The 54,472-nt window shown below is 58.4% G+C and carries 58 protein-coding genes and 1 pseudogene (2 of these 59 running past the window's edge); 38 read left to right on the top strand and 21 right to left on the bottom strand.

What is annotated here, in order from left to right; translation table 11 throughout:
- Positions 1-947 carry the 3' portion of an S-(hydroxymethyl)glutathione dehydrogenase/class III alcohol dehydrogenase gene (locus BVL55_RS12255; protein ID WP_075997137.1) on the top strand. Its footprint begins 166 nt before the window's first position, so 947 of the gene's 1,113 nt are visible here — the last part of the coding sequence; its start codon lies off the left edge, out of view; the stop codon is at positions 945-947.
- 106 nt (positions 948-1,053) lie between these two features.
- Here the strand turns inward: BVL55_RS12255 and BVL55_RS12250 are convergent, their stop codons facing one another.
- Complete coding sequence (locus tag BVL55_RS12250; RefSeq protein WP_075997136.1) at positions 1,054-1,239, bottom strand: hypothetical protein; 186 nt, start codon at positions 1,237-1,239, stop codon at positions 1,054-1,056.
- Positions 1,240-1,528: 289 nt separating this feature from the next.
- Between BVL55_RS12250 and BVL55_RS12245 the strand changes: the two genes are divergently transcribed.
- From BVL55_RS12245 to BVL55_RS12225, 5 genes are all read left to right on the top strand, one after another.
- Positions 1,529-2,056: a hypothetical protein gene (locus BVL55_RS12245; protein ID WP_075997135.1), complete on the top strand. Its 528-nt coding sequence runs from the start codon at positions 1,529-1,531 to the stop codon at positions 2,054-2,056.
- A gap of 180 nt (positions 2,057-2,236) precedes the next feature.
- On the top strand, positions 2,237-2,632 hold the full coding sequence (locus tag BVL55_RS12240; protein ID WP_075997134.1) for a helix-turn-helix domain-containing protein: 396 nt from the start codon (positions 2,237-2,239) through the stop codon (positions 2,630-2,632).
- Positions 2,616-3,095, top strand: a complete 480-nt coding sequence (locus tag BVL55_RS12235) for a YaiI/YqxD family protein (RefSeq protein WP_075997133.1) — start codon at positions 2,616-2,618, stop codon at positions 3,093-3,095. Before BVL55_RS12240 ends, BVL55_RS12235 begins: the two co-directional genes overlap by 17 nt.
- A gap of 250 nt (positions 3,096-3,345) precedes the next feature.
- Positions 3,346-5,130: a long-chain-fatty-acid--CoA ligase gene (locus tag BVL55_RS12230; protein WP_083649517.1), complete on the top strand. Its 1,785-nt coding sequence runs from the start codon at positions 3,346-3,348 to the stop codon at positions 5,128-5,130.
- An 11-nt stretch (positions 5,131-5,141) separates the two neighbouring features.
- Positions 5,142-5,426, top strand: coding sequence for a DUF4031 domain-containing protein (locus BVL55_RS12225; RefSeq protein WP_075997132.1), 285 nt, complete (start codon positions 5,142-5,144; stop codon positions 5,424-5,426).
- A 361-nt stretch (positions 5,427-5,787) separates the two neighbouring features.
- Here the strand turns inward: BVL55_RS12225 and BVL55_RS12220 are convergent, their stop codons facing one another.
- The 5 genes from BVL55_RS12220 to BVL55_RS12200 form a co-directional block, all read right to left on the bottom strand.
- On the bottom strand, positions 5,788-5,997 hold the full coding sequence (locus BVL55_RS12220; protein ID WP_075997131.1) for a hypothetical protein: 210 nt from the start codon (positions 5,995-5,997) through the stop codon (positions 5,788-5,790).
- Positions 5,998-6,320: 323 nt separating this feature from the next.
- Positions 6,321-9,824, bottom strand: a complete 3,504-nt coding sequence (locus tag BVL55_RS12215; RefSeq protein WP_244530504.1) for an indolepyruvate ferredoxin oxidoreductase family protein — start codon at positions 9,822-9,824, stop codon at positions 6,321-6,323.
- A gap of 342 nt (positions 9,825-10,166) precedes the next feature.
- Positions 10,167-10,634, bottom strand: a complete 468-nt coding sequence (locus BVL55_RS12210) for an Lrp/AsnC family transcriptional regulator (protein ID WP_075998129.1) — start codon at positions 10,632-10,634, stop codon at positions 10,167-10,169.
- A gap of 74 nt (positions 10,635-10,708) precedes the next feature.
- Entirely contained in the window at positions 10,709-11,452 is a 744-nt protein-coding gene (locus BVL55_RS12205) for an SDR family oxidoreductase (RefSeq protein ID WP_244530503.1), read from the bottom strand.
- 99 nt (positions 11,453-11,551) lie between these two features.
- The gene (locus BVL55_RS12200) at positions 11,552-11,743 is read right to left on the bottom strand and encodes a DUF3008 family protein (RefSeq protein ID WP_075997130.1); all 192 of its coding nucleotides are present in this window, start codon (positions 11,741-11,743) and stop codon (positions 11,552-11,554) included.
- Between the two features lie 97 nt (positions 11,744-11,840).
- Here BVL55_RS12200 and trhO point away from each other — a divergent pair, with 97 nt between their 5' ends.
- The 4 genes from trhO (at position 11,841) to BVL55_RS12180 (ending at position 15,464) form a co-directional block, all read left to right on the top strand.
- Positions 11,841-12,866, top strand: a complete 1,026-nt coding sequence (gene trhO, locus BVL55_RS12195; RefSeq protein ID WP_487391206.1) for an oxygen-dependent tRNA uridine(34) hydroxylase TrhO — start codon at positions 11,841-11,843, stop codon at positions 12,864-12,866.
- A 15-nt stretch (positions 12,867-12,881) separates the two neighbouring features.
- A complete protein-coding gene (locus BVL55_RS12190) occupies positions 12,882-13,925 on the top strand; it encodes a trans-3-hydroxy-L-proline dehydratase (protein WP_075997128.1) in 1,044 nt (347 codons plus the stop codon).
- Entirely contained in the window at positions 13,922-14,587 is a 666-nt protein-coding gene (locus BVL55_RS12185) for a glutathione S-transferase (RefSeq protein ID WP_075997127.1), read from the top strand. Before BVL55_RS12190 ends, BVL55_RS12185 begins: the two co-directional genes overlap by 4 nt.
- Positions 14,588-14,744: 157 nt before the next feature.
- The gene (locus BVL55_RS12180) at positions 14,745-15,464 is read left to right on the top strand and encodes a glycoside hydrolase family 25 protein (protein WP_156892624.1); all 720 of its coding nucleotides are present in this window, start codon (positions 14,745-14,747) and stop codon (positions 15,462-15,464) included.
- A gap of 86 nt (positions 15,465-15,550) precedes the next feature.
- On the opposite strand, the gene BVL55_RS12175 is transcribed toward BVL55_RS12180, so the two are convergent.
- Positions 15,551-15,835, bottom strand: coding sequence for an SCP2 sterol-binding domain-containing protein (locus BVL55_RS12175; RefSeq protein WP_075997126.1), 285 nt, complete (start codon positions 15,833-15,835; stop codon positions 15,551-15,553).
- Positions 15,836-15,991: 156 nt separating this feature from the next.
- Complete coding sequence (locus tag BVL55_RS12170) at positions 15,992-17,617, bottom strand: long-chain-fatty-acid--CoA ligase (protein WP_075997125.1); 1,626 nt, start codon at positions 17,615-17,617, stop codon at positions 15,992-15,994.
- A 133-nt stretch (positions 17,618-17,750) separates the two neighbouring features.
- Here BVL55_RS12170 and ilvA point away from each other — a divergent pair, with 133 nt between their 5' ends.
- The 5 genes from ilvA to BVL55_RS16610 all read left to right on the top strand — a co-directional run bounded on the left by ilvA (position 17,751) and on the right by BVL55_RS16610 (position 21,280).
- Positions 17,751-19,022, top strand: coding sequence for a threonine ammonia-lyase IlvA (ilvA, locus tag BVL55_RS12165; RefSeq protein WP_075997124.1), 1,272 nt, complete (start codon positions 17,751-17,753; stop codon positions 19,020-19,022).
- 221 nt (positions 19,023-19,243) lie between these two features.
- A complete protein-coding gene (locus tag BVL55_RS12160) occupies positions 19,244-19,453 on the top strand; it encodes a cold-shock protein (RefSeq protein WP_075997123.1) in 210 nt (69 codons plus the stop codon).
- 263 nt (positions 19,454-19,716) lie between these two features.
- On the top strand, positions 19,717-20,247 hold the full coding sequence (locus BVL55_RS12155) for a HugZ family pyridoxamine 5'-phosphate oxidase (RefSeq protein WP_075997122.1): 531 nt from the start codon (positions 19,717-19,719) through the stop codon (positions 20,245-20,247).
- Positions 20,244-20,990, top strand: coding sequence for an SIR2 family NAD-dependent protein deacylase (locus tag BVL55_RS12150; RefSeq protein ID WP_075997121.1), 747 nt, complete (start codon positions 20,244-20,246; stop codon positions 20,988-20,990). The genes BVL55_RS12155 and BVL55_RS12150 overlap by 4 nt, the downstream gene beginning before the upstream one ends.
- 128 nt (positions 20,991-21,118) lie before the next feature.
- Complete coding sequence (locus BVL55_RS16610) at positions 21,119-21,280, top strand: hypothetical protein (RefSeq protein WP_156892535.1); 162 nt, start codon at positions 21,119-21,121, stop codon at positions 21,278-21,280.
- Positions 21,281-21,292: 12 nt separating this feature from the next.
- Here the strand turns inward: BVL55_RS16610 and BVL55_RS12145 are convergent, their stop codons facing one another.
- Positions 21,293-22,186 (bottom strand): MBL fold metallo-hydrolase, encoded by an 894-nt coding sequence (locus BVL55_RS12145; protein ID WP_244530502.1) that lies wholly within the window; start codon positions 22,184-22,186, stop codon positions 21,293-21,295.
- A 145-nt stretch (positions 22,187-22,331) separates the two neighbouring features.
- Here BVL55_RS12145 and BVL55_RS16605 point away from each other — a divergent pair, with 145 nt between their 5' ends.
- Together BVL55_RS16605 and BVL55_RS12140 are read left to right on the top strand one after the other, a co-directional pair.
- Complete coding sequence (locus tag BVL55_RS16605; RefSeq protein WP_156892534.1) at positions 22,332-22,700, top strand: hypothetical protein; 369 nt, start codon at positions 22,332-22,334, stop codon at positions 22,698-22,700.
- A 318-nt stretch (positions 22,701-23,018) separates the two neighbouring features.
- Positions 23,019-24,218 (top strand): CaiB/BaiF CoA transferase family protein, encoded by a 1,200-nt coding sequence (locus tag BVL55_RS12140; RefSeq protein WP_075997119.1) that lies wholly within the window; start codon positions 23,019-23,021, stop codon positions 24,216-24,218.
- Between the two features lie 229 nt (positions 24,219-24,447).
- Here BVL55_RS12140 and BVL55_RS12135 read toward each other — a convergent pair whose 3' ends face one another.
- The 6 genes from BVL55_RS12135 to BVL55_RS12110 all read right to left on the bottom strand — a co-directional run bounded on the left by BVL55_RS12135 (position 24,448) and on the right by BVL55_RS12110 (position 30,029).
- Complete coding sequence (locus BVL55_RS12135; protein WP_075997118.1) at positions 24,448-25,632, bottom strand: MalY/PatB family protein; 1,185 nt, start codon at positions 25,630-25,632, stop codon at positions 24,448-24,450.
- Between the two features lie 84 nt (positions 25,633-25,716).
- Positions 25,717-26,319 carry a phospholipid N-methyltransferase PmtA gene (pmtA, locus tag BVL55_RS12130; RefSeq protein WP_075997117.1) on the bottom strand — a complete coding sequence of 201 codons (603 nt, stop codon included), beginning with the start codon at positions 26,317-26,319 and terminating at the stop codon, positions 25,717-25,719.
- A gap of 153 nt (positions 26,320-26,472) precedes the next feature.
- Positions 26,473-27,303 carry a metal ABC transporter permease gene (locus BVL55_RS12125; protein WP_075997116.1) on the bottom strand — a complete coding sequence of 277 codons (831 nt, stop codon included), beginning with the start codon at positions 27,301-27,303 and terminating at the stop codon, positions 26,473-26,475.
- Positions 27,303-28,178: a metal ABC transporter permease gene (locus BVL55_RS12120; protein ID WP_075997115.1), complete on the bottom strand. Its 876-nt coding sequence runs from the start codon at positions 28,176-28,178 to the stop codon at positions 27,303-27,305. The genes BVL55_RS12125 and BVL55_RS12120 overlap by 1 nt, the downstream gene beginning before the upstream one ends.
- Entirely contained in the window at positions 28,171-29,082 is a 912-nt protein-coding gene (locus BVL55_RS12115; protein WP_075997114.1) for a manganese/iron ABC transporter ATP-binding protein, read from the bottom strand. The genes BVL55_RS12120 and BVL55_RS12115 overlap by 8 nt, the downstream gene beginning before the upstream one ends.
- Before the next feature lie 8 nt (positions 29,083-29,090).
- Positions 29,091-30,029, bottom strand: coding sequence for a metal ABC transporter substrate-binding protein (locus BVL55_RS12110; RefSeq protein ID WP_083649671.1), 939 nt, complete (start codon positions 30,027-30,029; stop codon positions 29,091-29,093).
- Positions 30,030-30,279: 250 nt separating this feature from the next.
- On the opposite strand from BVL55_RS12110, the gene BVL55_RS12105 reads away from it, so the two are divergent.
- From BVL55_RS12105 to BVL55_RS12095, 4 genes are all read left to right on the top strand, one after another.
- Positions 30,280-30,693, top strand: coding sequence for a Fur family transcriptional regulator (locus tag BVL55_RS12105; protein WP_075997113.1), 414 nt, complete (start codon positions 30,280-30,282; stop codon positions 30,691-30,693).
- Between the two features lie 389 nt (positions 30,694-31,082).
- On the top strand, positions 31,083-31,235 hold the full coding sequence (locus BVL55_RS16600; RefSeq protein ID WP_156892533.1) for a hypothetical protein: 153 nt from the start codon (positions 31,083-31,085) through the stop codon (positions 31,233-31,235).
- Between the two features lie 628 nt (positions 31,236-31,863).
- Positions 31,864-33,042: an aromatic ring-hydroxylating oxygenase subunit alpha gene (locus tag BVL55_RS12100; RefSeq protein WP_075997112.1), complete on the top strand. Its 1,179-nt coding sequence runs from the start codon at positions 31,864-31,866 to the stop codon at positions 33,040-33,042.
- A gap of 41 nt (positions 33,043-33,083) precedes the next feature.
- On the top strand, positions 33,084-33,320 hold the full coding sequence (locus tag BVL55_RS12095) for a hypothetical protein (protein ID WP_075997111.1): 237 nt from the start codon (positions 33,084-33,086) through the stop codon (positions 33,318-33,320).
- A 25-nt stretch (positions 33,321-33,345) separates the two neighbouring features.
- Here the strand turns inward: BVL55_RS12095 and paaK are convergent, their stop codons facing one another.
- Genes paaK through paaG form a run of 3 tightly spaced genes read right to left on the bottom strand, consistent with a single transcriptional unit; the run spans position 33,346 to position 35,883 of the window.
- Positions 33,346-34,656: a phenylacetate--CoA ligase PaaK gene (paaK, locus tag BVL55_RS12090; RefSeq protein WP_075997110.1), complete on the bottom strand. Its 1,311-nt coding sequence runs from the start codon at positions 34,654-34,656 to the stop codon at positions 33,346-33,348.
- Positions 34,656-35,096 (bottom strand): hydroxyphenylacetyl-CoA thioesterase PaaI, encoded by a 441-nt coding sequence (gene paaI, locus BVL55_RS12085; RefSeq protein ID WP_075997109.1) that lies wholly within the window; start codon positions 35,094-35,096, stop codon positions 34,656-34,658. Before paaI ends, paaK begins: the two co-directional genes overlap by 1 nt.
- 1 nt (position 35,097) lies before the next feature.
- Entirely contained in the window at positions 35,098-35,883 is a 786-nt protein-coding gene (gene paaG, locus BVL55_RS12080; protein WP_075997108.1) for a 2-(1,2-epoxy-1,2-dihydrophenyl)acetyl-CoA isomerase PaaG, read from the bottom strand.
- 91 nt (positions 35,884-35,974) lie between these two features.
- Between paaG and paaZ the strand changes: the two genes are divergently transcribed.
- Together paaZ and BVL55_RS12070 are read left to right on the top strand one after the other, a co-directional pair.
- Complete coding sequence (gene paaZ / locus BVL55_RS12075) at positions 35,975-38,005, top strand: phenylacetic acid degradation bifunctional protein PaaZ (RefSeq protein WP_075998126.1); 2,031 nt, start codon at positions 35,975-35,977, stop codon at positions 38,003-38,005.
- A gap of 9 nt (positions 38,006-38,014) precedes the next feature.
- Entirely contained in the window at positions 38,015-38,902 is an 888-nt protein-coding gene (locus tag BVL55_RS12070; protein ID WP_075997107.1) for a PaaX family transcriptional regulator C-terminal domain-containing protein, read from the top strand.
- 6 nt (positions 38,903-38,908) lie between these two features.
- Here the strand turns inward: BVL55_RS12070 and BVL55_RS12065 are convergent, their stop codons facing one another.
- Positions 38,909-39,352: a PaaI family thioesterase gene (locus BVL55_RS12065; RefSeq protein ID WP_075997106.1), complete on the bottom strand. Its 444-nt coding sequence runs from the start codon at positions 39,350-39,352 to the stop codon at positions 38,909-38,911.
- Between the two features lie 136 nt (positions 39,353-39,488).
- Between BVL55_RS12065 and paaA the strand changes: the two genes are divergently transcribed.
- The 8 genes and pseudogenes from paaA (at position 39,489) to BVL55_RS12025 (ending at position 46,310) form a co-directional block, all read left to right on the top strand.
- Positions 39,489-40,484 carry a 1,2-phenylacetyl-CoA epoxidase subunit PaaA gene (gene paaA, locus BVL55_RS12060; RefSeq protein ID WP_075997105.1) on the top strand — a complete coding sequence of 332 codons (996 nt, stop codon included), beginning with the start codon at positions 39,489-39,491 and terminating at the stop codon, positions 40,482-40,484.
- A 4-nt stretch (positions 40,485-40,488) separates the two neighbouring features.
- Positions 40,489-40,791, top strand: a complete 303-nt coding sequence (paaB, locus tag BVL55_RS12055) for a 1,2-phenylacetyl-CoA epoxidase subunit PaaB (RefSeq protein WP_075997104.1) — start codon at positions 40,489-40,491, stop codon at positions 40,789-40,791.
- Positions 40,792-40,803: 12 nt separating this feature from the next.
- Entirely contained in the window at positions 40,804-41,565 is a 762-nt protein-coding gene (gene paaC, locus BVL55_RS12050) for a 1,2-phenylacetyl-CoA epoxidase subunit PaaC (RefSeq protein ID WP_244530501.1), read from the top strand.
- Between the two features lie 5 nt (positions 41,566-41,570).
- Entirely contained in the window at positions 41,571-42,095 is a 525-nt protein-coding gene (paaD, locus tag BVL55_RS12045) for a 1,2-phenylacetyl-CoA epoxidase subunit PaaD (RefSeq protein ID WP_075998125.1), read from the top strand.
- Positions 42,096-42,102: 7 nt separating this feature from the next.
- Entirely contained in the window at positions 42,103-43,179 is a 1,077-nt protein-coding gene (locus BVL55_RS12040; RefSeq protein WP_075997102.1) for a 2Fe-2S iron-sulfur cluster-binding protein, read from the top strand.
- Between the two features lie 199 nt (positions 43,180-43,378).
- Positions 43,379-44,254, top strand: a complete 876-nt coding sequence (locus tag BVL55_RS12035; protein ID WP_075997101.1) for a TauD/TfdA dioxygenase family protein — start codon at positions 43,379-43,381, stop codon at positions 44,252-44,254.
- Between the two features lie 36 nt (positions 44,255-44,290).
- A complete protein-coding gene (locus BVL55_RS12030) occupies positions 44,291-45,394 on the top strand; it encodes a glycine cleavage T C-terminal barrel domain-containing protein (protein WP_075997100.1) in 1,104 nt (367 codons plus the stop codon).
- 167 nt (positions 45,395-45,561) lie between these two features.
- Positions 45,562-46,310 (top strand): annotated as a pseudogene (locus tag BVL55_RS12025) (Crp/Fnr family transcriptional regulator).
- A gap of 23 nt (positions 46,311-46,333) precedes the next feature.
- Here BVL55_RS12025 and hemN read toward each other — a convergent pair.
- Positions 46,334-47,689 carry an oxygen-independent coproporphyrinogen III oxidase gene (hemN, locus tag BVL55_RS12020; RefSeq protein WP_075997099.1) on the bottom strand — a complete coding sequence of 452 codons (1,356 nt, stop codon included), beginning with the start codon at positions 47,687-47,689 and terminating at the stop codon, positions 46,334-46,336.
- A complete protein-coding gene (locus BVL55_RS12015) occupies positions 47,682-48,254 on the bottom strand; it encodes a hemerythrin domain-containing protein (protein WP_156892532.1) in 573 nt (190 codons plus the stop codon). Before BVL55_RS12015 ends, hemN begins: the two co-directional genes overlap by 8 nt.
- Positions 48,255-48,535: 281 nt before the next feature.
- Here BVL55_RS12015 and ccoN point away from each other — a divergent pair, with 281 nt between their 5' ends.
- From ccoN to BVL55_RS11980, 7 genes are all read left to right on the top strand, one after another.
- Positions 48,536-50,155 carry a cytochrome-c oxidase, cbb3-type subunit I gene (ccoN, locus tag BVL55_RS12010; RefSeq protein ID WP_075997097.1) on the top strand — a complete coding sequence of 540 codons (1,620 nt, stop codon included), beginning with the start codon at positions 48,536-48,538 and terminating at the stop codon, positions 50,153-50,155.
- An 11-nt stretch (positions 50,156-50,166) separates the two neighbouring features.
- Positions 50,167-50,898 (top strand): cytochrome-c oxidase, cbb3-type subunit II, encoded by a 732-nt coding sequence (ccoO, locus tag BVL55_RS12005; RefSeq protein ID WP_075998124.1) that lies wholly within the window; start codon positions 50,167-50,169, stop codon positions 50,896-50,898.
- Positions 50,899-50,908: 10 nt separating this feature from the next.
- Entirely contained in the window at positions 50,909-51,067 is a 159-nt protein-coding gene (locus BVL55_RS12000) for a cbb3-type cytochrome c oxidase subunit 3 (RefSeq protein ID WP_075997096.1), read from the top strand.
- Positions 51,067-51,951: a cytochrome-c oxidase, cbb3-type subunit III gene (gene ccoP / locus BVL55_RS11995; RefSeq protein ID WP_075998123.1), complete on the top strand. Its 885-nt coding sequence runs from the start codon at positions 51,067-51,069 to the stop codon at positions 51,949-51,951. Before BVL55_RS12000 ends, ccoP begins: the two co-directional genes overlap by 1 nt.
- A 145-nt stretch (positions 51,952-52,096) precedes the next feature.
- Complete coding sequence (ccoG, locus tag BVL55_RS11990) at positions 52,097-53,662, top strand: cytochrome c oxidase accessory protein CcoG (RefSeq protein WP_075997095.1); 1,566 nt, start codon at positions 52,097-52,099, stop codon at positions 53,660-53,662.
- Between the two features lie 21 nt (positions 53,663-53,683).
- Entirely contained in the window at positions 53,684-54,172 is a 489-nt protein-coding gene (locus BVL55_RS11985) for a FixH family protein (RefSeq protein WP_075997094.1), read from the top strand.
- Positions 54,169-54,472, top strand: the beginning of a protein-coding gene (locus tag BVL55_RS11980; protein ID WP_083649514.1) for a heavy metal translocating P-type ATPase. 2,000 nt of this gene lie beyond the right edge of the window; 304 of the gene's 2,304 nt are visible here — the first part of the coding sequence; it begins with the start codon at positions 54,169-54,171; the stop codon falls past the right edge of the window. Before BVL55_RS11985 ends, BVL55_RS11980 begins: the two co-directional genes overlap by 4 nt.

Raw genomic sequence — 54,472 nt, 5'->3', positions numbered from 1 at the left:
TCCCGGCGATTTTGGGTCATGAGGGTGCCGGTGTCGTGGTCGATGTGGGTCCCGGTGTGAAGTCACTGAAAAAGGGGGACCATGTTATTCCGCTTTACACGCCGGAATGCCGTGAGTGCGAATACTGCCTCAATCCGAAGACTAATCTGTGCCAGGCGATCCGCTCGACCCAGGGACAGGGCTTGATGCCGGACGGCACGTCGCGCTTTTCCTATAAAGGCGAGAAGATTTTCCACTATATGGGCTGTTCGACCTTCGCCAATCATACCGTTTTGCCGGAAATCGCGCTGGCGAAGGTCAACGAGAAGGCACCGTTCGACAAGATCTGTTACATCGGCTGCGGCGTGACCACCGGTATTGGTGCGGTTATCAACACGGCGAAGGTGGAGCCCGGCTCGAACGTCGTCGTGTTCGGCCTTGGCGGCATCGGGCTTAATGTCATTCAGGGGGCTGCCCTGGTGGGCGCCAACATGGTCGTCGGTGTTGACATGAACCCGTCCAAGGAGGAATGGGGCCGCAAGTTCGGCTTGACCCATTTCGTCAATCCCAGGGATGTTGGCGAGGACAAGCTGGTCGAGCACCTTGTGGAACTCACCGGTGGCGGGGCCGACTATTCCTTCGAATGCATCGGCAATGTGAAGGTAATGCGGGCCGCGCTCGAATGTGCCCACAAGGGCTGGGGCGAATCGATCATTATCGGCGTGGCCGGTGCTGGCCAGGAGATTTCAACGCGGCCGTTCCAGTTGGTCACCGGGCGTTCATGGCGGGGTACGGCATTTGGCGGGGCGAGGGGCCGCACCGACGTGCCGAAGATCGTCGACTGGTATATGGACGGGAAAATCCAGATCGATCCCATGATCACCCACACCCTGCCGCTGGAAGACATCAACAAGGGGTTCGATTTGATGCATGAAGGCAAGTCGATCCGGTCGGTCGTTGTATTCTGAAGCAGCTCTTCTTGACGTTCAGCTTGTGCCAGCAGACCCGCATTCCGGACGGAATGCGGGTCCTTGAATTCTCAAGCGATGCCGGTTGGCTGTCAGTCTCAAGCGGTTAACCGGAGTTTCCGCTCGGGTCCGGCACCTTCAACTCGATGTTCACCGATTTCTGGCCGGTGAAGCCGTTGTTGGCGACGTAATATACACCGGCAGCGATCAGCAGCAGCAAAAGCACTGCCACGAACCAGCCCGCGCCACCTGCGTGGGAGGTATGGACGATGGTTTTTTCATTCTCGGGCATGTTCTGATCCTTTCAAACAACGCAGCTACAAGGTCGAAAAGCTGCAGGCCGGGAAAGACGCCGTCACTAGCGTTCCGGTGGCTCTCCAAACCAGCCTGTTTCCCGTTCAAGACGGGATACTGCCATCCAATGCCGGCAGCCTGCAGCTTTCCTGGTGACGTAACGCGTCAGCGCGCCATTGGTTCCCTATGGGAACCAGGTGCAGATCCATGGTGCGCCGATTTGTTTGCCGAACGGCCCCCGCTGTGGTTCACTGTTCCGGGAAATTGAGGGACTGGGAGGAAAAAACATGAACATCAACAGGCGTGGCCTTCCGGCTGCGGTCACGGTAATTGCATTGTCCGGGCTTGTTTTGCCAGCTTGCACCGAGACAACGACGGATCCGTTGCAGTCGGCAGCCGGCGGTTCAACACGGGTGACGGCAGAAAACCCCGACGCGGTGCTGCAGCCTGCGGCGAAACTGGCAAAGGATACGCAGGAAGCCGCCACCCATGACCGGCGCCAGAGCAAACTGCCCTATATAGGTGCGTGGGCTGCTTCGGCGCAGGGTTGTGCCCAGATCGACCAGTCTGTCTATGATTCCTTTGCGGTGATCACCCCGACTTCGATTCGCCAGTTCGAGGAATTCTGCACCTATTCGCCTCCACCCACCACGTCGAACGTGCACCGGCTCAATGTGACCTGTACTGCGGAAGGCGAAACCTCCAAACGGGTGATCACCATCGAGATGGTGAACGGACAAACGATGCGGTTCCAGAACTCCACACCGGACGGCAGAACCTGGGAAATGTACCGGTGTCACCTGCCTTACAGCTGATTTGTGCCGATTATTGGCGTTAGCGCCAACTGCGCCGGCTTCCAAACCAAATCGTATGGAACGCCCATGAGGCGGCGAATGGCTACAATTCGTCGCGAATTCGCCGGGTGCGGTTCAAGTCGTTGCGCCAAGCTGTTAGGCAATGTGGGAAATGTCCGGATAATGACGAGGACTTGAAACATGCCCGACAAGAACACCATCTTCGATCAGCCGGTGGATTCCGATACGCTCGGCAGCCGAATATCCCGCGCCCGCGATGCCGCCGGCATGGAGCGTGCAACGGTTGCCCAGAATCTCGGCATCAAGCCATCGACCCTTGATAGCTGGGAAAAAGACCGCTCGGAGCCCAAGGCACATCACCTTGTGCGTCTTTCCGGCATGCTTGGCGTCTCGCCGAGCTGGATGCTTGGAGGCATCGGCAAGGCGCCCCTTTCCGATACGCTGACTGACGAGGTGCGGATGATCCGCCGCCAGCTGGAAGAGATCAAGGCGTTTCGCGACCAGACCTCGGCGGCGATCGAAAACATCGAGAGAACGCTCGACCGGATTCTGGCCATCGATGGCGAACAACAGTGAAAATGGTGATGCCCATTCGCCGACGGTTTTCGTGGATGGGGATGCATGTCCGGTCAAACCGGAAATTCTGAAAGTTGCGGGGCGGCACTGCCTGCCGGTTGTTATCGTCTCCAACACGGGCATGCGGCCTTCGCGCGACCCGCTGGTGCGTCATGTGGTGGTTTCGGCGTCTTTTGACGCTGCCGACGACTGGATCGCAGAGAACGCGGCTTGCGGGGATGTTGCCGTGACCGCAGATGTGCCGCTTGCCAAGCGGCTGGTCGAAAAAGGCGTCCACGTTACAAGCCATTCCGGCCGGCTGTTCACCCCTGAAACGATCGGGATGCAATCTGCCATGCGGAACCTGGGTCAGGAACTGCGGGAAGCCGGCACGGTTTCAACCTTTCACGCGCCGTTCAGCCAGAAGGACCGGTCAGCGTTTTTGCAGGCTTTGGAACAACTGATCCGCCGGGCCAAGTCATGAACTCATGAACAGAAGCCGCAAGGTGTCGCTGCCAACGCCGCCCGCGCCCGTTACATTGACGTAAAGGGAAGTTCTTGATAGGCGGAATGAGGACCGGAGGACATGTCTTTCAGGCACACGGTCACCGGTGCGCATGCTGCAGGCTTCGGGAGGGGCATTGAATTGGCGAATGGCTCTTTTATGCGCCGTTATCCATGATACATTCGATAATGGTGCCGGATAGAGGGTTCGTCCGGCAGGGAGGAAAACCATGGCAAAATCCACGACCGCAGGAAAAACCGCAAAAAAGACGACGGCACGCAAGACGGCTTCCAGGAAGCCGGCGGCCAGCAAGCGAAAACCGGCTGCATCAACAAAATCACCCTATGCGGCGAAACCCTGGCTGAAGTCCTACCCGCCGGACGTTCCAAGCGAGATCGGACCGCTGCCCCATAACTCGGTTGCCGAGCTGCTGGAGGATTCCTGCCGCAAGTTTTCAAGCCGGCCGGTCTTTTCCTGCATGGGCAAGACCATCACCTATAGCGAACTTTTGGAGCAGTCATCGGTGGTCGGTGCATGGCTTCAGGCCCACGGCCTGAAAAAGGGCGACCGGGTCGCCATCATGATGCCCAATATTCTGCAATACCCGGCGGTGATGATGGGCATTCTGCGTGCCGGTTGCACGGTTGTGAACGTCAATCCGCTCTATACCCCGCGGGAACTTGAGCACCAGCTCAATGACAGTGGCGCCAAGGCCATCTTCATTCTGGAAAATTTTGCCAACACACTGCAACAGGTGATGGGCAAGACGCCGGTCGAGCACGTGGTGGTAACTGCCATGGGTGATCAGATGGGTGGGCTGAAGGGCACGATCGTCAATTTTGTCGTGCGCAAGGTCAAGAAGATGGTTCCTGCATGGGATCTGCCCGGCCACACTGCCTATGGCAGCGTGATGGCGGGCAATGGGGCCGGCTTTGCGACGGTTCCCACCAGCCATGACGATGTTGCCTTCCTGCAATATACCGGCGGGACGACGGGCGTTTCCAAGGGTGCGGCGCTGTCCAACTCGAACGTCTTGTCGAACGCAGCCCAGAACGCGCTTTGGGTCGAGGTGGCCTATCGCAAGGGAGGGCGCCCGGCCAGCCTGACCTATGTTTGTGCCCTGCCGCTCTATCACATCTTCGCACTGACGGTGAATGCCATCATGGGCATGGAGCAGGGTGCGCACAACGTGCTGATCCCCAATCCGCGCGACATACCCGCCTTCATCAAGGAGCTGGGCAAATGGGATTTCAATGTATTGCCGGGCCTCAACACGCTGTTTAATGCCATGATGAACAATGAGGACTTTGCCAAGCTCGACTTCAGCGGCCTGCGGTTGACGCTTGGCGGCGGCATGGCGGTGCAGCGGCCGGTTGCCGAACGCTGGCAGCAGATGACCGGTTGCACGATTTCGGAAGGCTACGGCCTGTCGGAGACCTCGCCGGTTGCCACGGCAAACCGGTTCGATGCGGAAGAGTTTTCCGGCACGATCGGCCTGCCGCTTCCCAGCACGGACATTGCCATTCGCGACGAGAAAGGCAAGGATCTGCCGCTCGGCGAGGTGGGTGAAATCTGCATTCGCGGGCCGCAGGTGATGAAGGGATACTGGAATCGCTCCGACGAAACCGCCAAGGTGATGACCAAGGACGGCTTCTTCCGCTCCGGCGACATGGGGTTCATGGACAAGGAGGGGTACACCAAGATCGTCGACCGCAAGAAGGACATGATCCTTGTGTCGGGCTTCAATGTTTATCCCAATGAGGTCGAGGAAGTGGCTGCCTCCCATGAAGGGATTGTCGAGGCAGCGGCGATCGGCGTACCGGATGAGCGTTCCGGTGAAGTGGTGAAATTGTTCGTGGTGCGCAAGGATGCCGGTGTTTCCGAGGATGATGTGAAAGCCTGGTGCGCCAAGAACCTGACAAACTACAAGCGGCCAAAATATATCGAGTTCCGGGAGGAACTGCCCAAGACCAATGTCGGGAAAATCCTGCGCCGCAAATTGCGGGACGAATAGGCGGCGGCGCATTGGCCGTCTATGTGGATGATGCGATCTGGCGGTGGAAGGGCAGAAAGTGGTGCCACCTGATGGCCGACGGCGAGGCGGAACTGCACCGTTTTGCCCACCGGTTGGGAATTCACCGCCTGTCATATCAGGGGCCGCCGAAGACGGCTGCGCCACACTATGACATTACCGGCCTGGAGCGGGACCGTGCACTTCGGATGGGAGCGCTCTCCATCAGCCGGCGCGAGGTTGTAGCCCTTTACCGGAAGGTTCGGGTGCGCAAGGGCGCCCTACAGGCAGCTGAATAAAAAAGGGCCCGGAGATTTCCGGACCCTTTTTTGGTCTGTGTGTCTGATTTCCTTAGAGCGTGTCTTGGTTAGATGGAATCGTTTGAACGCCGGGAGTTTGGTCTTCGGCAAGGAGGAAAATGCGGCGCAGTGCAGGCACTGTCAGTATTTTCCGGCGCTGCCCGAAGGGCAAGGAACCAGGTTCAAACGATTGCAGAAAACCCGATACATTCATGATGTTAAGTGCCCGGCTGTGGTGTCTTTTGCGTTCTGGCTTCGTCGAAATCCTCGCGAGGTGGCAAGGCACCGCGCTGCGGTGTTCTGCTTGCCGGAAACGAAAAATCCATCCATGCAAACTGCTTCCATTTAAACCGGACACGCTCTAGCGCAGGGAAGCGGGGATACCACCCTGATTGGTGTCGGCACGGTAATCGTTGCCGCCGGAAACACCGGTGAAGCCGGAAACCATGGCGCTGGAGTGGGCTGCCTTGTTCATCAGGCTGGCGGGTACGCCCTGCTGATTGGCATCGGTGGCGAAAGCTGCGCCCGCGGTTGCTACGGTCAGGGCAAATGCTGCGATCAGGGTTTTCATGATTTGGTTCCTTTCGGTTAACGGTTGATTTGGTTCTGCCGAAAGGAAGCAGAGACAGGGTCCGTTTTGGTTTCGGCAGCACCTGTTGCTACCTCTCTTCGACACGACGAAAGTTAGGGAGTTCGCCTTTCAACTGGAAATGAAAGAAACAGGAATTTTTCCCATACGCTGCTCGCAAAAACGGGAGCAGCCTTCACATCCCCGTCAGCTGGATGTGGGGCCTTATGCGGAAGTTTATCCGCCGGCCATCACTACGAAGCAGGCCGGGCAAGTCACCTGCCACGCTGGCGCGAACCTGTTGCGCCCTTTGACTTGTGCAGTTCCTACTCTGCTGCTTCCAGCCGGGTTTTGCTCTTCTCGGCGGGCGGGTTGGCAAACTGCGCAAGAAGGGTTGCCGTGTTCTTTTCCGCCTTTACTACCGATTTTTCCTTGACCGGGCCGTAACCGCGAATTTCGTCGGGTATGCGGGCAAGTGCGACGGCGAAGCGATGATTGCGCTTTGTCAGTTTCGGCAGAAGGTCCCCGATCATGGCTTCATAGTCGTCGATGAGGCGGCGCTCGGTGCGGCGTTCTTGCGACCGGCCGAATGGATCGAACGCAGTACCGCGCAGGCGCTTCATTTTCGCCAGCCATTTCATGGCGGCAAACATCCAGGGGCCAAACTCGCGTTTTGCGGGGCGGCCGTTCGGCAGGGTTTTGCCCTTGAAGATCGGCGGAGCGAGATGGAAGGTGAGCTTCAGGTCACCGTCGAAGGTTTCGCCAAGTTGCTTCTTGAAATTGCCATCGGTGAAGAGGCGGGCGACCTCGTATTCGTCCTTGTAGGCCATCAGCTTGAAGAAATAGCGCGCGACAGCGTTGGTCAGGTCGCGTTTTGAGCCCAGTTTTGCCTCGGCGGTTTCCACGCGGGCGACCAGATCGCGATAGCGCTGTGCATAAGCGGTGTTCTGGTAGCCGGTGAGGAACTGTGCACGGCGGTCGATGATCTGTTCCAGGGTTTCCGGCTCTTGCGGTCCGCCATGTGCCTGGGCAAGAATTTTCAGCGCCTCGTCCGGTTTTTCGGCGATGCGGCGGCCCCAGTTGAAGGCAAGCTTGTTCGCCTTGACAGCGACGCCGTTGAGCTCAATCGCCTTTTCCAGCGCTTCAATGCCAATCGGCAGCGTGCCTTTCTGGCAGGCATAGCCGAGCATCATGACATTGGTGGCGATCGAATCGCCGCAGACCAGTTCGGCAAGCCGGGTAAAATCCACCTTGTCGGCATTGTCCTTGATGCCCTTGGAGATGGCATCGATGACAGCGGTTTCTCGGAAGTCGAAATCCCGGTCGAAGACGAAAGAGGAAACGGGCGTCAGGTGGGTGTTGAGGATGCCGCGGGTACGGTTGGTGGCATAGAGCGCAATCGGCCCCTTGTCGGCAGCGACCACCGTGTCGGCGGCCATCAGCAGATCAGCTTCGCCTGGCGGAATTTGCGCAGCTGCTACCAGATCGGTGGATTTTGAAAGCCGGATATGGGACAGCACCGCGCCGCCCTTCTGCGCCAGGCCGGAAAAGTCCTGGATCATCGCTGCCTTGCCTTCGATATGGGCCGCCATTCCGATGATTGCACCGATGGTCAGAACGCCTGTGCCACCGACGCCGGTAATGGCGACGTTGTAGACTTCATCCTCCAGGGGAACGATCTGCGGGTCCGGCAGGGCTTCATCGGCAAGGGCCGGCAGCTGGCGTTTCTTCAGGCTTGCGCCCTGGACAGTAACAAAGGAGGGGCAGAAGCCCTTAACGCAGGAAAAATCCTTGTTGCAGGAGGACTGGTTGATCTGACGCTTGCGGCCGAACTCGGTTTCCAGCGGTTCGATGGAAATGCAGTTCGATTGCACGGAACAGTCACCGCACCCTTCGCAGACCAAGGGGTTGATGAAGACGCGCTTGTCCGGATCTTCCATCTGGCCGCGCTTGCGGCGGCGGCGCTTCTCGGTCGCGCAGGTCTGATCGTAGATGATCGCCGTGCAGCCCTTGGTGTTGCGAGCCTCTTCCTGAATGTCATCCAGCCAGTCGCGATGCTTGATTTCGATGTCCTGCGGCAAGGAAACGCCAGCGTATTTTTCCGGTTCGTCCGATACCAGCCAGAGCTTCCTGACGCCTTCGGCCTGCAGCTGGGCGGCGAGTTCGGGTACCGTCAGCGAGCCGTCGATCTTCTGGCCACCGGTCATTGCCACCGCGTCATTGTAGAGCAGTTTGTAGGTAATGTTGGCGCCAGAGGCAACGGACTGGCGTATCGCCATGATTCCGGAATGAAAATAGGTCCCGTCGCCGAGATTGGCAAAGACGTGCTTTTCTTCCGTAAAGGGGGCCATGCCGGACCAGGTGACGCCTTCGCCGCCCATATGGGTATAGGTTTCGGTATTGCGGTCCATCCACAGCGCCATGAAATGGCAGCCAATGCCGGCAAAGGCTCTGGAACCGTCCGGTACCTTGGTGGAGGTGTTGTGGGGGCAGCCGGCACAGAAATGGGCAACCCGGTTGACCGGCGTCTTGTGGCCGACCTTCAACTGATGGCGCTCATTGTAATAGGCAAGTTTCTTCTTCAGCTTGCCGCGCAGGCTTTCCGGCAGGTCGAAATCGAGCAGCCGGGTGGCGATGATGCGGGTGGCAACGCCGGCGGTGATTTCCTCATGCAGGGACAGGACGTGACGGTCCTTGTGGTCGAACTTGCCGACAATGCGCGGGCGTACATCGGCGCGCCAGTTGAACAGCTGCTGCTTGATCTGATGCTCGATCACCTCGCGCCGCTCTTCGACAATGAGGACCTCCTCCAGCCCTTCGGAAAACTGGCGGATGCCTTCTGGTTCCAGCGGCCAGGGCATGCGCACCTTGTAAAGGCGCAGGCCGATCTTGTCGGCGGTTTTTTCATCGATATCCAGATGGCGCAGCGCTTCGCGGACGTTCTCGTAAGCCTTGCCGGAGGCGACGATGCCAAGGCGCGGCTTTTTGGAATCGATGACCAGCTGATCGATCTTGTTGGCGCGGGCAAAGGCAATTGCCGCATACCCCTTGTATTCCTGCAGGCGCTCGTCCTGGGCAAACCGGTCATCGGGCCAGCGGATGTTGAGCCCGCCCTGGGGCATTTCAAAATCGTTGGGGGTGACGAAGGCACGCCGCTCGCCGGCAAGGTCTACGACGCCGGTCGTCTCGATGGTGTCGGCGATTACCTTGTACCCGACCCACAGGCCGGAATAGCGGCTCATGGCGATGCCGAGCAAACCCAGCTCCGTGAATTCCTGAACGGAGGAGGGAAACAGCACCGGCATGATGGCTGCCATAAAGGCGTGGTCGGACTGGTGGGCAACGGTGGAGGACTTTGCCAGGTGGTCGTCCCCTGCGATGGCCAGCACGCCGCCATGGGGGGAAGTGCCGAAGGAGTTTGCATGTTTGAAGACATCGCCGCAGCGGTCAACACCCGGTCCCTTGCCGTACCACATGCCGAGAACGCCGTCCTTCTTCGCGCCGGGTGAGGTGGAAAGCTGCTGCGAGCCCCACACTGCGGTTGCGGCGAGGTCCTCGTTGACGCCCGGCAGAAAATGGATGTCGTGCTTTTTCTGATGTTCGCGGGCCTGGTTGAGAGTGAGGTCGAAGCCGCCCACCGGTGAGCCGCGATAGCCGGAAATGAAGGTGCCGGTGTTAAGGCCGGCAGCACGGTCGCGGCGCATCTGTACCATCGGCAGGCGAACCAGCGCCTGTGTGCCGTTGATGAAGATCTTGCCGTCCTCGGCAGTATATTTGTCGTCCAGCGTAATTGCGGAATCAGGGTCGAAGGTTTGTTTTTCGATGCCCACAATGCTTCTCCTCAATAGCGGTTGACGGCGGCGGTTGGCGGCAGTTCTCATCAGCCGGCAAAAGCCTGCAAGGCCTGGTGCGTACGATGGCTGATCCTGGCCGCGCAAACAACAGGCTCTCCGGTTGCGTGCCGGTCACAACTGTGACCATCCGGACATGCCGGTGCAACCTGGGTCCCCGACCCGACTCCCTCAACCGACAGTATGACGCGAATTTGCTGAAACCAAAGTCCAATTTTGGCAGTGTTTGCGGCGTTTCTTGGGATGAAGGCCTAAGAAACTTCGAAATCGTAGGATGGGAATGTCAAAAGATATCGCCGCGCTGCGGCACGGCGTTACGGTTCAAATGGGATAGGCCGTGGTGTTTTTTACTTCGTTGAGGGCAAAATGGGAATTCATGATGCCCACATGGGGCAGTTTCAGCAGCTTGCCCTTCACGGTGCGTTCGTAGTCGCGTACAGAGCCGACGACCACGCGCAGCATGTAGTCGAATTCCCCTGACACCGTGTAACACTGCATGATTTCGGGGATGGTGAGCGTTGCCGCCTCAAAGGTATCCATCACCTCGGCCGAATGGGTGTCGAGGCGTACAAAGACGAAGATCGACACATCGAGTCCGGCTTTTTCGCCGTCGACCAGCCAGACCCGTCCCTTGAGCAGGCCCGAATCCTGCATTTTGCGAATGCGGCGCCAACAGGGGGTATGGGACAGGCCGACGCGCGCGCCGATCTCTTGAATGGCGATTTCAGGTTCTGCTTGCAGAATGCGCAGTATTTTTAGGTCAATTTCATCAAGATCATCGCTTGCCATGGGATGAGCATAGCGCGGCGCGCCGGTTGCCTGCAACGTTCGACGGCAAGGTACGCTTCAACCATGTTGCCCGTTCAGCTCGATATCGGATCGCCGCCATTGGGATGCAGCACCTGGCCCGTCATGTAACTTGCGTCCTCGCAGGCCAGAAACAGGAAGGATGGCGCCACTTCGTTGGGTTGGCCGGGGCGTTCCAGCGGGGAGTCCTTACCGAATTCCTTGACAACTTCCGGCGGGAATGATGCAGGGATCAACGGTGTCCATATGGGGCCCGGTGCAACGCCGTTAACGCGGATTCCCTTGTGGGCAAATTTGGAGGCAAGTGCCCTTACCAGTGCAAGGATGGCACCTTTTGTTGTCGTATAGTCGATCAGTAAATCCTGTCCGCGATAGGCAGTCACCGACGTGGTGCAGATGATGGAAGCACCGCGCTTGAGGTGAGGCATTGCGGCCTGAAGAATGTAAAAATAGCCGAAAATGTTTGTTCGGTAGGTTCGTTCGATCTGCTCGGCAGGAATGTCCTCAAAGGATTCAACTGCGTGCTGTTCGGCGGCATTGGCCACAACGACATCAAGGCCGCCGAACGACTCCACGGTCCGGTTGACGGCCTCTTCGCAAAACGACTTGTCACCCACATCGCCCCGAATTGCCAAGCCCGTACCGCCCTCTTCCTCGATCAGGCGGATGGTTTCCTGCGCATCCTGCTCCTCATCAAGATAGACGATGGCGACATTTGCGCCTTCGCGGGCAAACAGCACCGCCGCTGCGCGGCCAATCCCTGAATCGCCGCCAGTGATGAGGGTGGATTTTCCCTTCAACCGGCCCGATCCGGGATAACGTGGCATACATTCGGGGAAGGCGACATCGCATGTTCGTCGCCGGGCTGATCCTGCTCGGATTTGAGAACGGGACTTGCATCAGTCATCGCCATCCACCTTTTCCGGCAAGCCCTTGCGGTCGGTTGAGGCAAAATCCTCCAACTGGTCCTCAGTCATCGAATCATGCATTTCCCTGGCGCTGCCCTGCAGGTCGGAGACCTTTGTTTCTCCACGTTTGGCCGACAAGGCGGCCCCAGCGGCTTTCTGTTGTGCTTTGGACTTTGCCGGCATGGTTTACTCCAATCCGATGTTTGTCTGATCCTGAAAAAACGATCAGAAGCGGCCAAGGTTCCATGTTTGTCTTGAAGCCTGGCGTTATGGGGCGTATCTGACGGGCGAAAGGAAGGTCATGTCCCGCTTTCTCGTTGCAGCCCTTTACCAGTTCGTCCGCCTCGAAGACTACGAAGCGCGGCGTGAGCCGCTGCTGGAAATCTGCCGCAGGAATGATGTGATGGGCACGCTGTTGCTGGCGCGCGAGGGCATCAACGGCACGATTGCGGGACCGGAAGCCGGCATTCGGGCCGTGCTCTGCTGGCTGCGCAGCGATCCGAAATTTGCCGGTCTCGAACACAAGGAAAGCTGGGCGGAAGGGGAAAACCCGTTCTACCGCATGAAGGTGCGGCTGAAAAAAGAGATCGTCACCATGGGCGTTGAGGGGATCGACCCCAATGAGGTGGTCGGCACCTATGTTGAGCCGGAAAACTGGAACGATCTCATCAGCGATCCGCAGGTGGTTTTGATCGACACCCGCAACGACTATGAGGTCGATATCGGAACCTTCAAGGGGGCGGTGAACCCGAATACCGTCACTTTCCGGGAGTTTCCGCAATGGGTACGCGAGCAGGAAGGACTGCACAACAAGCCGAAGATTGCCATGTTCTGCACGGGCGGTATCCGCTGTGAAAAAGCTTCGAGCTTCATGAGGCAGGAGGGCTTTGACGAGGTCTTCCACCTGAAAGGCGGTATCCTGAAATATCTTGAAACCGTTCGGGAGGAAGAAAGCCTCTGGGAAGGGGAGTGTTTCGTCTTCGATAACCGGGTCTCGGTCGGTCACGGCTTAAAACCCGGCCCGTACGATTTGTGCCATGCCTGCCGTCATCCGGTGAGCAAGGAAGACAAGCGGTCGCCAGCCTATGTCCATGGTGTTTCCTGTCCCCACTGCCATGACAAGATGACGGCGGAACAAAAGCGGCGTTTTGCCGAGCGCCAGCGTCAGGTGGAACTGGCGAAAAAGCGCGGCGAGCAGCATATTGCTGCCGATCAGGAAGCACAGCGCGAAGCCAAGCGGCAATTTAAACAGAAGACGCGCGGAGAACAGCTTGCCGGGCCGGTGAAAAAAGATGAGCCGGCCTGACGGGCGGGGAAGGTCATGCGCAGCAGCAAGGTCATTCATGTCGTCAACTGCCATGCGGAAGGGGAGGTCGGCGATGTGATCGTCGGCGGGGTGCAGCCGCCACCGGGGAACACGCTCTGGGAGCAGCGCGATTTTCTCGAACGCGATGGCGCGCTGCACCGCTTCCTGCTCAACGAACCGCGCGGCGGCGTGTTTCGCCATGCAAACCTGCTGGTACCCCCCAAGTCGCCTGAAGCCGATGCCGCCTTTTTGATCATGGAACCGGCGGATGTGCCGCCCATGTCCGGCTCCAACACCATGTGCGTTGCGACGGTGCTGGTGGAAACCGGTATTGTCGAGATGCGCGAACCGGTAACGCATCTGACGCTGGAAGTGCCGGCGGGGCTGGTAAAGGTGGAAGCCCATTGCGCCAATGGCAAGGTGACCGCGGTGCGGTTTTCAAACGTACCATCCTTTGCCGTCGCGCTTGATGCTCCAGTGGAGGTTTCGGGTATGGGGACGCTAACGGTGGATACTGCCTTCGGCGGCGACAGTTTCGTGATCACCGATGCGGCGGCGCTCGGCTTTTCGCTAACACCAGACGAAGCGCACGATCTGGCAAAGACCGGTGTTCTGATTACCGCTGCTGCACAGGAGCAACTCGGCTTTGTGCATCCTGAAAAGGAGTGGAACCACATTTCCTTTTGCCAGTTTGCCGGGCCACTGGAAAAAACCGGCGACGGCTGGGCCGGCAAGAACACAGTGTCGATCCGTCCCGGCAAGCTCGACCGCTCGCCAACCGGCACCGGCTGTTCGGCGCGCATGGCCGTGCTGCATGCGAAAGGGCAATTGAAACAGGGCGAGCGCTATCTTGCGCGCTCGATCATCGGCTCGCAGTTCGATTGCCACATCGAGGGGGTGACGAAACTGGGTGGCAAGCCGGCGATCATTTCCTCGGTTTCCGGCCAGGCGTGGATCACCGGCACACGGCAGCTTTTTCTCGATCCGGCAGATCCCTGGCCTGAAGGCTACCGGATTTCAGACACCTGGCCGAACGCTGAGGGCGGAGCGCAAGTATGAACGGCCTGCCGGTGCTCTATTCCTTCCGCCGTTGCCCTTATGCCATGCGGGCGCGTTTGGCGCTGCAATCATCCGGGCAGCAGGTGGCGTTGCGCGAAGTCGTGCTGCGCGACAAGCCGGCTGAAATGCTCAGGGTGAGCCCGAAGGGCACTGTCCCGGTTCTGGTACAGCCTGACGGCGCGGTGCTGGAGGAAAGCCGGAACATCATGGATTGGGCGCTGGCAAAAAACGATCCGGAAGGGCTGACGGAGTGGCCGTCCGAAGTTCTTGATGCCATGGAGGCGCTGATGGCTGACTTTGACGGGCCATTCAAGACGGCGCTCGACCGCTACAAATACGCAACGCGCTATGCCGATGCCGACGAGGTGGCTGAGCGAAACAAGGCAGCAGCGTATCTGATGAAACTGGAGGCGATGCTGGAAGGCCAGCGCTTTCTGTTTGGTGAGCGCATGAGCCTTGCCGACATGGCGATCCTGCCTTTCGTGCGCCAGTATGCCCATGTGGACATTGGCTGGTTCAGGGAACAGGCTTGGCCGAATGTTGTTTCCTGGCTTGATGCCTTTCTTGCGTCGAACCGGTTCTCCGCGATCATGACAAAGTATCCGCAATGGAAAAGCGGCGAAGCAGGCGTGTTGTTTCCCGAATGCGGGGAGCGTGTATAAGAGGCGCTACCGAATCGAGTTGGTCTTCATGTTCGCGCTTTTTTCCCGCCGCCTTGCCCAGAATGCTGCCCGTTTCCTTGCGAAGTTCCCTGCTCATTTCCTCGCTTTGGTGGTGGTGGTGGTGAGCCTGCTGCTTGCGGGCTGCACCTCCTCACCGATGGATGTGCTGGACATTCGAAGCACGGGCACCGGGCCGCGCTATGGCGACAACGATCCCCATGAATGGGAGGGCAGGGCGCCGTGGGACTATCCCGTCCACGGGATCGACGTCTCCAAGTTCCAGTTTGATATCGACTGGGCGATGGTAAAACGGGCCGGTATCCGGTTCGCCTTCATCAAGGCAACAGAGGGCGGCGACAGGCTGGATGATTATTTCAAGGCCAACTGGCGGGCGGCCAAACGCGCCGGGATTCCCCGTGGGGCCTATCATTTCTACTATTTCTGCCGCCCGGCGATCGAGCAGGCGCGCTGGTTTGTCCGTCATGTACCGAAGGAGCGCGGGGCTCTGCCGCCGGTGCTCGACATGGAATGGAATGCGAAATCACCGACCTGCCGGCTGCGCCCGCCCGCCGAGACGGTGCGGCGTGAAATGCAGGTGTATTTGAATTTCGTGCGCCGCCATTATGGCCAGACGCCAATTGTCTACACAACGCCGGATTTCTACCGCGACAACGAATTGGCAAAGATCGACAATGTGTCCTTCTGGCTGCGCTCGGTGGCCGGCCATCCCGCTGGAACCTATCCGGGGCAGGCCTGGACATTCTGGCAGTATACCGGAACCGGCCAGATGCCGGGCATTGAGGGCAATACCGACATCAACGCCTTTCGCGGCAGCCGGGACGCCTGGAAGGAATGGCTTGAGGCAATGACGCGATAATGGCTGGGGACCCGATCAGGACCGGGGAACAAAAAGCCGGGTGCGGCAGTCCGCAGCCCGGCCCTTACAATTGGATCTTCCGGCGATCAGAGAATCGAGGACAGCTTCATGGCGACGCCCATGTCGCCTTCGACCTTGATCTTGCCCTGCATAAAAGCGGCGGTCGGGTCGAGGTCGCCGGCAACCAGATCCTGCAACACATCCAGATCGCATTTGATCGTGCAGTCGGTGTCCTTGTTCTCGGTGGAAACCTCGCTGCCATCGATGACCACGACGCCATCATCGCCGCAGTCGAACTTGACCGATGAACCGATATCCGTGCCATCGCTCATCTTGGCCTTGATGGTGTCGGCAATTGCCTGGGTGCTCATGTTTCGCTCCTGTGGATATGAAAGTTTGGGAAACGGTTTTCTTTCAGAAAACTTACGTTTACGTCAACCGCGCTTTTGCCTGCTTTTGCGCCCGATTGCAAGCATTTCTGGTCGTTGCCGCTAGGCCTCCCTTAAAGAGATGCGGCGAGTCCAGCGTCAGCCGTTAATAAGCGCCTCGGAGAACTCTTCGCGCAGGGCGGTTTTCAAAATCTTGCCCGTGGCGCCTTTGGGGATTTCATCGACCACCTTGACGGCATCGGGAATCCACCACTTGGCGACCTTGTCCTTGTAGAAATCAAGCAGGCCCTGTTCGTCGATTGTTTTTCCCTGCCTGGCAACGACGATCAAAAGGGGGCGTTCGTCCCATTTGTCGTGCCGGGCGGCAATGACAGCGGCTTCCGCCACATCGGGATGGGCAACGGCAAGGTTTTCCAGATCAACGGTTGAAATCCATTCGCCGCCGGACTTGATGATGTCCTTGGAGCGGTCGCGGATGGTCATGAAGCCGTCAGCGTCCAGCGTTGCCACATCGCCGGTGGGAAACCACCCCTTGCGCAGGGGGTCGCCGCCCTCGTTGGAAAAGTAGCTCGACAACACCCAAGGGCCGCGGCAATAGAGGTTGCCCTGGGTTTCGCCATCGCTGGGCAGTTGGTTGTCATCGTCGTCGAAGATGCCCAGTTCAATTCCGAATGGCGGGCGGCCCTGACTTTCGCGCAGCTTTTTCTGCTGCTCCTCCGGCAGTTCGAAGTGCTTGTTCTTCAGATTGTTGACGCTGCCGAGCGGGGACAGTTCGGTCATGCCCCAGGCATGAAGCACTTCCACGTCATAGTCGTTGCGGAAGCGGTCGATCATGGCCGGCGGACAGGCTGAACCGCCGACAATGGTGCGTTCCAGATGGGGGAGTTTTTCTCCGCTTGTCTCAAGATGTTGCAGCAAGCCGGCCCAGATGGTCGGAACGCCTGCTGAAATCGTCACCTTTTCCTGATTGAACAAGCGGGCAAGGCTTGCACCGTCCAGGCCAGGACCCGGCATGACCATTTTTGCGCCTGCCAGGGGGGCAGAATAGGGGCTGCCCCAGGCATTGACGTGGAACATGGGAACGACCGGCAGAAAACAGTCGCGAGCGGAAAAATTCATCACATCGGGCGTTGCGGACATCATGGCGTGCAACAGGGTCGAGCGGTGAGAATAAAGAACGCCTTTCGGATTGCCGGTGGTGCCAGAGGTGTAACACAGCGAAGAGGCGTCATATTCGCTGATGCCTTGGGGCCAGGACCAGCCGTCCTCGCCGTCTCCAATCAGGTCTTCATAAAACTCGACCCAGGGATATTCGGCGCGGACTGCATCGTCGCTTGCCTCGATCAGCACGAAGCTGCCGACAGTCTGCAATTCGTCGCGAATGCCTGCGACAACGGGCAGGAAGGTCTTGTCGAAGAACAGCATGCGGTCTTCGGCGTGATTGATGATGTAGACAAGCTGATCGGCGAACAGGCGCGGATTGACCGTATGACAAACCAGGCCTGCGCCGGAAACGCCATAGTAGAGTTCCAGATGACGGTGATTGTTCCAGGCAAGCGTTCCGATTCGGTCTGACTTGGCCATGCCGCGCTTTTGCAAGGCGGAGCCCAGACGCAGGGCGCGTTGTTTGAGTTCTGCATAGTTGGTGCGGTGTTGGCTGCCATCGGTATTGACGGAGACAATTTCCGTGTCGCCATGATACAGCGCTGCGTGATCCAGGATCGCCGATATCAGCAATTGCCTGTCCATCATCAAACCATGCATGCAGTTCCTCCCGTAATTCGCCGCTTCTGACTGCCCCCGGGTGCCTTGTACAACGGTGGCGAGGTGTGAGAATAGAGGCAAGAACCGGTCCTGTGAAACGGTTTTCGAGTTCTTTGTGGCAAACCATACGATAATGACGAAATTTGAAAATGAAGTAGCTGCCGTTCACAAGCAGCTTCAGCAGGTGTTCGATCCAACACCGCTGCAATTCAATCAGTATCTGTCGGACCGTTTCGGCGCGCGCATCTATCTGAAGCGCGAAGACCTGTCGCCGGTGCGCAGCTACAAGATTCGTGGTGCCTACGCCTTCATCATCGAAGTCATCGAAAGGGATCCCGGCCAGAAGCTGTTTGTTTGTGCTTCTGCCGGCAATCACGCCCAGGGCTTTGCCCATGCCTGCAGACACTTCCGCAAAAAGGGCGTCATCTTCATGCCGGTAACAACGCCGCAGCAGAAGATCATGAAAACCACCTCCTTCGGTGTTCCCCATGTGGAAATCCGGCTGGTGGGAGACAGTTTCGATGAAGCCAACAAGGCAGCGCTAGAGTTCTGCAAGCAGGAAGGCGGATTGATGGTACCACCCTTTGACGACGCCAAGGTCATTCGGGGCCAGGCGACGGTGGCAAAGGAAATCCTCGACCAGCTTCCAACGGGTGTCGCGATCGACCGCATTGTGCTGCCGGTCGGCGGAGGGGGACTTGCCTCCGGTGTCACGCATTACATGGAGGACCGGCTTGGCAGGGAAGGCGGCAAGGCACCGGAGTTCAGCTTTGTGGAACCCGACCGGGCGCCGAGCCTGCTGGAAAGCCTGAAGGCAGGCAAGCGGGTCTCCCTGAAGGACATGGACACCTTTGTCGACGGGGCGGCGGTCGCCAGGATTGGCCGGAACTGTTTTAACCGGCTGAAGAAGTACAATGCCAAACAGGTGGTGCTGGCACCGACCAACGGGCTGTGCGGCACAATGATTGAAATGCTCAATGTTGAGGGGATCGTTCTGGAACCGGCTGGTGCCTTGACCATCGATGCGCTCAAACGGCTGCCGCGAAATCAGGTTGCTGCAAAAACAATCGTTTGTGTTACCTCCGGCGGCAACTTCGATTTCGAGCGCTTGCCGGAGGTCAAGGAACGGGCGATGAAATTCGACGGATTGAAGAAATACTTCATCCTGCGCTTTCCCCAGCGGCCCGGCGCGCTGAAGGATTTCCTGTTTCTGCTTGGCCCGGAGGACGACATTGCGCGGTTTGAATACCTGAAAAAATCGGCCCGAAATTTCGGCTCGGTTCTGATCGGCATTGAGACAACCCGGCCTGACAACTTTGACCGGCTGAAGAAGAAGCTCGATCAGGCCGGCATGCGCTATCAGGACATTACCGACAATGAAATCGTCGCCAATCTGGTGGTTTGAGACGGCGGCTTGCCGGCACTGATCACCCTGGCGCTGGAGAATTGCCTTGCAATTGACGCAATTGGCAGGCATATGCAGCGCGTTCGTTGCAAATATGTATGATGAAAACTGAACTGCCCCGGATTTTCCGGTACTCTGACGTCTTCCTTCTACAATGCGAGCTACGACACACGCTGTGGGCACGGTGCCCCGGCGCACAACGCCATTGAAAGGAATACATCATGGCTACCGGTACGGTAAAATTCTTCAACACCACCAAAGGTTTCGGTTTCATTCAGCCCGATGACGGCGGCAAAGACGCCTTCGTTCACATCTCCGCTCTGGAGCGCGCCGGCATTCATTCCCTGAATGAAGGCGACAAGGTGAACTACGAGCTGGTTACCGACCAGCGCAGCGGCAAGGCTGCTGCCGACAACCTTTCGATGGCCTAAGTCATCGATACTCTACAAGCCTGAGGCGGCTATAGACGCCCGCCCTGCTTTCGCCCGGCTGACCACGGATGTACTGGCAGCTGGAAACCCGAAAGCGGGCAACAGGCTCAAAGGCATATAAACCCGTCAAACGTGGACGGAATTGCCTTCGGCTCCGCATTGTAACCGATGCGGGGCTTTTTTATTGGTGGGCTTCTTGTTGCCGTTGTCCAGCAGGGCTGTAAACTCGCAGGCGATTTGCAAATCTGAACTGACGAGTACCCATGCCCAATTCCGCAAGCAAGCCTTCTTCCGAACCATCCGTCGCCAATCCGATCCGTGAAACCGATGGTGAAGCGCGTGCGCTGGCGCGCCGATTGATGGCAGATGCGCGCTATGCCTCCATTGGCGTGCTGGAGCCTGAAACGGGCATGCCGCTGGTAAGCCGCGTGGCCGTGTCGGTCGAAGTAGATGGCACTCCGTTCATTCTGGTTTCCGACCTTTCGACTCACTCAAAGGCCCTGGCACAGGATGGACGGTCCTCGCTGCTGTTTGGGGAGCCAGGGCCCAAGGGCGATCCGCTGACCCATCCCCGCATTACCGTGATCGGTCGCATGAAAAAACTTGACCGGAACGATACGCGCCACAGGGAGCGGCGCAACTTCTGGCTGAAGCAGCACCCCAAGGCCAAGCTTTATATCGATTTCGGGGACTTTCACTTCTGGCGCATGGAAGTGGAACGGGCGCACCTTAATGGCGGCTTCGGCAAAGCCTATGTCCTGACGCCACAGGATATTGAACAGGCAGAGGCATGAGCGCCAGCAACACCGGGATCGCCGCGCTTGCAGACATGGTTGCCGGAGCCCGGAACATGGTGGTGCTGACGGGTGCGGGTATCTCTACGGAATCGGGCATTCCCGATTTCCGCTCGCCGGGCGGCATTTGGAGTAAGTTCACAATCATCGAACATGCCGAATTCATGGCATCGCAAGACGCAAGGCTCGAGGACTGGCGGCGGCGCTTTTTCATGGAAGACCAGTTGGGAAAGGCTGCGCCCAATGCGGGACATGAAAAGATCACCGAATGGGTAAAGAGCGGTGCGTGCTCGACACTGATAACCCAGAATATTGACGGCCTGCATCAACAAGCCGGCACCCCAGCCGAAGCGATCATCGAAATCCATGGCAATGCGCGCCATGCCAGTTGCACGAAATGCGGGTTGCGGCACGAGATCGCCGAATGCCGCGAACAGCTGGAGCGCACGGGCAAAGCGCCTTGCTGCCGTCAGTGCGGGCAGATCGTGAAATCCGATGTGGTGATGTTTGGCGAGGCAATGCCGGTGGAAGAAACGCTGGCAGCTTTCGAAGCGGCAAGAAGCTGTGACCTGTTCATGGCGGTGGGCACATCGCTGGCGGTCCACCCTGCGGCTGACCTGCCGGCTGAGGCAAAACAAGCCGGAGCCGGGCTCGTCATTATCAATCGGGAGGAAACGCCGCTCGACCGGTATGCCGACGTTGTGGTGCATGCCGGTATCGGTGACGTGCTCGGCGGGCTGTGAGGGTGAGCAGAGCAACGCTGACAGAACCGGGGTGGCAGCTCTAGCTGTGAGTTCTCACCAGGTTGTTCACTCGATCCCATTCTGAAAAGCTGAAGTTGTAAACCATCAGTGATCAGGAGAGGGACCGAATGAACATCCACAAGAATGCCCGTTTGACGCCGAAAGGTCGAGAGCTATTGATCGAGCGCCTTGAGCGCGGAGAACATCCTCGCAGGATGGATAAACATCCTGCTGTGGTATTCTCCTTGTCAGGCATGAAAAATCCATCCATTCAAACTGCTTCCAGCTAATCAAGACAGGCTCTAGTTATCGTCCCCGAAACCGAAGCCGAAACCGGTACCAAGCTCGGGCTGCAAAACGATGACGGTTGGGCTGGCCGGCAGGCTGGCCAGGGAAACGGCCAGTTCGCTTTCCTGACGAATATTGACGGCGAAGGAAGCAGAGATGTTGTCGACAAAGCGCTGCAGGGAAAAGCCTGAAAACCAGTGCATGGGCAGGATGATCGACGCGCGGAACTGCCGCGCCAGGTCCGAAATGCCCTGTATGGAAAGGGTCAGGCCGCCATCGACGGGAATCATCAGGACATCCAGACGGCCGATTGCCGCGATGTGTTCGGGCGTCAGGGTATGGTGGAGATGACCGACATGGCCAATGCACAGGCCGGCCACCTCGAAGATGAAGATCGAATTGCCATCTGCTTCGATCAGCACGCCACCACTGTATATGTCTGTTGTTACATTGCGAACCAAGACATCGCCAACCTCCAGATAGTGGCTGGCCGGCGTCTGGCCATCGCCCCAGCCGCGCAGCACATGGGGAATGCCGGGATCGGGCACGGTCGTGTAATGGGTACCGTGGGCGTGGTTCATGGTAACGACATCCGGCAGGCGCCCTGTTCCGGCACGCCCGGCAAAGTCGGTGGCCAGGACGATGCCCTGCGGGCTTTCAAGACGGTAGGTGGAATGTATCGCGTAGCGGATGTGGACTGAATCGGCCTGCGACTGGACGAATTTTTCTCCGGACCGAATGCTGGACGCAAGCCAGAACCTTGGTTGCTGCGGCAGGCCGGCCATCGCCAGGCATGTGCTGGGACGGCGGGTGTTTTCAGTCTGCGCGCTGGCGGATGCGGGCACAATGGTATTGGCGATCAACGCCATCACGACAGAGAGGGCAAGGGCGACAACCGCCGTCCACAAGCTACCGGTGTGTATATGTGCGGATGGGCTGGGGGTTAAAGCCACGCGGCAAACCCTTCCTTCGCTGCTTATAAAGCCACCATTTCATCAATAGCATCGAATTTTGACCCTAACGCGGCTTTGGCAGCAAAATCAACTTGAAGCCATGGCCAAAAATACAACGCGCAGTGGTGGAAAATCGCCAACGCACGGGGCTTTTTCACTATCGACAAAGGATAGTGGCGCAACGGTTCCGATTTGCACCAAAAGCCCCAATATCCAACTATGTGTAGTGTTCGATTCTTCCGAATCTGTATTCCTGTTGACACTTGAAGTGCTGGCTACGCAGAAAATGATTTGGGAACCGCCTTATTGCTGCAGCCTGATTCCTGGAAACAGGGGTGCCGAACGCGCAAAAAGGGCCATTTTCGGCATTTTTGTCTCAAAGATTCAAATAGTGAACAGTCCGTTTACTTTATTTATGCGCGGTAAGCTTCCCGATGGTTCACCTATTGCTTTTACTCATGGTATCTAAAAGCGGTTCACGGGAAGCTGTTATGGAGGCCGAACCGGACTTGGGGGGTCTATCGGTCACGCAAGAATCTTGAGGAAGTATTCTGCGTCATAACCGTGAAGAGCATGGCCGTACGGTGCAAAGCTTTGAAGCAACGCCCGCACGGCCATGTTTGTTTTGGCCTTTGGGCTGTATCGACATGTCCTTACTGCGGCAATCGGCCAGAGGCAGGCGGGTTTTTCCTGTGGCGCTGCGTTGTGAAAGACAATAACCAAGGACCGGTAACCAGGCGGCGGAGTGGGCGCAAATCCTGCTCAAGCCAAAAGGGGGAACCTGTCAATGGCGGAAAAAGGCATACTGAGCGGTTATACCGTTCTCGATCTCAGTTCGGTGGTTCTTGGTCCCTATGCAAGCCAGTTTCTGGGAGATCTTGGCGCTGAAGTAATCAAGATCGAGAGTCCGGAAGGGGACATCATGCGCCATGCCGGTCCGATGCGCTCCAAGGGGATGGGGCCGATCTATCTGACGATCAACCGCAACAAGCGTGCCGTCACGCTGGACCTTGCCAAACCTGAAGCCAAGGAAATTCTCAACCGGTTGATCGAGACGGCCGATGTCTTCTTTCACAATATCCGTGCCAGCGGAATCAAGCGACTTGGTTTTGATTATGACAGCGTTCGCGCCATCCGGCCCGATATTGTTTATGTCCATGCGGTGGGCTTCGGATCAGGCGGGCAGTATGAAGGCCGCCCGGCCTATGACGATCTGATCCAGGCTGTAAGCGGGCTGGCGATGATGCTGCCAAGACAGGATGGCAGCAGTGCGCCGCGATACTTCCCCGGCCTGATGGCTGACAAGACAACGGCGCTGTTTGCCGCCAATGCGCTGCTGGCCGGTCTGCTGCATCGCGAACGCACCGGAGAGGGCCAGTTCATCGAGGTTCCGATGATGGAGTGCATGGTGGCTTTCAACATGGTGGAAAACCTGTTTGGCCACGCTTTCGTGCCGCCGCTTGGCGATACGGCCTATTCACGTTCCGTCAGCCCGAACCGAAAGCCCTATGCCACCCGGGACGGCTATATTGCCGTGATGCCTTACAGCGACCACAACTGGCAGCAGTTCTTCACCCTCGGCGGAATGCCGGAGCTTGCTACCGATCCCCGGTTTGCCACCTATCCGGCGCGCACCGCCAATATCGACGAACTCTACAGCTTGTCGGAGAAAATCTGCGCGCAGAAGACCACCGATGAATGGATGGTGCTGTTGACGCAGGCCAATGTGCCTTGCGCACGGGTGCACAGCCTGGAAACAGTGCTGGAGGATCGGCAGATCGCCGATACAGGACTTGCTGAAGTACGCCAGCATCCGAGCGAGGGGGAATACCGGGCGATCCATCAACCCATCCGGTTTTCAGCCGCACCCTGTCCGATCAGGCGTGAGCCGCCGAAGCAGGGCGCAGATACAGAACCGGTACTGGAAGCGCTGGGATACAGCGGGCCGCAGATTGCCGAATTGAGGAAATCAGGGGCTGTCGGCTAACCAGGACACGCTCTAAGGGCGCCTGCTTACCGGGATCATCGCTCTTGCAGGCTGAAGAAAACCACCCAAGGTGAGGCTGTGGTTCTACGGGAAGCAGGGACCACCATGCATCACGATGTGTTGCATGTGGCGGAGATAAAGTGGGGGATCATCCGCCAAGCCTCGACCAAATTTGATATACTTACGCTTGGTAATTTTCAAGAAGTTATTGGTGTAATTGACGATTTTGTTACCGCCGGAGGTTGGAGAAAGCATCGGCCATGCGATCCAGCGCTTCGTTCAGAACAGAACGCGGGGTGGCAAAATTGAGCCGTATCCAACTTTCTCCGCCAGGGCCGAATTGCGGCCCGGGGCTCACGCCCAGTCTGGCATCTTCGGCTATTCTTCGCGTTACTTCCTGGCGGTCGAGACCGGTTCCCGCAAAATCGATCCAGCCAAGATAGGTGGCCTCGATGTGCATGGCGCGGGCACCGGGAATGTCCCGGGAAACCCGGTCGGCCAGCAGATCGCGATTTTTCTCCAGATAGGGGAGCAATGCATCCAGCCAGGCATCGCCGTGACGCTGGGCAGCTTCCGTGGCGATCATGCCGAACAGCGGAAAGGAAAGCAGACCGGCAGCATTGGAAACGGAGCGAAACCGCCGGCGCAATTCGCTGTTGGATATGATGGCCCCGCCGATATGGGCGCCGGCAAGATTGAAGGTCTTGGTAGCAGCAGCACAGGTGACCAGCCGGTCCATGACTTCCGGCACCAGTTTGGCGGTGACGTGATGGGTATAGCCGGAATAGACCAGATCGTGATGAATCTCGTCTGAGACCAGCAGCAGGTCGTGTTCGATGCAGAATTCGCATACAGCGCGGATTTCATCTTCTTCCCACACCCGGCCGCCCGGATTGTGGGGCGAACAAAAAAACATGACTTTCGCATCGGAGGGGAGCGAAGCGGCAAGCCCCTCAAGGTCCATGCGATAGCGGCCCTGCTCGTTGATCATGGGCTGGTTGTGGATGCGCCGGTTGTTGGCGGCGATGATCTTTCCGAAAGCGTGATAGGCAGGGGAGAACACTACAATGTGGTCGTTTTCCTCGCTGAATTCCTGAAGAATGAGGCCGAGGGCGGAAACGATGCCGGATGTGGGGGTGATCCAGTCAGGGTCCGGTTCCCAGCCATGGCGGCGGGAGAGCCAGCCGCTCATCGCTTCGCGCCAGGTGGCATCGCCGGTATAATACCCGTGTGTGCCGCGCTCGGCCTGTTCGATCAATGCCTCTTTCACTGCGGGTGGAGATTCGAAATCCATCTCTGCAACCCACAGGGCAATTGCGTCCCGTCCTTTTGCGCCAACGGCCTTCTCCATGCCATCCCATTTGGAGGAATGGCTGTTCCATCGGTCGATGACCTTGTCGAAGTCGAATTCCACGGTGTCTCCACACGGTTATTCCAGCGAAGGCCGGCGCAGTCGCACCGGTACCTGCCGGACGGGCTGTCTATCCTGTTCAGGTTTTCAGGTCTTGGCAATCCTGCGGTAAATCCAAAGCCTTGCGGGCGGCAGATTCCTGAAGATCCAGTCGAGCGGCTCCACGGTATAGGTTTCCCAATCGGGCGGAACCGGCGAATTTGGACCATAGGACAGTTGGACAATGGGCCGGCCGGCAGGAATGCGCCCGAGCAGGTCCTTGACCAGGGCAATGCGCTGTTTGACAGGAAAATTCAGCAATGGCAGGGCGCTGACAACCGAATCGAATGTCATGGAAGCCTTGTCACCCAGGGTGGTCTGCAGATCAAAGGCGTCGCCGTGGATGAAACTGACGCCGGGAAACTCGGTTTCCAAAGGGGGAATGAGTGAAGCGGTGTACTCTACCGAGTAGACATTTTGCGGCTCAACACCGTGTCTGAGGATTGCCTTGGTGATTGCTCCGGTGCCCGGCCCCAGCTCAAGTACGGGCAGGCCGGAACCGGTGTTGATGACCCCTGCCATGCGGCTGGCTATGACCTGGCCGGTCGGAAACATCGTTCCCATGGCCTTGGGCGACTCTACCCAGGACTTGAAGAAGCGAATTTCCTCATCAAAACGTTCTGCAATCTTTTCAACCCTGAAACCGGACATTGGACTCTCTCTGCGGTGATTTCTCGTTATCGGCGGGAGATTCGATCTTATAAACGTAGCGGAGCGGGAATCCATGGCCTGCCACAACCAAATTGCGGATATTTGCAGGAAATCCGGTTTGGCGGTGTCCGCAGCGCAGGAAAACGCCCGGCTTCAATAATCGGCGGGGCCTGGAGCCGCAGCGCGGGATTTTGCCACAAACACCACAATGAACCACGCCGCCATCACCAAAACGATGGTGGGTGCGGGTGCGCTGTCGATAAAAAACGAAACATAAACCCCGGCAAAGGCCGAACTTGCGGAAATGGCGATGGCAGTCAGCAGCATGACCGGAAAGGTTCTGGTCACCATGAAGGCTATGGCGCCAGGCGTGATCAGCAGGGCGATGGCCAGTATCAACCCGACCGCCTGCAGGGCTGCAACGATGGTCAGTGAAAGCAATGTGAGCAGACCGTAGTGGTAAAGCCAGAGCGGCTGCCCGGTGGCCCGTGACTGCTGCGGGTCGAAGACATGCAGCATCAGGTCGCGCCACTTGAGCACCAGAATCAGTGTCACAGTGCCGGATATCGCCATCACGTTGACGGCATCGGCCCAGGTTGAACCCAGCAGATCCCCGAACAGGATATGGTCGAGATGCACGTCCGTGCTGATGGCTGTAAACATGACGAGGCCGAGGGCGAACATTCCCGAAAACACCACGCCCATCACCGTGTCCTCGCGCAACCGGCTGTTGTCGCCGATAAACCCGGTGGAAACGGCGCAGATCAGGCCCGCTGCAAAGGCTCCCAGCGCCAGCGGCAGGCCGGCGATGTAGGCGAGCACGATACCCGGCAATACGGCGTGTGAAATGGCATCGCCCATCAGGGCCCAGCCTTTCAGCACGAGAAAACAGGAAAGGAGGCCGGCAGGAACCGAGACCGCAACCGCAATGAGGAAGGCTTGCTGCATGAAGGGAAACTGGAATGGCAGGAGCATTGTATCCATCACGATGTCAAAGCCTTTTCTTCACGGATCATGGCCTTTCGGGCGCGGCGCCGGGAGGCGAGGAGGCCGTGTTTTGGCGCAAAGACAAAGGCCAGCAGAAACAGGGCGGTTTGGGCCAGCACGATGATGCCGCCGGTTGCTGCGTTGAGGAAATACGATGCCCAGGCGCCGAATATGCCGGTTGCCGCGCCAATTGCGATCGCGATGCGAATGAGGTTTGGAAAACGGTCGGTCAGCAGAAGGGCGGTGGCACCCGGCGTTACCACCATGGCGATAACGAGAAAGGCGCCGACCGTCTGCAGGGCGGCGACGGTTGAGGCGGAAAGCAGGGTGAAGAAGACAACCCGCAGCACGGCAGGGTCAAGACCGATGGAGCGGCCATGGTTTTCATCGAAGAACGCAACCATGAAGTCCTGCCACTTCAGCGTCAACACAGCGAGGGTGATCACGGAAATGATGACTAGTTGCAGCGTGTCGGCAGGGGTGATGGCGAGAATGTTGCCGAGCACGATGGTCTGGATGTTGACCGAGGTGGGCGACAGGGAAACCATGAACAGGCCCAGACCGAAGAAGGAGGTGAAGATCAGGCCGATGATGACATCTTCGCGCAATTGGGTTCGGATGTTGAGAAACAGCATGGCGGCAGCGGCAAGTCCGCCGGATAAAAAGGCACCGAATGCAAAGGGCAGCCCGATCATGTAGGCGCCGGCAACTCCCGGCACGATGGCGTGCGACAGGGCATCGCCCACCAGAGACCATCCCTTGAGAATCAGATAGCAGGACAAAAAGCCGCAAACCATGCCGACCAGGCCGGACACCAGAATGGCCTTGACCATGTAGTCATAGGTGAAGGGCTCCAGCAGAAGTTCAATCATCAGACGGATCTCCGCCTGCGTCCTTGCCGTCGCCCTGCTCCGTGCCGGGCGGGTTCTTGTCGTAGAGAACCAGCGGGCGCTCGTCGTCGGTGATCACCGTAACCTGGCGCGGATCCTCGTCATCATGGAGATCGGCACCGCCGAGAATGAAGTGGCGCAACACCCCGCCAAAGGCCATCTCAAGGTTTTGCGGGGTGAAGATTTCCGAAGTTTTGCCGGAGGCGAGAATGGACTTGTTGATGAAAATGGTGCGGTCGCAATATTCGGGCACACTGCCCAGATTGTGGGTCGAGACCAGCATGACCTTGCCCTCGGCACGCAGGGAGGAGAGCAGGTCGATGATGGCATGCTCGGTTTTCACGTCGACGCCGGTAAACGGCTCATCAAGCAGGATGACCTCGCTTTCCTGGGCAAGAGCGCGGGCCAGAAACACCCGCTTCTTCTGGCCGCCGGAAAGTTCGCCGATCTGGCGCTTGCGGTATTCGAGCATGTTGACCCGTGAAAGCGCTGCCTCGGCCATTTCATGATCACGCGGCTTGGCACGGCGCAAAAATCCCATATGGCCATAGCGCCCCATCATGACCACGTCTTCCACCAGGACCGGAAAATTCCAGTCGACCTCTTCTGCCTGGGGAACATAGGCTACCTTGACGGCCTTCAGTGAATCGGCTGCCGGCCGGCCGAGGATTTCCACCGAGCCTGAGGCAAGCGGCACGAAGCCCATGATTGCCTTGAACAGGGTCGACTTGCCGCTGCCATTTACCCCGACGAGTGCAGCGATCGTGCCCATGGGGATTTCGAAACTGGCATCCTTCAGCGCGGTAACGCCGTTGCGGTAGACCACCGAAACGCCGGAGAGCTTCAAACCGGGAACGGGAACAGGCTTCCCGCCGCCGGTGGTCATTGGTTTGGTCACGGTTTCAGTCCTTCTGCGATGGTGGACGTGGTCAGCCGCAGCAGGTCGAGATAGGTGGGCGCGGCGCCGTCTGCTTCCGTAAGTGAATCCACATAAAGCACCCCGCCATAGCGTGCACCGGTCTCCCGCGCCACCTGTTGGGCGGCATCCGGTGAAATCGTGCTTTCGCTGAAGATTGCGGGGATGGCTTTTTCGCGCATCAGGTCGATCACCTTGCGGACCTGTTGCGGCGTCCCCTGCTGGTCGGCATTGATCGGCCAAAGGTAGGCTTCCTTGAGGCCGAAGTCGCGAGCAAGATAGCTGAAGGCGCCTTCACTCGTGACCAGCCATCTGCGATCTTCGGGAATGTTGGCAAGCGCTTCGCGCAATGGCGCCACCACATCGGTGATCTGCGCCTTGTAGCGCTCGGCGTTTTCCCGGTAGATTTCACCGTTGTCCGGATCGTGTTTGGCCATCGCCGCGGCAATGTTGTCGACATAGATCAGCGCATCGCTTGGCGACATCCATGCATGGGGATTGGGCTTGCCGGTATAGGGGCCCTCGCCAATGCCGATGGGCTCGATGCCATCGGTGATCGTGGCGCCGGGCACGTCGGAAAGATTGGCGAAGAAGCGCTCGAACCACAGTTCCAGATTGAGCCCGTTCCACAAAATCAGATCGGCATCCTGTGCCTTGATGATGTCGCGGGGCGTGGGCTGGTAATTGTGGATTTCAGCGCCGGGCTTGGTGATCGAAACCACTTCGGCCGCTTCACCGGCAACGTTGCGGGCCATGTCGGCGATGACGGTGAAGGTGGTGACGACCTTGAATTTATCTGCCGCCTGGCCGGGAAGGGCGGACGCCAGGCAGACCATAAGGGCGACTGCCAGGCAAACGACGGCCCGGCGGCCTTTGTCTTTTAATCGATCAGCAACAAGGGAGATGGAATGCAGCATCAATTCCAGCCTTTCGTGATTTCGTGGCGTCATGAATTGCGGCAAGTTAATGTTAATGCAAATCGTTTGCAACAAGATAATCTTCCTATTTGCGCCTGTGGCTGTGAAAGTGGGCGGGGGAATCAAAGTCCAGAATGATTTTCATCTGCAGTTGTTTCGCAACTGGATCGTCCAACGCCGGTTTGCTAGGAAATGAGGGGCCGGGGCCGGAGCAGGCCGCGGGGATTGTCATCGGGCAGGCCAGAACATCATGGATGAACATCGCGATTACGAAAACGAACTGCGCCAGGCAGGTGTGCGGCTGACCAAGCCGCGGCGGATCATATTGAAGATACTGGGCAATTCACGGGACCATCCCGATGCGATGGCGATCTTCCGCCGCGCGGTGAAGATCGATGCCTCCATTTCGCTTGCCACCGTCTATCGCACCATGAAGCTGTTGGAGGAACTTGGCGCCGTGCACCGCCATTCCTTTGAAGGTGGTCCGGCGCGTTTTGAACATGCCGATGGCGAGCATCATGACCACCTGATTGATCTTGATACCGGCAAGGTGATCGAGTTTCATTCCGAGACGCTGGAACGCTTGCAGGAGCAGATTGCCGACGAACTGGGCTACGACATCGAGCACCACCGGCTGGAACTCTATGGGCGGAAGCGAAAGTAGGGGGGTAGTCGGGCCGCTGGCTGCCCTCCACGGCCAATCCGGGACGCATCGCGAATGTCTCCCTTTCGATCTTACCGGTAACATATTGAGGTGCCGGCAGGATTGGCGGACATGAAGTGTCTTTGCCGGTCCCGGGGCGTAGAAACCCCTCCGTCAGCGGCCGGTGTCGGCCGCAACGACACCTCTCGAACCTTATGGCCGGGGAGGCACTGGCGTATGTCCAGGGCCCGTTCCCTCGGGACGTTGGCCTAAAGGCCAGCGCGGCCGTCTGACGGCGGCCTTCTAACTCCCCGGCTGCCAGAGCAAGCTCTGGCGGCCGTTTTCACTTTTTGATGGGCAAAACCTTGCGCGTAAACACGTGCGGTTTTGCAGGAAGCGGGAGTGGTCGCATGGAAGACTACAACTTCTGGCAGGATTTCTTTGATACCTACCAGTCGCTGTCCGACTGGATGAAATTTGCATGGTTGATCGTACCGCCGGCGTTTTTGCCGGGACTGGTTGCGCTGGTGCTTCATTTCCGTATGGGTGGGGCGCGCAAGTAGGTGCAACGGACGGGCATGGTGAACCCCGGTTCGTTTCTTGGAGTTCCGGGCGACGGGGGTGACGCGCGTCCCATGGGTAGTCGAATGGAATGCGCCGTTTGCTTCTTCCTCATCTTCGGCCCCCTTCGTCATCCTCGGCCACTCCTTCGTCATCCTCTGCCTTGAGCCGAGGATCCAGTGTACAACGACTAGCGCCGGATCGCCGGCTTTCGACGGCACTTCGTTTGTCTTTCGCCATCGGCGGCGCTTCGCTTGCCTCGGGTCAGACCCGGCGATGACGAATACTGATGGCTCACCGTCCGTGGATACATCACGGAATGGGGCCTCGGGACTTGCTTGCTGCGCAAGCTGCCCGAGGATGACAACTGGGGATAGCGCTCTCTCCCTTCTGTCTCCACCCCATCTCCAACAAGACAAAGGAGCACCCATGCCAATCAGGAAGGGAAAGAAAGGGAGGGGAATAGAACAATTGTCTGGCGCAATTGCGCCGGATGAATATCGCCGCAGATATGGCTGCAAGCCATGCCGCCTGTCCTGAATGCGTCATGCATGTCTTTGGCGGACATTGCCGGGTACCGGGATGGGCAAGGTATATTCATCGCCAGCAAGTGCGCATCGGAGAGCGGCCATGAATGTCCATACCAAAGGCAAGGGAGCGTCGGCAGATTACCTTCAGGAGGTCCTGAAGGATGTGAACGAGGCAAGGGGGCTGCCGAATTCGCACTATGTGGACGAAGAGGTTTTCCGCGAGGAGACCCGGCGGGTTTTATACGAGAACTGGTCGGCAATCGGCTTTGCCAAGGACATTCGCGACCATGGCGATGCAATGCCGGTTGATTTTCTGGGAATGCCGCTGGTTGCGGTGCGTGACAAGGACGGCAGTGTCAACGTCTTTCAGAACACCTGCCGTCATCGCGGGATGATCCTGGTGCAGCAAAAGGGCCGCCTGCGGGGCACATTCCGCTGTCCTTATCATTCCTGGTGCTATGGACTTGACGGCCGCCTGGTAACAACACCCCATGTGGGCGGGCCCGGCCACAATACCCATGAGGATATCAAGCGTGACGAACTGGGGCTGAAGCGGATCGCTTCCCATGTCTGGCGGGACGTGATCTTTGTCAACGTATCGGGCGATGCGCCGCCTTTCGACGAGTATGCGGCAAATTTGATCGAGCGCTGGAAGGAATACGACCAACCGATGGTCCATGGTGGCGAAATCTCGTCGTTCAAACTCGATGTGAAGACCAACTGGAAGCTGGCGGTCGAAAACTACTGCGAGAGCTATCATTTGCCGTGGATTCACCCCGGGCTCAATTCCTACTCCCGGCTGGAAGACCATTATCACATCGAGGAGCCGGGGCACTTTTCCGGTCAGGGGACGCTGGTATACCGTCAGCTTGAGGGCGAAAACGGCGAACGGTTTCCCGATTTCCCGAACCTTTCGGATAAATGGGATACAGGAGCAGAATACATCGCGCTGTTTCCCAACGTTCTGCTGGGCGTGCACCGCGACCATGCCTTTGCGATCATTCTTGAGCCGAAGTCGCTCGACCGCACTGTGGAGCATGTTGAGATCTACTATACCGCGCAGGGGGCGGAAGCGGCCGGCTATGCCGATCTGCGCCGCAAGAACGCCGAACAGTGGAAAGAGGTGTTCGAGGAGGATGTCTTCGTGGTGGAGGGAATGCAGAAAGGCCGGCACGGGCGCTATTTCGACGGCGGGAAATTCTCGCCGGCGATGGATGGACCGACCCATCTGTTTCACCACTGGGTCGCCTCACAAATGGTGCGGGGGCCGCGAAGCTGACAAACCGGTTGCCGGAACGCGTGTTGCAGGAAACGCCCCCGATGGATCGCGGACAACTGGATGCCGCCCTGATTGCAGCCCATGAAGCGGGCGATCGCGCTGCACTGGTCCGGCTGTACCGGCAGGCGGGCGAAGAGCGCGAACAGGCCGGCGATATCGATGCGGCCTGTTTTTATTACACCCACGCCTATGTGTTCGCCCTGGAGAGCGGGCATGGGGAAGCAGCCATTCTGCTTGAAAGGCTGGTGCGGCACGGCAGGGAGATAAAACCGGATTGAACCGGCGGATCAGAGCTGTGCTGATTCAGGATTTGTTGCGGTTATCCTTGACACGCACCGCCTTGCCCATGGAGCGCTCAATGCCGCCGGGATCGGCAACGATGATCTTGGTGGTAACGCCGACCACGTCCTTGATATGGGTGTTCAGGGCGCCGGCAGCAGCCTTGCGGGCATCCCCGCCGGCATGGGTTTCAAGTGCCTCGGTGTGCACAATCATGGCATCCATGCGCCCTTCGGTGACCAGCTCGATCTGGAAATGGGGTGCAAGACCTTCCACCTTCAGCAGTTGTTCCTCGATCTGGGTGGGAAACACATTGACGCCGCGCAGGATGATCATGTCGTCGGAGCGCCCGGTGATCTTTTCCATGCGCCGCATCGACCGGGCGGTTCCCGGCAACAGGCGGGTGAGGTCGCGGGTGCGGTACCGGATGATGGGAAAGGCTTCCTTGGTCAGCGAGGTGAAAACCAGTTCGCCCATTTCGCCGTCGGCGACCGGCTCGCCTGTTTCCGGATTGATGATTTCCGGGTAGAAATGGTCTTCCCAGATGTGCAGTCCGTCCTTGGTTTCGACGCATTCATTGGCAACCCCCGGCCCGATGACTTCCGACAGGCCGTAGATGTCGACCGCGTGCATGTCAAAGGTATCCTCGATTTCCCGGCGCATGGCATTGGTCCATGGTTCGGCGCCGAAAATTCCCACTTCAAGCGGGCTTTTGGCCGGATCGAGCCCTTGGGCACGGTATTCATCAAGGATCGCCAGCATATAGGAAGGGGTGACCATGATGGTGGTGGCGCCGAAGTCCTCAATAAGAGTGACCTGGCGTGCCGTCATGCCGCCGGAAACCGGGACCACGGTGCAGCCAAGCTTCTCGGCACCGTAATGGGCACCGAGACCGCCGGTAAAAAGGCCATAGCCATAGGAGACATGCACCACGTCGCCGGGTTTGGTGCCGGAAGCGCGCATGGACCGTGCCATGACGGTTGCCCAGGTGTCGAGGTCGTTGTCGGTGTAGCCAACTACGGTGGGCTTGCCGGTCGTGCCGGATGAAGCATGGATGCGGCGCACCTTTTCGCGCGGAACGGCAAACAGTCCGAATGGGTAATGATCGCGCAAATCGGCCTTCAGCGTGAAGGGGAACTTTGACAGGTCCTTCAGGCTTTTCAGATCGTCCGGGTGAACGCCGTTTTCATCGAAGCTCTTTTTGTAGAACGGCACATTGTCATATGCATGACGCAGCGACCACCGCATGCGCTCAAGCTGCAATGCCTCGATCTCGTCGCGTGAAGCGATCTCGATGGGATCAAGGGTTTTGCGGTCGGGGGTCAGGTCCTTCATTACGCGTTTTCCTCCTCAAACAGCGTGCCTGATATGGTTCTGCTCATGCCGCGGAACTCGGCGATTTTCATGCCGTCCTGATTGGTAACAGCAATGTCGTAAATGCCGGAGCGGCCCGCCAGATGAACTTCCTTTGCATGGGCAGTCAGTTGGTCGCCGAGCTTGCCGGGCGCCAGGAAGCTGATCATGCAATGCTGGGCAACGGTCGACTTGTTGTAGGAATTACAGGCAAAGGCAAAGGCGCTGTCGGCAAGGGCGAAGATGAAGCCGCCATGGCAGATCGCATGGCCATTGGTGTGGCGCTTTTCAACTTCCATGGAAAGCGTCGCTTCGCCGGGAGCAACGGATTCGATCCGCATGCCGATGTCCCTGGACGCGCTGTCATTGGCCCACATGGCCTCAGCGCTCTTTTGCGCACGCTGCTGGTCGTCAAGTGACATGTTATCTGCCCTGGAAGTTTGCCGGCCGTTTTTCGAGGAACGCGTTCACCCCCTCGCGGAAATCCTCCGAGCGGCCCAGCTCGCCCTGGGTTTCGGCTTCAAGCTCCAACTGTTCATCAAGCGTGTTGGTGCTGGCTGCCTGGATGGCCAATTTGGTTTTGCCGATGCCCAGTGTCGCACCCGCGGCAAGGTCTTCAGCAAGCGTTCGCGCTTCCCCCATCAGCGTTTCATTTGCAACGCATTTGAAGATCAGGCCCCATTCCTCGGCCTGTTTGGCTGAAAGCGGCATGGCTGTCATGGCGAGCGCCTTGGCGCGGGCTTCGCCGACAAGACGGGTCAGCGACCAGGTGCCGCCGGCATCGGGAATAAGGCCGATCTTGGCGAAAGCCTGAATGAACCTGGCGCTTTCGGCTGCCAGCACGATGTCGCAGGCAAGTGCGAGGTTGGCGCCGGCGCCGGCGGCAACACCATTCACGGCGCAGATAACGGGCTTTTCCAGCGAGCGGATTGCCCGAATGAGCGGATTGTAATTGGTGGACAAGGTGACCTTGAGATCGACGATCTCACCCTTGCCCGGATCGCGCTCGGACAGATCCTGACCGGCGCAGAAGCCGCGGCCGGCACCAGTGAGCACGACGGCCCGAATGGCAGAATCCTCTTTCGCCCGTTCGAAGGCGGTGCGAATCAGACGATGCATCTCAACGGTAAATGCGTTGAGCTGGTCAGGCCGGTTCAGCGTGATTTCAAGCACGCCGCCACGGACCTCCGTCAAAAGAGCTTCACTCATTGTTCCTCCCAAGGGCTCCTTGCTTCGCCGGACACTTTACAAAATTTGGCATCCTGTCAATATTTGTAACAAATACAAAAAGGAAATCTCCGTGGAAGTTATCGATGTAAACAGTTTTGCGCTCGGCGGCTGGGCCGCCAGAGCCGGGGACGGGGTGGATCTGCCATCCGCCATCAACGGGGCGACCGTCGCCCGTCTTGCCAGGGCCGAGCTTGATTTTGCCGCCATGCGTGACTTCGCACGCAAAAAGGGCGGGCCGGCATTGCGTGCCATGACGTTCCACGAACGCGCGAAAATGCTCAAGGCACTGGCGCTCTATCTTGGCGAGCGCAAGGAAGCGCTTTACGCGATCTCGCGGCATACCGGCGCCACCTTGAACGATTCCAGGATCGATATCGATGGCGGTATTGGAACCGTGATGGTTTATGCTTCCAAGGGGCGCCGCGAAATGCCCGACGGGCACGTTTACGTCGATGGGGCGGTCGAGCAGCTTTCGCGGAACGGAACCTTTGCCGGTCAGCACATCTGCGTTCCCCTGCAGGGTGTCGCCGTTCACATCAATGCCTATAATTTTCCGGTCTGGGGGATGCTGGAAAAGCTGGCGCCGACGCTGCTTGCCGGTGTTCCGGCGATCGTCAAGCCGGCAACGGCAACCTCCTATCTGACCCATGCCTGCTTTGCCCTTATGATCGAAAGCGGTTTGCTGCCGGAGGGATCGGTTCAGCTTGTCTGCGGGTCGACCGGCAATCTGCTGGATCTTCTCGACTGCCAGGATGTGGTAGGTTTCACCGGGTCAGCAGCAACGGCGCTGAAGCTCAGGAGCCATCCCGGACTGCTGGAAAAATCCGTGCGGTTTACCGCCGAACAGGACAGCCTCAACGCGACCCTGCTGGGGCCGGATGTGGCGCCGGACAGTGAAGACTTCGATTGCTTCGTAAAGGAAGTGGTGCGCGAGATCACCACCAAGGCGGGGCAGAAATGCACCGCGATCCGCCGCATTCTGGTTCCTCAATCATCTATTGGTGCCGTGACCGAGGCGATAACCGCGCGGCTTGAAAAGATCGTCGTTGGTGATCCGGACGCCGAAGGCGTGCGCATGGGCGCGCTGGTTTCCCTGTCGCAGCGCGATGACGTTCTCGAAAAGGCGGCACAGATTGCCGGTGAGGCCGAGCAGGTGTTCGGTGAAAGCGGCAGTTTCTCGCCGGTTGGCGAGGGAACCGAAAACGGTGCGTTCCTGCCGCCCATGTTGTATCACTGCAGTGATCCCGATGGTGCTTTGGCGGTGCATTCGGTGGAAGCATTTGGTCCGGTATCCACCGTCATGGGATATCGCGATCTTGCCCATGGTTGCGCGATCTTGAACCGGGGCGGTGGCAGCCTTGTGGCTTCGCTGTTTACCGCCGATCCGGAAGTTGCCCGCACTGTGGCGCTGGAAAGCGCTGCGTGGCATGGCCGCCTGTACGTGAACAATGCGCATTCGATGGCCGAGGCAACGGGACATGGCGCGCCAATGCCCCATATGGTGCATGGCGGGCCCGGCCGTGCCGGAGGGGGAGAGGAACTGGGCGGCATTCGAGGGGTGGTGCATTACATGCAGCGCACCGCCGTTCAGGGCTCGTCCGACATCCTGACCGGCGTAACCGGCCAGTGGGTGCCGGGTGCAAAGAAGATCGAGGCGCCGGTGCATCCATTCACCCGCAAGTTCGGCGAACTGCAGATCGGTGAGAGCATTGCCGCCGGTCCGCGCACGGTAACTCTGGAAGACATCGAACACTTTGCCGAGTTCACCGGCGATACCTTTTATGCCCACATGGATGAGGAGGCGGCCAAGGCAAACCCGTTCTTTCCGGGCCGGGTGGCCCATGGCTATCTGCTGTTGTCCTTTGCTGCCGGGCTGTTCGTGCAGCCTGATCCGGGGCCGGTGCTCGCCAACACCGGACTGACGGGGCTGAGCTTCATGAAGCCGGTTTCGCCCGGTGATGCGATCAATGTGACACTAACCGTCAAGCGCAAGACGAAACGCACGGCGGACTATGGCGAAGTACGCTGGCATGTTGCGCTTTCCAATCAGGATGGCGAGAAGGTAGCCGAATACGAACTGCATACGATGAATGCGTATTGAGGGCGGAGTGTGAACTTCATTTCCGAAAACAGGCTGGCCAGGGATGTCGCCCAGCAACTGGGCTCGCCGGTGCGATTGAAAACCTGGTCGCTGATTGTCACCGTGTTCGGCGATGCGATTCAGCCGCGCGGCGGGTCGGTTGCTGCAAGCACGCTGGGCGAGATCATGAAGGCCATGGGCGTGGAAGCCGGTGCCATGCGCACCGCGATTTCGCGCCTTGCGAAGGATGGCTGGGTGGAACGGCGCCGCGACGGGCGGACCAGCACGTACAGGCTGGCAGGCCAGCGTGAGCGGGAATTCAGCCTTGCCGCGGACCGGATTTATGCCGGTGGACAAACGGGCAGCACCGGCAGCAAATGGGCGCTGGTGTTTTGTGGCGGGGAGAAAAGCGAAGGAGAGCCCGCCGGGACGATACGGCTTTCCCGCAACTGGCTGCTTGCCGATCTCAATCGCAAGGATGCCGGCTCCCGTGAAGCCGGCGACATTGAAACCTGCTTTGGCGATGCAATGGTCTATCGCGGCGAGTTCCTGCAGATGCCGGGCTGGTTCCAGAAGCTGCTGGCGCCACAGGAGGAGGCGGACGCGATGCACCATCTGATTGGCGTGTTCGCGCCCATCGCAGGCAAGCTGCAAGGGGGCTGGCAGCCAGAACCCCTGGAAGCGCTGGTTTTGCGCTGTCTGCTGATCCATGGATGGCGCCGTATCGCCTTGCGCTTGAAGGGGCTGCCGGAAGAACTTCTTCCCGATGACTGGCCTGAAGCGCAGTGCCGGGCGCTGGTGGGAACCCTGTACAAGCAACTCGTGGTGCCGTCGGAGGCATGGCTTGATGAGGCGGGGTTGCATCCTGGCGACCGTGCCAGGGGCATGCCGGAGGAGATCATGGCCCGGTTCACCTGAACCCGGTCAGTCCAGCCAGGCAAAGGTGCAGGTGGCGTGCGCACCGGGTTTTTCGCTGCCCTCGGCAAAGAAGAACACTTCGGTGACCGCCAGGCGTTTTCCGTTCGACAGCGGTTCGACCTCGATCCTGACCGGCCCTCCGGCTATCGGCCGCAGGAAGCGGATCGAAAAGTCCGTGGTCGTGTTGGGCCGCATGCGGCCATTGATCATGGCCAGTGCCAGCACGGAAACCGTGTCTGCCGCCGCGGCCAGCGCCTGACCGCAGACCACGCCGCCCCCTGGCCCGCCCTTGCGGACAAGGTCGTCACCGGCAGGAAGCAGGAAGACATGGCGGGCGCTCTCTTCGCCGAGAGTTTTGAGTCCGAGTTTCTGCACCCAGGGTGCAAAGACCTCTTCCAGCAGGGCTTGCGCATCTGCCTTGGTGAAGTGCTCCGTTTCCGGTTTGGCCATGGTGCCTCCTGTCGGCGTGATCGCAGTACTGTGCAGGTTATGCACAAGCCGCAGGCCCACTCAACATGTTACAAAAAAACCATTGTTTGGGATTTTGTAACATGATAAATCTTGCGGGAATTCGGAGGAGCACAGCATGTACTCTCAGGGCCTGATCGGTGCTGATGAAAGCACCGAGGAAACGCCGGAGTTTCTCGAGGCGTTTCAAAAGCGCATTGATGCAGAAGAAAAGATCGAGCCGAATGACGCCATGCCGGAAGGTTACCGGCGTACGCTGATCCGCATGATCGGCCAGCATGCCCATTCGGAAATCGTCGGCATGCTGCCGGAGGGAAACTGGATTACCCGGGCACCAACCCTCAAACGCAAGGCGGCGCTGCTGGCGAAAGTTCAGGATGAGGGCGGCCACGGCCTGTATCTGTATTCTGCGGCAGAAACGCTTGGCGTTTCCCGGGCGCAGATGACGGAGGAGCTGCTTGCCGGCAAGGCGAAGTATTCCTCGATTTTCAACTATCCGACGCTTACCTGGGCAGACATCGGCGCCATCGGCTGGCTGGTGGACGGGGCGGCGATCATGAACCAGATTCCGCTGTGCCGCACGTCCTTCGGCCCCTACGCACGGGCGATGATCCGTGTCTGCAAGGAAGAGAGTTTTCACCAGCGCCAGGGCTATGAGATCATGATGGTGCTGGCCAAGGGCACGCCGGAGCAAAAGGCGATGGCGCAGGACGCCCTTGACCGCTGGTGGTGGCCGTCGCTGATGATGTTCGGGCCGCACGATACCGACAGTCAGCATGGCGACCAGTCGATGAAGTGGAAGATCAAGCGCTTCACCAATGACGAACTGCGCCAGAAATTCGTCGATGCGACTGTACCGCAGGCCGAGTTTATCGGGCTGAAAATGCCCGATCCCGATTTGAAGTGGAACGAGGAGCGCGGCCACTACGATTTTGGCCCGATCGACTGGGATGAGTTCTGGCGGGTCGTAAAGGGCAAGGGGCAGATGAATCGCGAGCGCATCAGGGCGCGGCGCAAGGCCTGGGAAGAAGGTGCCTGGGTGCGTGAGGCAGCGCTGGCTCATGCGGCCAAACGCCGGGAGCGGCGATCGGCAAGCCGGCAGGCAGCGGAGTAGGTGCATGGATTTGAACGAAAACACACACAATGAAATTCCCTTGTGGGAAGTTTTCATCCGGCCGCGAAACGGCCTTTCGCACAAGCATTGCGGCTCTATTCACGCCGCAGACGAGGTGATGGCACTGCAGGCGGCCCGTGACGTTTACACCCGGCGCGGTGAAGGCCAATCGATCTGGGTGGTGCGGTCGGCTGACATCGTCGCCTCCGATCCGCAGGACAAGGAAGAACTGTTCGAGCCGACGGCAGACAAGGTCTACCGCCATCCCACTTTCTATGACATCCCCGACGAAGTTGGCCATATGTGAGCAGGTGGCATGATGAGTGAAAAGGAAATGCTGTTTCAGTATGTGCTGCGGCTGGCCGACGACCACCTGGTGCTGGCGCACCGGTTGTCGGAATGGTGTGGCCATGCGCCCATGCTGGAAGAGGATCTGGCGCTGCCGAACATTGCCCTTGATCTGCTGGGGCAGGCGCGTGCGCTGTACGCCTATGCCGGCGAGATAGAGGGCAAGGGCCGCGGTGAAGACGAGCTTGCCTATGTCAGGCCCGAGCATGAATACCGCAATCTGCTTCTGCTTGAACTCGACAATGGCGATTTTGCCCGCACCATGCTGCGGCTGTATCTGTTTGCGGCCTTCATGGAGTTGTTCTGGGAAGAAATGCTGTCGTCCAGGGATGAAACGCTGGCCGCCATTGCCGCCAAGGCGCTGAAGGAAACCCGCTATCATGTGCGCCATTCGGCGGAATGGGTCATCCGGCTTGGTGATGGAACAGCCGAAAGCGCCCGGCGCATGGGCGAGGCGATGGAGGATTTGCAGCCCTATTGTACGGAACTGTTCGAGAGCGATGCGGTAGCTGAATTTGTGGCGCAAAAGGGGATCGGCGTTGATCCCGGCAGGCTGGAAAGTGCCTGGCATGCGGACATTGCGAAAATTTTCCGTGAAGCGCGGCTTGATGGTGATGGGCTTGCCGGCGGGTATCAGAGCGGTGGCCGCAGCGGCCGGCACACCGAGGCCATGGGCTTTTTGCTGGCCGACCTGCAATACATGCAGCGCGCTTATCCGGGCATGCAGTGGTAGGGATGATGGGCGCGGCAGCGGCAGAAACCGGTAGCGATCTGGACAGGATACGCCTGCAGCGGACGGCTTTCGAAGCGGCTGTCGGTGTGCCGGATCCTGAAATTCCGGTCGTCACCGTCGCCGATCTCGGTATTCTTCGCAGCGTTGAACTGGATCAGGCCGGGCGCGCGGTGGCGAAACTGACACCGACCTATTCGGGCTGCCCTGCCGTTGTGGCGATTGAACTGGCGGTGGAGGCAGCGCTTCGGGCTGCAGGCTTTGACCCGGTAATCGAGCGAGTGATTTCGCCTGCATGGACGACGGACTGGATTACGCCGGAGGGCCGCAAAAAGCTGCGCGCATATGGTATTGCCCCGCCGGTGGGAGGCGCCAATTCGAAGCTTGCGCTGTTCGGGCAAACCGCGGTTGCGTGTCCAAAATGCGGCAGCGAGAAAACCGAGCGGATTTCGGAATTCGGCTCCACCCCGTGCAAGGCGCATTACCGCTGCAAGGCTTGTCTTGAACCCTTCGACTATTTCAAGTGCATTTGAGGATAGCATGGCCACGTCGTTTCATTCCCTGACTGTCAGTTCCGTCGCGCCTGAAGGAGAATCTGCCAAGGCAGTCGGCTTTCTGGTTCCGGACGAACTGAAGGATACGTTCCGCTTTATCCCCGGCCAGTATCTGACGCTGAAGACGGAAATCGACGGCGAGGAAATACGCAGGTCCTATTCGATCTGTTCGGCGCCCGGCGATGCAGAATTGCGGGTCGGTATTAAGAAGGTTGAAGGGGGCAGGTTTTCGACGTTTGCCCAGGCGCTGGCGGCAGGTGACCGCATCGAGGTGATGCCGCCGGAAGGGCGCTTTACCGCAGAACCCGGCAAGGTGAAAAAACCTCTTCTGATTGCCGCAGGGTCAGGTGTGACGCCGATACTCTCAATTGCCCGTGCATTGCTGGAGCGCGACCGCGAGGCCGAGGTGACACTGGTCTATGGAAATCGCACCACCAGCGACATCATGTTTCGCGAAAGCCTTGAAGAGCTGAAGGACCGGTTCATGGACCGCTTCAGCCTTGTCTTCGTGCTGTCGCGGGAGGATCAGGACGTGGACATTTCCAATGGCCGGATCGATGCCGACAAGCTGAAACTGCTTGCCGGGAAGGGGCTGATCGATCCGGCCGCCCATGACGGCATTTATCTGTGCGGCCCGCAGGCGATGACGGAAACCTGTTCGGCGGTGCTGCAGGAAATGGGGGTCGACAAGGATCGCATCCGTTTCGAACTGTTCACGCCTGCCGATGGGGGCACGATAGCGCCGGTCCGCCGCCGCGAGCAGGAAGAAAAGGCCGCTGGCGATGTTGTTGTCGAGACCGTTCTTGACGGGGCGCGGCGTTCATTCCGAATGAACGGCAAGGAAGCAAAGGTTCTGGATGCAGCTCACGAAGCGGGAATCGAACTGCCGTTTTCCTGTGCCGGGGGCATGTGCTGTACCTGCCGCTGCCGGGTGGTGGAGGGCAAGGCGGAGATGGACGTCAACTACTCGCTGCAGCCCTGGGAAATCGAGGCCGGATTTACACTGGCCTGCCAGTCGCGCCCGTTGAGCAAGAAACTGGTATTGGATTTCGACGCCAGTTGATGCGCCTTCATCGTGCCGTGTCTCCTTTTTTCGCGATTGACCCGATCCTGTTTGTAAATCAGCGAAAGGAAGGCGCGTGTCTGTTGACGAATTTGGTGCGGTGGTTTGCAGAAGGTGGCGTGCATGCCCTCATTTCGGGTCGCGTACAGACAGGCACAACGGTGTTGTTGTAAGCTTAAATCGGTGAGGAGGACGCGCCATGCTGAAAACAACCCCCTTGCACGACAAATTCGGCGTTACGGTTCATGATGTCGATTTGCGGGATGTGACGAAAGAGCATCTGTTTGCGGACATCCGCAAGCTGTTTGAAGTCCATTCCGCGCTGCTCTTTCCCGCCCAGAAGATCGGCGATGAAGATCATACGCGGCTGGCTGAACTCTTCGGCCCGCTGGAGAACCGCGAGGCGATGGCGGCAGGCCGCGATGTGCCCTTTGAAGTTTCAGCGGTTTCCAACGAAACCGGCAGGGGATCGGTAACGGAGGCCGAAAGCCTGCACACGCTCAACCTGCAGGCCAACATGCTGTGGCATACCGACAGCACCTTCCTGCCTGTTCCCGCGCTGGTAAACCTGCTGACGGCAAAGGTGGTTCCTTCAAGCGGTGGTGAAACGGAACTGGCTTCCACCCGAACCGGCTGGGCGGAGATGCCGCAGGCAATGCGGGACAAGTTCAAGAATGCGGTGATCTGGCACCGCCTTTCCCATTCCCGCAAGCAGATATCGCCTGAGCTTGGCGCAATGCCGGTGATGAACCGCTGGCCGGACCGTCCCTGGAAAGCCATCTGGCCAAATCCCGTTACCGGAGAGGAAGCGCTTTACATTGCCTCCCACGCCTTTGCCATCGAGGGGATGGGTCTTGAAGAGGGAGAAGCGCTCCTGAATGAAGCGATTGCATTGTGCACCCGCCCGGAAAATGTCTATTCCCACAGGTGGAATTCGGGTGATGTGCTGATATGGGATGAGCGCGCCGTTCTGCATCGCGGACGGCCATGGCCTTACGAGGAACCGCGCACGCTTAAAAGCATATGCTGTTCCGCGACAGAAGCTGACGGTTTGGGATACGTGCGCATCGTTTGAATTCGGTATCGACCGGCAACGGCAGGAGTCGAGTTCATGTTTACCATTCATCCAACGGCCAGGTTGCGCCCGTCACCCTTTTACCAGGCAGCGCTTGCCGAGGGCATGACCTCTGCGTCGCTCTACAATCGCATGATCCTGCCAACCTCCTTTGGCGATCCGGAGGCCGAATACTGGCGCATCATCAACGGTGTTTCGCAGTGGGATGTGGGTTGCGAACGGCAAGTGCAACTCAAGGGGCCGGATGCGGGCAGGCTGGCGCAAATCCTCTCTCCGCGAGATCTTTCAAAATGCAAGGCCGGACAGGGCAAGTATGTGCCGCTTTGCAACCACCGGGGAACGGTCATCAACGACCCGATCATGCTCAAACTTGCAGACGATCTGTACTGGTTTTCGATTGCCGACAGCGATGTGTGGATTTGGGCGCGGGCCATCGCCGCCGAGCGCGGCCTTGACGTTGAGGTCAGTGAACCGGACGTTTCTCCCATGGCCATCCAGGGACCGAAGGGCGAGGATGTGGTGGCGTCGGTTGTTGGAGACTGGGTGCGCGATATTCGGTATTTCTGGTTCAAGGAAACCGAGATCGAAGGCATTCCGGTGGCCGTGCAGCGTTCAGGCTGGTCGAAACAGGGCGGCTTTGAAATCTACTTGCGCGATGGCTCGCAGGGCACGGCGCTGTGGAACATCTTCAAGGAGGCGGGAAAACCATATGGCATCGGGCCTGGTGCGCCAACAACGGCGGAGCGCACCGAAAGCGGCCTCGTATCGGTTGGCGGCGATACCGATGAAGAAACCAATCCCTTCGAAATACGGCTTGGCAAATATGTCGATCTGGATGTGGACGACGATGTGATCGGAATAAAGGCACTGCGCCGCATCCACCAGGAGGGGCCGAAGCGCCATCAGCTCGGCCTGATCCTGGAAGGCGAAGAACCGGCACCACTCAAGTTCTCATGGGAGGAGATTCGGTCCGGTGGCAAAACGGTCGGAGAGATGACCAACTGTGTCTGGTCTCCACGGCTGAAGGCCAATATCGGCTATGGGCTTGTAAGCGTGGACTGCGTGCCGGGAGACAAGGTCGAAGTGATGCGCGACAGCGGAGCAAGCAGCGCCAAGCTGGTCGAACTGCCGTTTCTCTAAGTCATTTCCGGCTCTTGCAATTTCGCGATACCTGCATTGCATCCATGGCGCATGCGTCCTTTTGACAATTGTGCGACCCGTCAAATGGATTACATGAAGCCCTGGAGGGATTGACCGGCAACCGCCGATCAGGTTTGCTGGATGTGGAAGCAGGTGTTGCTGAAGTCATGGCCAAGGTAGACCACAAGGAACGACTGGATATCCACAATTCCGAGATTCCGGTGTTGTGCCAGTCCTGCGAGGCGCGTCACAAGGGAATTTGCGGTGCGCTTTCGCCGGAGCAACTGGTCGCGCTCAGCAAGAAGACCTTCAAAAAAAACCACCGGGCGGAATCTGAACTTGTTGCCAGCGACAGGGACATCAATACCTATTCAAACATTCTCAGGGGCGTGGTCAAGCTGACGAAGCTGATGGCCGATGGCCGTCAACAGATCGTGGGGTTGCAGTTTGCTCCCGATTTTCTCGGCCGGCCCTTCAAGCGGCAATCCGGCGTCATCGCGGAAGCTGCCACGGATGTCGCGATGTGCTCCTTTCCTGCACAAGTTCTTGATGAGATGATCGCGGAGTCCCCGAACTGGAACACAAGCTTCACGAACAGGCACTGAAGGAACTCGATGAAGCCCGGGACTGGATGCTGATGCTCGGCCGCAAGACGGCGGGGGAGAAAGTGGCAAGCTTTCTTTTGATGATTGCCAACCACATTGATCCCGAAGCCCTCGACAATGATGAGACGGTTCGGTTTGAACTTCCTCTCAAACGCCTCGATATAGCCGATTTCCTCGGCCTGACCATCGAAACCGTCAGCCGGCAGATCACCAAGCTGCGGCAGAAGGGGGTCATTGAGATTGAGAACAACCGTACGGTGATCGTCTCTGATTTGCAGAAGCTGGAAGAGGCTTCGGAAACCCAGCGCTGAAGAGGGCTGCCAGCTTGCTGGTGTTACACTGCCCGCGAATACTGAAAAGCCGATTGGCGCATATGGGCATCGAACCAGGATGCAACAATACGGGCGAAGGGGCGGGCCGGCAGGGGAATGCGGAAGGCAACATCATCCGCTTCGCAAAGGCCGTCCTCGTCATTTCGGGCGATTGCGACCGCTTCTTTCACAAGGTCATGGCCCATTGCACCGAAACGCTGCGGCAGCGGTTCGAACCGAAACTCAAAATCACACATCAGCCTTTCGATGACATGGGCGCGAATGAGGTCGGCGGGTGTAAAAAGGTATCCCTTGGCGGCAGCCGGTTTGCCGTTGTCGATGCAGGTGCGGTATTGGCCGGTCGGTACGAGATTTTGTACATAGCCTGATGCAGCGCGGCCAATTGCCGATGCTCCCAGCGGCAACATGGTTTTGCAGCTGTCTGTTGTATAGCCCTGGAAATTGCGCCGGAGCGTTCCTTCCCGGGCCGCCTTCTCAAGGCCGTCGCCCGGCCTTGCAAAGTGGTCGATGCCGATCTTCACATAGCCTGCGCCGGTCAGCAGCGCTTCTGCCCTTTGGGCCTGTTCGAAGCGTTCCAGCGTGCCGGGAAGATCGTCTTCCCTGATCATCGTCTGGTGTTTTTTCATCCATGGAACATGGGCGTAACCGAACAGAGCAACGCGCTCGGGCAGAAGATCGACAACGCCGCCAACGGTGTTTTCCAGGCGTTCGATGGTCTGCAGCGGCAGGCCGTACAGTGCATCGATGTTGACGGACTGAATCCCGAGTGAGCGCACGGCGAGCAACAGATCGCGTGTTTGCTCGAAACTCTGGGGCCGGTTGATCGCCTCCTGGACGACAGGGTCGAAGTCCTGAACGCCAATCGACACCCGTGTAACCCCCAGGCGTTTCATGCCGGACAACAGGTCTTCGCCATGGTCGTTGGGGTCGATCTCCATGCTGATCTCGGTTTGCCCATCAATGACGAAGGTCTTTTCCAGGGCACTGGCAATCCGGTTGAAATCCTCGTGCTTCAGCAGGCTGGGCGAGCCACCGCCCAGATGCAGATGTGCCAAAACCGGCTTGCGGGAAAACTGCTGCCGGTAGAGTTCCATCTCGTTTGCAAGGCTTCCCACATAGGCCTGCACCGGGTCATAGCGTTGGGTTTGCTTGGTATGGCAGGCGCAGAACCAGCACAGCCGATCGCAGAAAGGGATATGCATGTAGGCGGAGATGCGCTCACCACCGGTGGCGGCCGAAATCATTTCCGGCAGAATCGCCCCGCCGATACCCGGATTGAAATGCGGTGCCGTCGGATAGGACGTGTAGCGCGGAACGGGTTTTGCATATTTCTGGAGGATCTGTGCCGCATCAGGCATTTGCTGCGGCCCCGCCGGTCAGGTTCCTTCGAACGGCCGGAACCACATGCTCCCACTCAAATGCAACATGGCGCCGAACGCCTTCAAAGAATCCCCGCAGCATGTAGGCCAGGGCCTCGACATTTGACTGCTTGGGATTGCTTGCAAATTCCATCAGTGCATCCTGGACTTCAAATGCGAAACTCTCATCTTCCCAATGCTCGGCATGCAGCCGCTGTATGGTGATCTTCGTTTCTTCGTCGGATTCGCAATTGTCGGTCAGCAACGGGAACAACGACTTCTCTTCAAACTCGTGTGACTGTTTGACGGTCGGATAAATCGAGCCGGCAACCTCGACGCATTTGCTGCATTCGATGTTTTCGGGAAGCTGGTCGGCGATTTGCTCCAGCGTGTCGCACAGCTCAAGACAGGCGCGAAGATGCTCCCGCAGTTCAACAAGAAGCGGAGGTTCCCCGTTCGGCGTAACAAGAGAAACAGGCTTTGCTCCCGGCTCCATTCGCAACTCCGCCAGTTGAAATAAGACTTTTGTAGCTGTCCGCAGTCCACCAGCATTGATCCAGATCAAAGCGTTTGCGTGCGACTGCGGCAATTAAGGAGCGGGGTACTGGGACCAGTTCACGTTCTCACAAGCAGGGATGCAGATGGCGTTGAAGCCGCAAAAGTTCGCACGGAAAAGCCCACAGGGCGCGCATTGCACCCGGCTGCGGGGAATGGTGCGGCCGATTGCAGCGGGTTGTGCCAATTTTTCCTGTAGCAGCGTTGTGTGCCGTCTCTACCCTGTTTATGAGGGCATGATCTAACGTGTGCTCATGCATTCTTGTTTGACCGTAAGAAGGGCTTGGACAAATGAAATACCTTCTTGAAGCGGTTGTGGTTCTGTTTGCAGCTTTCGCTGCTTTCCTGGCCGCAGCCTTTTCTCAGGACAGCCTGTTCCAGCAGCACATCGGCATTGTGTCCGCCGTGCTGCTTATTGGCTCACTCCTGCTGTTCCGCCGCGTTCAGTTTGCCGGTGCCGGTGCCGACGTGGCCGAAGATACGAGCGGCTACCTTGACGGTGTTATCCGTTACGGAGCCATAGCGACCGCGTTCTGGGGCGTTGTCGGATTTCTCGTTGGCGTCATCGTGGCTGCCCAGCTTGCGTTTCCCGATCTCAACATTGAACCCTGGCTGAACTTCGGCCGCACAAGGCCGCTGCACACGTCAGCGGTGATTTTCGCCTTTGGCGGCAATGCGCTGATCGCAACGTCGTTTTATGTTGTGCAGCGCACATCCCGTGCGCGCCTGTTCGGCGGCGATCTGGCGTGGTTCGTTTTCTGGGGCTATCAGCTTTTCATTGTGATGGCAGCGACCGGCTACCTGCTGGGCATTACGCAATCGCGTGAATATGCGGAGCCCGAGTGGTATGTCGACCTTTGGCTGACAGTTGTCTGGGTTGCCTATCTTGTGGTCTTCCTTGGAACCATCGTCAAACGCCGTGAATCTCACATCTATGTCGCGAACTGGTTCTTCCTGTCCTTCATCGTCACCATTGCGATGCTGCATGTGGTCAACAACATGGCCATTCCGGTATCGTTCCTCGGGGTCAAGAGCTACTCGGCGTTTGCCGGTGTGCAGGATGCGCTGACCCAGTGGTGGTACGGCCATAATGCGGTCGGGTTCTTCCTGACGGCAGGCTTCCTCGGGATGATGTATTATTTTGTGCCCAAGCAGGCCGAGCGCCCGGTTTATTCCTACCGGCTGTCAATCGTTCACTTCTGGGGCCTGATCTTCCTTTACATCTGGGCCGGACCTCACCACTTGCACTATACCGCGCTGCCTGACTGGGCTCAGACGCTGGGCATGGTGTTCTCGGTGATGCTGTGGATGCCCTCCTGGGGCGGCATGATCAACGGTCTGATGACGCTTTCGGGCGCCTGGGACAAGCTAAGAACCGATCCGGTTTTGCGCATGATGGTGATCGCCATCGCGTTCTACGGCATGTCCACCTTCGAAGGGCCGATGATGTCGATCAAGGCAGTCAACTCCCTGTCGCACTACACTGACTGGACCATCGGTCACGTCCATTCCGGTGCTCTCGGCTGGAATGGCATGATCACTTTCGGTGCCCTGTATTTCCTGGTGCCGAAATTGTGGAACCGTCAGCGCCTTTACAGCCTGCGGCTGGTCAACTGGCACTTCTGGCTGGCAACCCTCGGCATCGTGGTCTACGCGGCCACCATGTGGGTCGCCGGTATCCAGCAGGGTCTGATGTGGCGCGAATACGACGACCAGGGCTATCTGGTGTATTCCTTCGCAGAATCGATCGCGGCCATGTTCCCCTATTACGTACTGCGTATGACCGGTGGACTGCTGTTCCTGCTGGGATCGCTGGTCATGGCCTATAACCTGTACAAAACCATCCGCGGCGATCTGCGGGAAGAAGTGCCCATGGGCGCTGAAGCCCCCGCGGTTCAACCGGCCGAATAGGAGTGGGTGCAATGGGTATTCTCGACAAACACAGAACACTTGAAACCAATGCGAGCCTTCTGCTGGTGGCGTCCTTTGCGGTCGTTACGGTGGGCGGTATCGTGGAAATAGCACCTCTCTTCTATCTCGAAAACACCATCGAGGAAGTCGAAGGCATGCGGCCCTACTCGCCGCTGGAGCTTGCCGGGCGGAACATTTATGTCCGCGAGGGCTGCTATGTCTGCCATTCGCAGATGATCCGCCCGTTCCGCGATGAGGTGGAACGGTACGGGCACTACAGCCTGGCCGCCGAATCCATGTACGATCACCCGTTCCAATGGGGATCGAAGCGAACGGGGCCGGATCTTGCCAGGGTGGGCGGACGCTATTCCAACGAATGGCATGTCGAGCACCTGATCGAGCCGCGCGCCGTTGTGCCGGAATCGGTAATGCCTTCCTACTCGTTCCTGGCTGATACCGATCTCGATTTGGGCGATGTTTCTGCCCACATGATCGCCAACCGGCGGGTCGGTGTGCCGTACAGCGACGAGATGGTGGAAAGCGCGGCTGATGACCTGGCAGCCCAGGCCGATCCGGATGCGGACTGGTCGGGTGTTGAGGCACGTTATCCCAAGGCGCTTCTCGGTGATTTCGACGGCGATCCTTCACGGCTGACCGAGATGGATGCACTGGTTGCCTATCTGCAGATGCTTGGCACGCTGGTCGACCTCTCAACCTATCAGCCTGACGGCTCACCGAGATAGGGGAAGTGCAATGGACTTTGACTATCAATCAATGCGTACCTTCGCCGACAGTTGGGGGCTGCTCTATATGTTCCTCATTTTTGTCGGGGTCGTGGTCTGGGCGTTCCGGCCCGGCTCGAAGAAAATGAGCGAAGATGCCGCAAACATTCCGTTCAAGGAGAATGAATGATGGCCGATGACAAAAAAACCGGTCGTGAAATCGACGAGGTTTCCGGTGTCGAGACCACTGGCCACAGCTGGGATGGCATCAAGGAACTGGACAACCCGATGCCGCGGTGGTGGCTTTGGACCTTCTATGCCACCATCGTATGGGCACTGGCCTATACCGTGTTCTATCCTGCATGGCCCTTGATCAGTTCCTCCACTGGAGGGTTGCTTGGCTGGTCGAGCAGGGCAACGCTCCAGCAGGATATCGATGCGGCGAAGGAAGCCCAGGCGGTGTTTCTCGACAAGCTGGCTACCATTGAGGTTTCGGAGATTCAGTCAGACGCTGAACTGACCCAGTTTGCCATTGCCGGCGGAAGCGCCGCCTACAAGGTGAACTGCGTGCAGTGTCACGGTTCGGGTGCAACCGGTTCTCCAGGGTACCCCAACCTCAATGACGATGACTGGATCTGGGGTGGTACGGTTGAAGACATCTACACCACCATCGCTCACGGCATCCGTCATGCGGGTGATGATGACACGCGCGTCTCCGAGATGCCGGCCTATGGCGCCGTTGAAATCCTGAGCAAGGAGGAAATCAGCGACGTTGCATGGTATGTCCGCAAGATTTCCGGTCAGGAGTTCGATGCGGCTGGCGCAGACCGCGGGCAGGTTGTGTTTGAAGACAATTGCGCTGCCTGCCACGGCGACAATGGCGAAGGCCTGCGTGAATTGGGCGGCCCCCGGCTTGCTGATGCGATTTGGCTCTATGGCGGTGAGCACAGCGATATCGTTGCCCAACTCAACAAGCCCAAACACGGTGTCATGCCGGCCTGGGGTGAACGGCTTGGCGAAGCGACGGTCAAACAGCTTGCCGTCTATATCCACTCACTGGGCGGCGGCGAGTAAGCGCCACAAAACGACGCAGTGACAAAAGGCCGGGTATTCCCGGCCTTTTTTTTGGTTGACTTGGATCAAGGTCGCCAGGACGCTCCCAGGGATACACAGGCTGGGGTTTGATCCCGGCATTTATCAAAACAGCGGCAGGGCCGAAATGAGTACCACATTGCTTAAGCAGCCTGATATCGAACCGCATGATGTCAAGGCAGTAAATGCGGGGGCAAAACAAAAGGCCCAGCCGCTTTATGCTGCTCGCGAGAAAGTGCACCCCAAGCGGGTCCAGGGGACGTTTCGCCGGCTCAAATGGATCATTATGGCCATTACGCTCGGCATCTACTACATCACGCCGTGGCTACGCTGGGACCGGGGCGAGTTTGCGCCGGATCAAGCGGTTCTGATCGATTTTCCCAGCCGCCGGTTCTATTTCTTCTTTATCGAAATCTGGCCGCAGGAATTCATCTTCATTGCCGGTCTGCTGGTTATGGCCGGCATCGGCCTGTTTCTGGTTACTTCGGTAGCCGGGCGGGCCTGGTGCGGTTACACCTGTCCCCAGACGGTGTGGACTGACCTGTTTTTGGTCGTCGAGCGCTTTTTTGAAGGCGATCGCAATGCCCGCATCCGCCTCGACAAGGCGCCATGGACATTTGAAAAGATCCGCAAGCGGGTTTTCAAACACGCGACCTGGATTGTCATTGCCGTACTGACCGGCGGGGCATGGATTTTCTATTTTGCCGATGCACCGACCCTGCTGAAGGACTTCCTGACCTTCAAGGCGCCGTTTGTGGCCTACGGTACAGTCGGCGTGCTGACCGCGACCACCTACCTGTTCGGCGGCATCATGCGCGAACAGGTGTGCATATACATGTGTCCCTGGCCGCGCATTCAGGCGGCCATGCTGGATGAGGATTCGCTGGTTGTCACCTATAATGACTGGCGCGGTGAACCGCGGACAAAAGGCCTGAAGAAGGCCGCTGCTGCCGGTGATGCGGCGGGTGATTGCATTGACTGCAATGCCTGTGTCGCGGTGTGCCCGACGGGGATCGACATCCGGGACGGGCAGCAACTGGAATGTATCACCTGTGCCCTGTGCATCGATGCCTGCAACGACATCATGGACAAGATCGGCAGGCCCAGGGATCTGATCTCCTACGCTACGTTGCGCGAGTACAACCACAACATGGCGATTGCGCGTGGCGTGGATGGTGAAATTCACCCCGAGAGGGTGCGCAGGGACAACAAGTTTGTCGATGCGGTCATGCATTTCGACTGGCGTATCTTCTTCCGGTTGCGCACGATGGTCTATTTTCTGGTCTGGGGGCTGATCGGCCTTGGTATCCTGATTGCGCTGACGGCGCGCGACCGGCTGGAAGTCAACGTTCAGCACGATCGCAACCCAGTCTTTGTGCAGCTTTCCGACGGCTCGATCCGCAACGGTTATACCGTCAAGTTGCTGAACATGATCCCCGAGCCGCGTACGATCTTTCTCAGCCTTGATGGATTGCCGGGCGCGACGATGAGCATCAACGAAATCGACCAGCCCGACGGGGTGAGCTTTGCCATTCCGGTTGAGCCGGACAAGCTGAGGTCGCTGCGGGTGTTCGTTTCCGTTCCCAGGGACCGCGTCAGCCCAGGAAAGCGCAGCTTCCAGTTCATTGCAGAGGACAAGCAGTCTTTCGAGCGAGATGCCTATGATGCTGTGTTCGAAGCGCCGACCAAATAGTGGTATAAGGTGAATATGAAAATGTCTGAATTTTTGCGTATGGAGAAGTTCACCGGTTGGCACATGCTGGCCATCATGGTGGCATTTTTCGGTGTGATCGTATCGGTCAACCTGACGCTGGCCTGGTATGCGAATTCGAGCTGGACCGGACTTGTGGTCAAGAATTCCTATGTGGCGAGCCAGAAGTTCAACGACAAACAAGCCGAACGCAGACGCCAGATCGCCCTGGGCTGGAAAGCGGGCATTGAATATCAGGAAGGTGTTCTGGCGGTGCAGCTTGAAGATGCCGACGGCAAGCCGGTGGTGCTGAATGTGCTGGAAGCCCGGGTTGGGCGCCCGGCTTTCGAATCAGAGGATCGCGCGGTGGTATTCGTTCCGTCTGGCGGCGGCATCTACAGGGCTGAAACGCAGCTTTCCAGCGGTATCTGGCGCGCCGAGTTGAAGACGGCGGATACGCCGGAAAAGACCTGGGAACATGCCATTCGTTTTGTGGTGCCTGATGTGAAATGACGTGCTGTGGCGGAAATGTTGCTGGCGAGCAGGTGGCGGGAACGTCCCGTGAGCTGACACGTCTTGCTCGGGCCGAAGAGCTTTCAAGGCAGGGCGTGCGGCAGCCGGATGGCAGTGTGCACTTTACACTGTCGAGCCCGTCGATCCATTGCGGTGGCTGTATATCCATCATCGAACGCAATCTGGCGAAACTGCCGGGCGTGCGCGAGGTTCGGGTCAATCTCACGCTGAAACGCATCTCTGTGTTGCTGGAGAGCGACGCGGTTCCGGTCCTCAATGTGGTCGAGGCGCTGGAAGGGT

The sequence above is a fragment of the Salaquimonas pukyongi genome, from assembly GCF_001953055.1.
GTDB classification, from domain to species: domain Bacteria; phylum Pseudomonadota; class Alphaproteobacteria; order Rhizobiales; family Rhizobiaceae; genus Salaquimonas; species Salaquimonas pukyongi.
Note: the sequence above shows the minus strand (reverse complement) of the source record. Positions and strands in the feature narration are given on the sequence as shown.

What these genes read in the sequence shown, in the direction of transcription:
- BVL55_RS12250 (WP_075997136.1), bottom strand. Translation starts at nt 1,239, where the DNA reads ATGCCCGAGAATGAAAAAACCATCGTCCATACCTCCCACGCAGGTGGC.
- BVL55_RS12245 (WP_075997135.1), top strand. Translation starts at nt 1,529, where the DNA reads ATGAACATCAACAGGCGTGGCCTTCCGGCTGCGGTCACGGTAATTGCA.
- BVL55_RS12240 (WP_075997134.1), top strand. Translation starts at nt 2,237, where the DNA reads ATGCCCGACAAGAACACCATCTTCGATCAGCCGGTGGATTCCGATACG.
- BVL55_RS12235 (WP_075997133.1), top strand. Translation starts at nt 2,616, where the DNA reads ATGGCGAACAACAGTGAAAATGGTGATGCCCATTCGCCGACGGTTTTC.
- BVL55_RS12230 (WP_083649517.1), top strand. Translation starts at nt 3,346, where the DNA reads ATGGCAAAATCCACGACCGCAGGAAAAACCGCAAAAAAGACGACGGCA.
- BVL55_RS12220 (WP_075997131.1), bottom strand. Translation starts at nt 5,997, where the DNA reads ATGAAAACCCTGATCGCAGCATTTGCCCTGACCGTAGCAACCGCGGGC.
- BVL55_RS12210 (WP_075998129.1), bottom strand. Translation starts at nt 10,634, where the DNA reads ATGGCAAGCGATGATCTTGATGAAATTGACCTAAAAATACTGCGCATT.
- BVL55_RS12200 (WP_075997130.1), bottom strand. Translation starts at nt 11,743, where the DNA reads ATGCCGGCAAAGTCCAAAGCACAACAGAAAGCCGCTGGGGCCGCCTTG.
- BVL55_RS12190 (WP_075997128.1), top strand. Translation starts at nt 12,882, where the DNA reads ATGCGCAGCAGCAAGGTCATTCATGTCGTCAACTGCCATGCGGAAGGG.
- BVL55_RS12185 (WP_075997127.1), top strand. Translation starts at nt 13,922, where the DNA reads ATGAACGGCCTGCCGGTGCTCTATTCCTTCCGCCGTTGCCCTTATGCC.
- BVL55_RS12180 (WP_156892624.1), top strand. Translation starts at nt 14,745, where the DNA reads ATGGATGTGCTGGACATTCGAAGCACGGGCACCGGGCCGCGCTATGGC.
- BVL55_RS12175 (WP_075997126.1), bottom strand. Translation starts at nt 15,835, where the DNA reads ATGAGCACCCAGGCAATTGCCGACACCATCAAGGCCAAGATGAGCGAT.
- BVL55_RS12170 (WP_075997125.1), bottom strand. Translation starts at nt 17,617, where the DNA reads ATGCATGGTTTGATGATGGACAGGCAATTGCTGATATCGGCGATCCTG.
- ilvA (WP_075997124.1), top strand. Translation starts at nt 17,751, where the DNA reads ATGACGAAATTTGAAAATGAAGTAGCTGCCGTTCACAAGCAGCTTCAG.
- BVL55_RS12160 (WP_075997123.1), top strand. Translation starts at nt 19,244, where the DNA reads ATGGCTACCGGTACGGTAAAATTCTTCAACACCACCAAAGGTTTCGGT.
- BVL55_RS12155 (WP_075997122.1), top strand. Translation starts at nt 19,717, where the DNA reads ATGCCCAATTCCGCAAGCAAGCCTTCTTCCGAACCATCCGTCGCCAAT.
- BVL55_RS12150 (WP_075997121.1), top strand. Translation starts at nt 20,244, where the DNA reads ATGAGCGCCAGCAACACCGGGATCGCCGCGCTTGCAGACATGGTTGCC.
- BVL55_RS16610 (WP_156892535.1), top strand. Translation starts at nt 21,119, where the DNA reads ATGAACATCCACAAGAATGCCCGTTTGACGCCGAAAGGTCGAGAGCTA.
- BVL55_RS16605 (WP_156892534.1), top strand. Translation starts at nt 22,332, where the DNA reads ATGGCCAAAAATACAACGCGCAGTGGTGGAAAATCGCCAACGCACGGG.
- BVL55_RS12140 (WP_075997119.1), top strand. Translation starts at nt 23,019, where the DNA reads ATGGCGGAAAAAGGCATACTGAGCGGTTATACCGTTCTCGATCTCAGT.
- pmtA (WP_075997117.1), bottom strand. Translation starts at nt 26,319, where the DNA reads ATGTCCGGTTTCAGGGTTGAAAAGATTGCAGAACGTTTTGATGAGGAA.
- BVL55_RS12125 (WP_075997116.1), bottom strand. Translation starts at nt 27,303, where the DNA reads ATGGATACAATGCTCCTGCCATTCCAGTTTCCCTTCATGCAGCAAGCC.
- BVL55_RS12120 (WP_075997115.1), bottom strand. Translation starts at nt 28,178, where the DNA reads ATGATTGAACTTCTGCTGGAGCCCTTCACCTATGACTACATGGTCAAG.
- BVL55_RS12115 (WP_075997114.1), bottom strand. Translation starts at nt 29,082, where the DNA reads ATGACCACCGGCGGCGGGAAGCCTGTTCCCGTTCCCGGTTTGAAGCTC.
- BVL55_RS12110 (WP_083649671.1), bottom strand. Translation starts at nt 30,029, where the DNA reads ATGCTGCATTCCATCTCCCTTGTTGCTGATCGATTAAAAGACAAAGGC.
- BVL55_RS12105 (WP_075997113.1), top strand. Translation starts at nt 30,280, where the DNA reads ATGGATGAACATCGCGATTACGAAAACGAACTGCGCCAGGCAGGTGTG.
- BVL55_RS16600 (WP_156892533.1), top strand. Translation starts at nt 31,083, where the DNA reads ATGGAAGACTACAACTTCTGGCAGGATTTCTTTGATACCTACCAGTCG.
- BVL55_RS12100 (WP_075997112.1), top strand. Translation starts at nt 31,864, where the DNA reads ATGAATGTCCATACCAAAGGCAAGGGAGCGTCGGCAGATTACCTTCAG.
- BVL55_RS12095 (WP_075997111.1), top strand. Translation starts at nt 33,084, where the DNA reads ATGGATCGCGGACAACTGGATGCCGCCCTGATTGCAGCCCATGAAGCG.
- paaK (WP_075997110.1), bottom strand. Translation starts at nt 34,656, where the DNA reads ATGAAGGACCTGACCCCCGACCGCAAAACCCTTGATCCCATCGAGATC.
- paaI (WP_075997109.1), bottom strand. Translation starts at nt 35,096, where the DNA reads ATGTCACTTGACGACCAGCAGCGTGCGCAAAAGAGCGCTGAGGCCATG.
- paaG (WP_075997108.1), bottom strand. Translation starts at nt 35,883, where the DNA reads ATGAGTGAAGCTCTTTTGACGGAGGTCCGTGGCGGCGTGCTTGAAATC.
- BVL55_RS12065 (WP_075997106.1), bottom strand. Translation starts at nt 39,352, where the DNA reads ATGGCCAAACCGGAAACGGAGCACTTCACCAAGGCAGATGCGCAAGCC.
- paaA (WP_075997105.1), top strand. Translation starts at nt 39,489, where the DNA reads ATGTACTCTCAGGGCCTGATCGGTGCTGATGAAAGCACCGAGGAAACG.
- paaB (WP_075997104.1), top strand. Translation starts at nt 40,489, where the DNA reads ATGGATTTGAACGAAAACACACACAATGAAATTCCCTTGTGGGAAGTT.
- paaC (WP_244530501.1), top strand. Translation starts at nt 40,804, where the DNA reads ATGAGTGAAAAGGAAATGCTGTTTCAGTATGTGCTGCGGCTGGCCGAC.
- paaD (WP_075998125.1), top strand. Translation starts at nt 41,571, where the DNA reads ATGGGCGCGGCAGCGGCAGAAACCGGTAGCGATCTGGACAGGATACGC.
- BVL55_RS12040 (WP_075997102.1), top strand. Translation starts at nt 42,103, where the DNA reads ATGGCCACGTCGTTTCATTCCCTGACTGTCAGTTCCGTCGCGCCTGAA.
- BVL55_RS12035 (WP_075997101.1), top strand. Translation starts at nt 43,379, where the DNA reads ATGCTGAAAACAACCCCCTTGCACGACAAATTCGGCGTTACGGTTCAT.
- BVL55_RS12030 (WP_075997100.1), top strand. Translation starts at nt 44,291, where the DNA reads ATGTTTACCATTCATCCAACGGCCAGGTTGCGCCCGTCACCCTTTTAC.
- hemN (WP_075997099.1), bottom strand. Translation starts at nt 47,689, where the DNA reads ATGCCTGATGCGGCACAGATCCTCCAGAAATATGCAAAACCCGTTCCG.
- ccoN (WP_075997097.1), top strand. Translation starts at nt 48,536, where the DNA reads ATGAAATACCTTCTTGAAGCGGTTGTGGTTCTGTTTGCAGCTTTCGCT.
- ccoO (WP_075998124.1), top strand. Translation starts at nt 50,167, where the DNA reads ATGGGTATTCTCGACAAACACAGAACACTTGAAACCAATGCGAGCCTT.
- BVL55_RS12000 (WP_075997096.1), top strand. Translation starts at nt 50,909, where the DNA reads ATGGACTTTGACTATCAATCAATGCGTACCTTCGCCGACAGTTGGGGG.
- ccoP (WP_075998123.1), top strand. Translation starts at nt 51,067, where the DNA reads ATGGCCGATGACAAAAAAACCGGTCGTGAAATCGACGAGGTTTCCGGT.
- ccoG (WP_075997095.1), top strand. Translation starts at nt 52,097, where the DNA reads ATGAGTACCACATTGCTTAAGCAGCCTGATATCGAACCGCATGATGTC.
- BVL55_RS11985 (WP_075997094.1), top strand. Translation starts at nt 53,684, where the DNA reads ATGTCTGAATTTTTGCGTATGGAGAAGTTCACCGGTTGGCACATGCTG.